Annotated in this window: 49 protein-coding genes; 17 read left to right on the plus strand and 32 right to left on the minus strand. The window is 72.8% G+C overall.

Translation table 11 applies throughout. From position 1 onward, the window contains the following. Positions 1-29 precede the first annotated feature (29 nt). Positions 30-1,412 carry a glycine--tRNA ligase gene (locus ACIQTO_RS18800; RefSeq protein WP_329487560.1) on the minus strand — a complete coding sequence of 461 codons (1,383 nt, stop codon included), beginning with the start codon at positions 1,410-1,412 and terminating at the stop codon, positions 30-32. Between the two features lie 190 nt (positions 1,413-1,602). Between ACIQTO_RS18800 and ACIQTO_RS18805 the strand changes: the two genes are divergently transcribed. From ACIQTO_RS18805 to ACIQTO_RS18820, 4 genes are read left to right on the plus strand one after another with little or no spacing between them, the layout of a single operon-like run. Next, positions 1,603-2,577 (plus strand): metal ABC transporter substrate-binding protein, encoded by a 975-nt coding sequence (locus tag ACIQTO_RS18805; RefSeq protein ID WP_402388906.1) that lies wholly within the window; start codon positions 1,603-1,605, stop codon positions 2,575-2,577. Positions 2,578-2,594: 17 nt separating this feature from the next. Beyond that, the gene (locus tag ACIQTO_RS18810) at positions 2,595-3,359 is read left to right on the plus strand and encodes a metal ABC transporter ATP-binding protein (RefSeq protein WP_402388909.1); all 765 of its coding nucleotides are present in this window, start codon (positions 2,595-2,597) and stop codon (positions 3,357-3,359) included. Beyond that, positions 3,356-4,279 (plus strand): metal ABC transporter permease, encoded by a 924-nt coding sequence (locus ACIQTO_RS18815; protein ID WP_402388911.1) that lies wholly within the window; start codon positions 3,356-3,358, stop codon positions 4,277-4,279. The genes ACIQTO_RS18810 and ACIQTO_RS18815 overlap by 4 nt, the downstream gene beginning before the upstream one ends. Positions 4,280-4,314: 35 nt before the next feature. After that, positions 4,315-4,725 carry a Fur family transcriptional regulator gene (locus ACIQTO_RS18820; RefSeq protein WP_329487566.1) on the plus strand — a complete coding sequence of 137 codons (411 nt, stop codon included), beginning with the start codon at positions 4,315-4,317 and terminating at the stop codon, positions 4,723-4,725. 122 nt (positions 4,726-4,847) lie between these two features. On the opposite strand, the gene ACIQTO_RS18825 is transcribed toward ACIQTO_RS18820, so the two are convergent. From ACIQTO_RS18825 to leuA, 4 genes are all read right to left on the minus strand, one after another. Then, positions 4,848-5,696, minus strand: a complete 849-nt coding sequence (locus ACIQTO_RS18825) for an isoprenyl transferase (RefSeq protein WP_402388914.1) — start codon at positions 5,694-5,696, stop codon at positions 4,848-4,850. Positions 5,697-5,700: 4 nt separating this feature from the next. Then, positions 5,701-6,447, minus strand: coding sequence for a DNA repair protein RecO (recO, locus tag ACIQTO_RS18830; protein ID WP_402388917.1), 747 nt, complete (start codon positions 6,445-6,447; stop codon positions 5,701-5,703). Between the two features lie 456 nt (positions 6,448-6,903). Further along, a complete protein-coding gene (locus ACIQTO_RS18835) occupies positions 6,904-7,596 on the minus strand; it encodes a TerB family tellurite resistance protein (protein ID WP_402388919.1) in 693 nt (230 codons plus the stop codon). Between the two features lie 250 nt (positions 7,597-7,846). After that, positions 7,847-9,643: a 2-isopropylmalate synthase gene (gene leuA / locus ACIQTO_RS18840; RefSeq protein ID WP_402388922.1), complete on the minus strand. Its 1,797-nt coding sequence runs from the start codon at positions 9,641-9,643 to the stop codon at positions 7,847-7,849. Between the two features lie 332 nt (positions 9,644-9,975). Between leuA and ACIQTO_RS18845 the strand changes: the two genes are divergently transcribed. Beyond that, a complete protein-coding gene (locus tag ACIQTO_RS18845) occupies positions 9,976-10,995 on the plus strand; it encodes a M4 family metallopeptidase (protein WP_402388924.1) in 1,020 nt (339 codons plus the stop codon). A 115-nt stretch (positions 10,996-11,110) separates the two neighbouring features. Beyond that, positions 11,111-11,377 carry a protealysin inhibitor emfourin gene (locus ACIQTO_RS18850; protein WP_402388926.1) on the plus strand — a complete coding sequence of 89 codons (267 nt, stop codon included), beginning with the start codon at positions 11,111-11,113 and terminating at the stop codon, positions 11,375-11,377. A gap of 51 nt (positions 11,378-11,428) precedes the next feature. Here ACIQTO_RS18850 and ACIQTO_RS18855 read toward each other — a convergent pair whose 3' ends face one another. The 17 genes from ACIQTO_RS18855 to hrcA all read right to left on the minus strand — a co-directional run bounded on the left by ACIQTO_RS18855 (position 11,429) and on the right by hrcA (position 29,314). After that, positions 11,429-12,142 carry an alpha/beta fold hydrolase gene (locus ACIQTO_RS18855; protein ID WP_402388929.1) on the minus strand — a complete coding sequence of 238 codons (714 nt, stop codon included), beginning with the start codon at positions 12,140-12,142 and terminating at the stop codon, positions 11,429-11,431. Positions 12,143-12,366: 224 nt separating this feature from the next. After that, entirely contained in the window at positions 12,367-13,296 is a 930-nt protein-coding gene (era, locus tag ACIQTO_RS18860; protein ID WP_402388932.1) for a GTPase Era, read from the minus strand. A 50-nt stretch (positions 13,297-13,346) separates the two neighbouring features. Beyond that, positions 13,347-13,508, minus strand: coding sequence for a hypothetical protein (locus ACIQTO_RS18865; protein ID WP_329487576.1), 162 nt, complete (start codon positions 13,506-13,508; stop codon positions 13,347-13,349). Between the two features lie 125 nt (positions 13,509-13,633). Then, positions 13,634-13,987, minus strand: coding sequence for a cytidine deaminase (locus ACIQTO_RS18870; RefSeq protein ID WP_402388935.1), 354 nt, complete (start codon positions 13,985-13,987; stop codon positions 13,634-13,636). Positions 13,988-14,055: 68 nt separating this feature from the next. After that, on the minus strand, positions 14,056-14,595 hold the full coding sequence (locus ACIQTO_RS18875; protein WP_402388938.1) for a DUF4383 domain-containing protein: 540 nt from the start codon (positions 14,593-14,595) through the stop codon (positions 14,056-14,058). Positions 14,596-14,695: 100 nt separating this feature from the next. Further along, complete coding sequence (locus ACIQTO_RS18880; RefSeq protein WP_402388941.1) at positions 14,696-14,932, minus strand: hypothetical protein; 237 nt, start codon at positions 14,930-14,932, stop codon at positions 14,696-14,698. A gap of 32 nt (positions 14,933-14,964) precedes the next feature. Further along, positions 14,965-16,290, minus strand: coding sequence for a hemolysin family protein (locus tag ACIQTO_RS18885; protein ID WP_402388944.1), 1,326 nt, complete (start codon positions 16,288-16,290; stop codon positions 14,965-14,967). An 18-nt stretch (positions 16,291-16,308) separates the two neighbouring features. Continuing rightward, complete coding sequence (gene ybeY, locus ACIQTO_RS18890) at positions 16,309-16,803, minus strand: rRNA maturation RNase YbeY (protein WP_402388947.1); 495 nt, start codon at positions 16,801-16,803, stop codon at positions 16,309-16,311. Between the two features lie 14 nt (positions 16,804-16,817). Next, the gene (locus ACIQTO_RS18895; RefSeq protein ID WP_402388949.1) at positions 16,818-17,951 is read right to left on the minus strand and encodes a PhoH family protein; all 1,134 of its coding nucleotides are present in this window, start codon (positions 17,949-17,951) and stop codon (positions 16,818-16,820) included. 188 nt (positions 17,952-18,139) lie between these two features. Next, positions 18,140-19,063, minus strand: coding sequence for a ribonuclease Z (locus tag ACIQTO_RS18900; RefSeq protein WP_402388952.1), 924 nt, complete (start codon positions 19,061-19,063; stop codon positions 18,140-18,142). Between the two features lie 5 nt (positions 19,064-19,068). Continuing rightward, the gene (locus ACIQTO_RS18905) at positions 19,069-19,422 is read right to left on the minus strand and encodes a histidine triad nucleotide-binding protein (RefSeq protein ID WP_329487584.1); all 354 of its coding nucleotides are present in this window, start codon (positions 19,420-19,422) and stop codon (positions 19,069-19,071) included. A 52-nt stretch (positions 19,423-19,474) separates the two neighbouring features. Beyond that, positions 19,475-20,188, minus strand: a complete 714-nt coding sequence (locus ACIQTO_RS18910) for an RDD family protein (RefSeq protein WP_402388956.1) — start codon at positions 20,186-20,188, stop codon at positions 19,475-19,477. A gap of 124 nt (positions 20,189-20,312) precedes the next feature. Continuing rightward, a complete protein-coding gene (locus tag ACIQTO_RS18915) occupies positions 20,313-22,670 on the minus strand; it encodes a PKD domain-containing protein (protein ID WP_402388958.1) in 2,358 nt (785 codons plus the stop codon). Between the two features lie 151 nt (positions 22,671-22,821). Beyond that, positions 22,822-26,070 carry a PDZ domain-containing protein gene (locus ACIQTO_RS18920; RefSeq protein WP_402388961.1) on the minus strand — a complete coding sequence of 1,083 codons (3,249 nt, stop codon included), beginning with the start codon at positions 26,068-26,070 and terminating at the stop codon, positions 22,822-22,824. A gap of 154 nt (positions 26,071-26,224) precedes the next feature. Beyond that, complete coding sequence (locus tag ACIQTO_RS18925; RefSeq protein WP_402388964.1) at positions 26,225-26,974, minus strand: 16S rRNA (uracil(1498)-N(3))-methyltransferase; 750 nt, start codon at positions 26,972-26,974, stop codon at positions 26,225-26,227. An 89-nt stretch (positions 26,975-27,063) separates the two neighbouring features. Continuing rightward, a complete protein-coding gene (gene dnaJ, locus ACIQTO_RS18930) occupies positions 27,064-28,203 on the minus strand; it encodes a molecular chaperone DnaJ (RefSeq protein WP_402388966.1) in 1,140 nt (379 codons plus the stop codon). 76 nt (positions 28,204-28,279) lie between these two features. Next, the gene (hrcA, locus tag ACIQTO_RS18935; protein ID WP_402388969.1) at positions 28,280-29,314 is read right to left on the minus strand and encodes a heat-inducible transcriptional repressor HrcA; all 1,035 of its coding nucleotides are present in this window, start codon (positions 29,312-29,314) and stop codon (positions 28,280-28,282) included. Positions 29,315-29,575: 261 nt separating this feature from the next. On the opposite strand from hrcA, the gene htpX reads away from it, so the two are divergent. Genes htpX through ACIQTO_RS18950 form a run of 3 tightly spaced genes read left to right on the plus strand, consistent with a single transcriptional unit; the run spans position 29,576 to position 31,976 of the window. After that, on the plus strand, positions 29,576-30,496 hold the full coding sequence (gene htpX / locus ACIQTO_RS18940) for a zinc metalloprotease HtpX (protein WP_402388972.1): 921 nt from the start codon (positions 29,576-29,578) through the stop codon (positions 30,494-30,496). 30 nt (positions 30,497-30,526) lie between these two features. Continuing rightward, a complete protein-coding gene (locus ACIQTO_RS18945) occupies positions 30,527-31,111 on the plus strand; it encodes a hypothetical protein (protein WP_402388975.1) in 585 nt (194 codons plus the stop codon). A 31-nt stretch (positions 31,112-31,142) separates the two neighbouring features. Beyond that, positions 31,143-31,976: a DUF3097 domain-containing protein gene (locus ACIQTO_RS18950; RefSeq protein ID WP_402388977.1), complete on the plus strand. Its 834-nt coding sequence runs from the start codon at positions 31,143-31,145 to the stop codon at positions 31,974-31,976. Here the strand turns inward: ACIQTO_RS18950 and ACIQTO_RS18955 are convergent, their stop codons facing one another. Genes ACIQTO_RS18955 through ACIQTO_RS18965 form a run of 3 tightly spaced genes read right to left on the minus strand, consistent with a single transcriptional unit; the run spans position 31,977 to position 35,367 of the window. Then, entirely contained in the window at positions 31,977-32,114 is a 138-nt protein-coding gene (locus ACIQTO_RS18955; protein ID WP_402388980.1) for a hypothetical protein, read from the minus strand. 41 nt (positions 32,115-32,155) lie between these two features. Continuing rightward, positions 32,156-33,385 (minus strand): radical SAM family heme chaperone HemW, encoded by a 1,230-nt coding sequence (gene hemW / locus ACIQTO_RS18960; RefSeq protein WP_402388983.1) that lies wholly within the window; start codon positions 33,383-33,385, stop codon positions 32,156-32,158. Between the two features lie 59 nt (positions 33,386-33,444). Continuing rightward, positions 33,445-35,367, minus strand: coding sequence for an AMP-dependent synthetase/ligase (locus ACIQTO_RS18965; protein WP_402388986.1), 1,923 nt, complete (start codon positions 35,365-35,367; stop codon positions 33,445-33,447). Between the two features lie 324 nt (positions 35,368-35,691). Between ACIQTO_RS18965 and ACIQTO_RS18970 the strand changes: the two genes are divergently transcribed. The 4 genes from ACIQTO_RS18970 to ACIQTO_RS18985 all read left to right on the plus strand — a co-directional run bounded on the left by ACIQTO_RS18970 (position 35,692) and on the right by ACIQTO_RS18985 (position 41,669). Then, entirely contained in the window at positions 35,692-37,425 is a 1,734-nt protein-coding gene (locus tag ACIQTO_RS18970; RefSeq protein WP_402388988.1) for an ABC transporter ATP-binding protein, read from the plus strand. Positions 37,426-37,535: 110 nt separating this feature from the next. Beyond that, a complete protein-coding gene (locus ACIQTO_RS18975; protein WP_402389270.1) occupies positions 37,536-39,434 on the plus strand; it encodes an ABC transporter ATP-binding protein in 1,899 nt (632 codons plus the stop codon). Positions 39,435-39,534: 100 nt separating this feature from the next. Continuing rightward, positions 39,535-40,464 (plus strand): RNA polymerase sigma factor SigJ, encoded by a 930-nt coding sequence (sigJ, locus tag ACIQTO_RS18980; protein ID WP_402388991.1) that lies wholly within the window; start codon positions 39,535-39,537, stop codon positions 40,462-40,464. 137 nt (positions 40,465-40,601) lie between these two features. Then, positions 40,602-41,669, plus strand: coding sequence for an NAD(P)/FAD-dependent oxidoreductase (locus ACIQTO_RS18985; protein WP_402388994.1), 1,068 nt, complete (start codon positions 40,602-40,604; stop codon positions 41,667-41,669). A gap of 67 nt (positions 41,670-41,736) precedes the next feature. Here ACIQTO_RS18985 and lepA read toward each other — a convergent pair whose 3' ends face one another. Then, positions 41,737-43,605: a translation elongation factor 4 gene (gene lepA / locus ACIQTO_RS18990; protein ID WP_402388996.1), complete on the minus strand. Its 1,869-nt coding sequence runs from the start codon at positions 43,603-43,605 to the stop codon at positions 41,737-41,739. A gap of 247 nt (positions 43,606-43,852) precedes the next feature. Here lepA and ACIQTO_RS18995 point away from each other — a divergent pair, with 247 nt between their 5' ends. The 3 genes from ACIQTO_RS18995 (at position 43,853) to ACIQTO_RS19005 (ending at position 45,980) form a co-directional block, all read left to right on the plus strand. Then, on the plus strand, positions 43,853-44,158 hold the full coding sequence (locus ACIQTO_RS18995) for an antibiotic biosynthesis monooxygenase family protein (RefSeq protein WP_402388998.1): 306 nt from the start codon (positions 43,853-43,855) through the stop codon (positions 44,156-44,158). 169 nt (positions 44,159-44,327) lie between these two features. Further along, positions 44,328-44,594: a 30S ribosomal protein S20 gene (rpsT, locus tag ACIQTO_RS19000; RefSeq protein ID WP_380571163.1), complete on the plus strand. Its 267-nt coding sequence runs from the start codon at positions 44,328-44,330 to the stop codon at positions 44,592-44,594. Between the two features lie 645 nt (positions 44,595-45,239). Further along, positions 45,240-45,980 (plus strand): hypothetical protein, encoded by a 741-nt coding sequence (locus ACIQTO_RS19005; protein ID WP_402389001.1) that lies wholly within the window; start codon positions 45,240-45,242, stop codon positions 45,978-45,980. Between the two features lie 99 nt (positions 45,981-46,079). Here the strand turns inward: ACIQTO_RS19005 and holA are convergent, their stop codons facing one another. Continuing rightward, the gene (holA, locus tag ACIQTO_RS19010; RefSeq protein ID WP_402389003.1) at positions 46,080-47,081 is read right to left on the minus strand and encodes a DNA polymerase III subunit delta; all 1,002 of its coding nucleotides are present in this window, start codon (positions 47,079-47,081) and stop codon (positions 46,080-46,082) included. Positions 47,082-47,240: 159 nt separating this feature from the next. Here holA and ACIQTO_RS19015 point away from each other — a divergent pair, with 159 nt between their 5' ends. Beyond that, on the plus strand, positions 47,241-47,534 hold the full coding sequence (locus ACIQTO_RS19015) for a hypothetical protein (protein ID WP_402389005.1): 294 nt from the start codon (positions 47,241-47,243) through the stop codon (positions 47,532-47,534). A 262-nt stretch (positions 47,535-47,796) separates the two neighbouring features. Here ACIQTO_RS19015 and ACIQTO_RS19020 read toward each other — a convergent pair whose 3' ends face one another. From ACIQTO_RS19020 to leuS, 5 genes are all read right to left on the minus strand, one after another. Further along, positions 47,797-50,565, minus strand: coding sequence for a ComEC/Rec2 family competence protein (locus ACIQTO_RS19020; protein ID WP_402389007.1), 2,769 nt, complete (start codon positions 50,563-50,565; stop codon positions 47,797-47,799). Positions 50,566-50,664: 99 nt separating this feature from the next. Next, complete coding sequence (locus ACIQTO_RS19025) at positions 50,665-51,699, minus strand: ComEA family DNA-binding protein (RefSeq protein WP_402389009.1); 1,035 nt, start codon at positions 51,697-51,699, stop codon at positions 50,665-50,667. A gap of 200 nt (positions 51,700-51,899) precedes the next feature. Further along, positions 51,900-52,745: a DegV family protein gene (locus tag ACIQTO_RS19030; protein WP_402389012.1), complete on the minus strand. Its 846-nt coding sequence runs from the start codon at positions 52,743-52,745 to the stop codon at positions 51,900-51,902. A 239-nt stretch (positions 52,746-52,984) separates the two neighbouring features. Next, the gene (locus tag ACIQTO_RS19035; protein ID WP_402389014.1) at positions 52,985-53,761 is read right to left on the minus strand and encodes a hypothetical protein; all 777 of its coding nucleotides are present in this window, start codon (positions 53,759-53,761) and stop codon (positions 52,985-52,987) included. A gap of 426 nt (positions 53,762-54,187) precedes the next feature. Then, positions 54,188-57,094, minus strand: coding sequence for a leucine--tRNA ligase (gene leuS, locus ACIQTO_RS19040; protein ID WP_402389017.1), 2,907 nt, complete (start codon positions 57,092-57,094; stop codon positions 54,188-54,190). Positions 57,095-57,225: the final 131 nt, after the last annotated feature.

The raw sequence follows: 57,225 nt of genomic DNA on the forward strand, positions 1-57,225 counted from the left end.
CGAACGGGGGCTCCCGAAGGGCACGGACGTCAGCAGCCGATCAGCCGCGCCGCCAGGTACGACTTCACCTGGTCGAGCGAGACGCGCTCCTGCGACATGGTGTCGCGCTCGCGCACGGTCACCGCGTTGTCCTCAAGGGTGTCGAAGTCGACGGTGACGCAGAACGGCGTGCCGATCTCGTCCTGGCGACGGTAGCGCTTGCCGATCGCGCCCGCGTCGTCGAACTCGACGTTCCACGCGGTGCGCAGGTCGGCGGCCAGGCCGCGGGCCTTCGGCGACAGGTCGGCGTTGCGCGACAGCGGCAGCACCGCGACCTTGACCGGGGCCAGGCGCGGGTCGAGCCGCATGCCGACGCGCTTCTCCAGGACGCCCTTGGCGTTCGGCGCCTCGTCCTCGAAGTAGGCGTCGATCAGGAAGGCCAGCATGGCGCGGTTGAGGCCCGCCGCCGGCTCGATGACGTACGGGAAGTACCGCTCGCCGGACTCCTGGTCGAAGTACTTGAGGTCCTGGCCGGAGGCCTCGCTGTGCACCGTCAGGTCGTAGTCGGTGCGGTTGGCGACGCCCTCCAGCTCGGAGAACTCCTGACCGCCGAAGTTGAAGCGGTACTCGATGTCCACCGTGCGCTTGGCGTAGTGGGAGAGCTTCTCCTTCGGGTGCTCGAAGAAGCGCATGTTCTCGGTCCGCAGGCCGAGGTCGACGTACCAGTCCCAGCGCTGCTGGAGCCAGTAGTCGTGCCACTGCTCGTCCTCGCCCGGCTTGACGAAGAACTCCATCTCCATCTGCTCGAACTCGCGGGTGCGGAAGATGAAGTTGCCGGGGGTGATCTCGTTGCGGAAGCTCTTGCCGGTCTGGGCGATGCCGAACGGCGGCTTCTTGCGCGAGGTCGTCTGGACGGCCTTGAAGTTGGTGAAGATGCCCTGGGCCGTCTCCGGGCGCAGGTACGCCAGGCCGCCGGCCTCCTCGGTGACGCCGAGGTGGGTCTTCAGCATGCCCGAGAACTCCCGGGGCTCGGTGAAGGAGCCCTTGGTGCCGCAGTCGGGGCAGTTGATGTCCTTGAGGCCGTTCGCCGGCGGGTAGCCGTGCTTGGCCTCGTACTTCTCCTCCAGGTGGTCGGCCCGGTGGCGCTTGTGGCAGGAGAGGCACTCGGTCAGCGGGTCGTTGAAGGTGGCGACGTGGCCGGAGGCCTCCCAGACCTCGCGGGCCAGGATCACCGAAGAGTCGAGCCCGACGACGTCCTCACGGGCCTGGACCATCGCGCGCCACCACTGGCGCTTGATGTTCTCCTTCAGCTCGACACCCAGCGGCCCGTAGTCCCAGGCGGCACGCGTGCCGCCGTAGATCTCGCTGCAGGGGTAGACGAAGCCACGGCGCTTGCTCAGGCTGACGATCGTGTCGATCTTGTCGGCGGCCACAGTGCTCTCTTCAGTACGACGGCACGGTCAGGGCACGGCTGGTTGCGCGTACCCGAATACCTCAGGTTACCGGCCATATGGGTACGAGGTTCAAATCGGTATCGCCCCGCCCCTCCCACCCATCACCACGCACCGTTCACCCGTCCGAGTGATTTGACAATCATTTCCATCTAACCTGAGAATGGTTGTCATGATGATCCGACGACCTACCCGCACCGCCCTCGCCCTGACCGCGACCGCCCTCTCCGGCACCCTCCTGCTCACCGCCTGCGGCGGCGACAGCGGCGCCGAGGGCACGGACGGCAAGCTGGGCGTCGTCGCCTCGTTCTACCCGATGGAGTTCCTCGCCTCGCAGATCGGCGGCGAGCACGTCAAGGTCACCACCCTGACCCCCGCCGGCACCGAGCCGCACGACCTGGACCTCACCGCCAAGCAGGTCGCGAGCGTCAAGAAGGCCGACGCCCTGCTCTACCTCAAGGGCCTCCAGCCCACCGTGGACAAGGCCGTCGCCGGCTCCGGCGCGAAGCACGTCGTCGACGCGACCGCCGCCAGCCCGCTGGTCGACCACCACCTGGGCGAGGACGGCGAGGGCCACGCCGAGGGTGACGGCCACCAGCACGACGCGGCCCCCGGGGACCCGCACATCTGGCTCGACCCGACCCGCTACGCGGCGGTCGCCAAGAGCGTCGGCGCCGAGTTCGCCAAGGCCGACCCGGCGCACGCGGCCGACTACCAGAAGAACACCGACGAGCTGGTCGGCAAGCTCACCACCCTGGACCAGGAGTTCCGGGACGGCCTGAAGGACGCGAAGACCAAGACCTTCGTCACCAGCCACGCCGCCTTCGGCTACCTCGCCGAGCACTACGGCCTCACCCAGGTCGCCATCAACGGCGTCGACCCGGAGTCCGAGCCCACCCCGGCCCGGCTCGCCGACGTCCAGAAGGCCGCCAAGGACAACGGCGTCACCACGATCTTCTTCGAGACCCTGGTCAGCCCCAAGCTCGCCGAGACGGTCGCCAAGGACCTCGGACTCACCACCGCGGTGCTGGACCCGCTGGAGGGCGTCAAGGACCCGGCCAAGGACACCTACCTCACGGTGATGCAGCAGAACCTCGCCAACCTGCGGGCCGCGCTCGGCACGACCACCGCAGCCACCACCAGCTGACGGGACGGCAGCACGCCATGACCCACCCGATACCCCCGGCCGTCCGCCTGCACGACGCCGTCGCCTCGCGCGGCGGCCGACCGGTGCTGCGCGGCGTCGACCTCACGGTGCAGCCCGGCGAGGTGGTCGCCCTGCTCGGTGCCAACGGCTCCGGCAAGTCCACCACCGTCAAAGCGGTGACCGGCGCCGTCCCGCTGGAGCACGGCGGCCTGGAGCTGTTCGGCATCCCGTTCGCGAAGTTCCGGGCCTGGCACCGGATCGGCTACGTGCCGCAGCGCACCACCGCCGCCTCCGGCGTCCCGGCCACCGTGCGCGAGGTGGTCTCCACCGGGCGGCTGCCGCAGCACCGGCTGCTGCCCTTCCGCCGCCGGGACCGGGACGCGGTGGACCGCGCGCTGACCGCCGTCGGCATGCTGGACCGGGCCGGGGACGGCGTCGCCGACCTCTCCGGCGGCCAGCAGCAGCGGGTGCTGATCGCCCGCGCCCTGGTCGGCACCCCCGACCTGCTGATCATGGACGAGCCGATGGCCGGGGTGGACGCCGCCAGCCAGCAGGTGCTCGCCGACACCCTGCGCGCCGAGGTCGGGCGCGGCGCGGCCGTCCTGCTGGTGCTGCACGAACTCGGGCCGCTGGAGCCGCTGATCGACCGCGCCGTGGTGCTGCGCGACGGCTGCGTCGCGCACGACGGCCCGCCCGTCCCCAACACCGGCCTGCACGCGCTGCCCGGCCACGACCACGTCCACCCGCACGCCGACCACACCCCGCCGAGGCTGCTCGCATGACCGAGATGCTCTCCTACGACTTCATGCAGCGCGCCCTGCTCGCCGCCGTCCTGGTCGGGGTCACCGCGCCCGCCGTCGGGATCTACCTGGTGCAGCGGCGCCAGGCGCTGCTGGGCGACGGCATGGGCCACGTCGCGATGACCGGCGTCGGCCTCGGCTTCATCTTCGACACCAGCCCGGTCTGGATGGCCGTCCTGGTCTGCGTGCTCGGCGCCGTCACCATGGAACTGGTCCGCTCCCGCGGCAACCAGCGCGGCGACATCGCCCTCGCGATGCTGTTCTACGGCGGCATGGCCTGCGGCAAGCTGCTGGTCTCGAAGTCCGCCCAGGCCGGCGCCGGCAGCCTGGAGAGCTACCTCTGGGGATCCATCCTGACCGTGGCCCCCTCCGACCTCGTCACCATCGGCGTCCTCGGCGCCGTGGTGATCGGCGTCACCGTGGGCCTGCGCCGCCAGCTCTTCGCGATCTGCCAGGACGAGGACTTCGCCCGCGTCACCGGCCTGCCGGTGCGCTTCCTCAACCTGCTGCTCGCGGTGATGGCCGCGATCACCGTCACGGTCGCCATGCGGGTGGTCGGGCTGCTGCTGGTCAGCGCGCTGATGGTGGTCCCGGTGGTGGCCGCCCAGCAGCTCACCCGCTCCTTCGCCGCCACCCAGGCCGCCTCGATCGGCCTCGGCGTGCTGGTCTCGCTGGCCGGCGTCACCGGCTCCTACCAGCTCGACGTCCCCTCAGGCCCGGCCATCGTGCTGCTCGCCATCGCGGTGTTCGCGGTCTTCAGCGTGATCGCCGCACCGCTGGCCCGCCGCCGGCACCGGACGGCGACGGCCGATCCCGCCCCGGCGGTCTGCGACGTCCAACTGCCCGGGCAGAGCCCGTCCGACGCGACCACTCCGGACCGGAGTGCGGGGCTGGCACAATGAGGTGCGAGACGCCCACACCCCCAGGAGGACCCACGGTGACCACCGCAGGCCCGTCGCCGCGCGCCCGCTCGACCCGGCAGCGAGCCGCCGTCTCGGCGGCCCTGGACGAGATCGAGGACTTCCGCAGCGCGCAGGAGCTCCACGACATGCTCAAGCACCGAGGCGACTCGGTGGGTCTGACCACGGTCTACCGCACCCTGCAGTCGCTCGCCGACGCGGGCGAGGTGGACGTGCTGCGCACCGCCGACGGCGAGGCCGTCTACCGCCGTTGCAGCAGCGGGCACCACCACCACCTGGTCTGCCGGCACTGCGGCGCCACCGTCGAGGTGGAGGGGCCGGCCGTCGAACGCTGGGCCAACTCGGTCGCCGCCGAGCACGGGTTCAGCGACATCGCGCACACCCTGGAGATCTTCGGGACCTGTGCGGAGTGCGCCAAGAAGGCCTGACCCGATCGTGCCGAAGGGCCCGTGGGAAACCTCCCACGGGCCCTTCGGCACGATCCGGCACGATCCGGCACGGCCAGGACGACCGGGCACGGCCGGCGCGCGGTCAGCCCGCGCGGCGCCGCTCAGCGCTGCGCGGGCACCTCCGCGGCGGCCTCGCCGGGGGCGACCTCGTTGGGGATCGCCCCGCCGAAGCGGCGGTCGCGCCTGGCGTACTGCTCGCAGGCCCGCCAGAGGTCCCGGCGGTCGAAGTCCGGCCAGAGCACGTCCTGGAACACGAACTCGGCGTACGCCGACTGCCAGAGCAGGAAGTTGGACGTCCGCTGCTCGCCGCTCGGGCGCAGGAAGAGGTCCACGTCCGGCATGTCCGGGTGGTAGAGGTACTTGGCGATGGTCTTCTCGTTGACCTTCTTCGGGTCGAGCCGGCCCGCCGCGACGTCGGCCGCGAGGGCCGCCGCGGCGTCCGCGATCTCCGCCCGGCCGCCGTAGTTGACGCACATGTAGAGCGTGACGGCGTCGTTCTCCCTGGTCTGCTCCTCGGCGACCTTCAGCTCCTGGACGACGCTCTTCCACAGCTTGGGCATCCGGCCGGCCCAGCGGACCCGCACGCCCATCGCGTCCATCTCGTCGCGCCGGCGGTGGATGACGTCCCGGTTGAAGTTCATCAGGAACTTCACCTCGTCGGGCGAGCGCTTCCAGTTCTCGGTGGAGAACGCGTACAGCGAGATGTTCTTCACACCGAGCTCGATCGCGCCCTTGAGCACGTCCAGCACCACGGTCTCGCCGACCTTGTGGCCCTCGGTGCGCGGCAGTCCGCGCTCCTTGGCCCAGCGCCCGTTCCCGTCCATCACGATCGCGACGTGGTTGGGGACCAGCTCGCCGGGGATCTTCGGGGGCTGTGCGCCGCTGGGGTGCGGGGTCGGGGGGAGGTACTCCCTTTGCTTGCCACCGCCGAAGAGCCGTCGCGCTGCCATGTGCTCACTTCTCCACGTATCTCATCGAGCGGATGCCCCGCTCCAGGTGCCACTGCAGATAGGCCGCGACCAGGCCGCTGCCCTCCCGCCAGTACCTCGGCTCGCAGGTGTCGGCCGTCTGCCAGTCCCCTGACAGCAGCGCCCCGAGCAGTACCAGTGTCTCAGGGGAGGGTACGGCACAACCGGGGACTCGGCAGTCTCCGCAGAGCACACCGCCCGCCTGGAGGGAGAAGAACCGGTTCGGGCCGTCCAGGCCGCACTTGGCGCAGTCGGTGAAGCTCGCGCCGTAGCCGTTGACGGCCAGCGAGCGGAGCAGGAAGGCGTCCATCACCAGGTGCGACTCGTGCGACCCGGCCGCCAGCGTCCGCAGGCCCCCGACCAGCAGCAGGTACTGCTGGACGGCCGGCTCGCCCTCGTTCTCGGCGAACCGCTCCGCCGTCTCCAGCATGGCCGTCCCCGCGGTGTAGCGGCCGTAGTCGGTGACGATCGAGCCGCCGTACGGGGCGATCGTCTCCACCTGGGTGCAGAGCGGCAACCCGCGCCCCACCAGCTCACTCCCCCGGCTGAAGAACTGCACGTCCACGTGCGAGAACGGCTCCAGCCGGGCGCCGAACTTGGACTTGGTCTTGCGCACCCCGCGGGCCACCGCGCGCACCTTGCCGTGCTGGCGGGTGAGCAGAGTGATGATCCGGTCGGCCTCGCCGAGCTTCTGCGCCCGGAGCACCACGCCGTCGTCCCGGAACAGGCTCATGCGGCGGCCTCGCGGCCGGCGTCGAACAGTGTGGACATCCCACCATTGTCCCCTACCGGCGGCCCGGGCCGGGCAGCCGTGTGGCCCGCACCGGGGCCGTGGGGGAGGCCCGATCGGTGCGGGTCACGGCGGGCCCCGGGTGGGGGCGTCTCCCGGCCGGGGGGCCGGGAGACGGGTCGGGCCCGTTCGTGGGGGTTCCGGGGGGACGGGGCCGGGGGCGCGGGGTGCCGGCCCGGGTCGCGCCGGGTCGAGGTGGCGCCGCGTCCACGTGGCGCCGGGTCCCGGTGGTGTCAGGCCCCGGTGGTGTCAGGTCCTCGTGGTGTCAGGAGCCGGTGCTGTCAGGTGCCGGTGGTGTCGGGCCCGGTCACGAAGACCCGGCGACAGAAGGACGGCGGCGAGGATCCGGTGCGAGGATCCGGTGCGCGGGCCCGGCGACGAGGCCCCGGCACCGAGCGCTTAGTACGAAGCGCGGGTGGCCGCCTCCAGCAGCGCCCCGACCCTCGCCTGCGGCAGGTCCAGGCAGCGCCCCACGACGGCCAGCGCCTCGCGCTCCTGGGGCAGGTACCGCCCGTCGGCCAGGGCGATCGCCGCGCCCTGGAGCAGCAGCCGCTCCCGGCCGTGGTGGGCCAGGTGCGGGGCGAGCGGTTCGAGCACCGCGTGCAGTTCCACCGCCAGGGCGCCGGCCTCCCCCAGCCCGTGACCGGAGGGCGACTCCAGGTCGTGGGCGTCGTGGAGTTCGCCGCCGAGCCCGGAGAGCGCGGCCAGCGCGGCCAGTACCTGGGCCTCGCCGCAGTCGTCGAAGCCGGCCTCCCGGACGGCCGCGCAGGCCGCCTCACGGGCCGCCCGGTGCGCCGTTCCGCCGGCCGCCAGCAGGGCCAGGGCCACCGTGTACTGCGCGTCGCGCAGCATCCCGCCCAGGCGGACGCAGGTGGGCTGGTCGAGACTCTCCACCCCGTAGCGACCGTGGCAGGTGGTGCACTGCGCACTGCGGACGACCGGGCCGAGCGGCAGTACCGCCGCTCCCAGCAGCCGCAGCCACCGCCGGCCGTGCTGCCGGCGGTAGTTGCGGTCCCCGCCGCAGCCTGGACAGAAGAAGTCACCGAGAACGTCAGTCCGCCATCGCGGGCGAACACCCCACAACCCTGTCACGGCGCCACTCCCCAGACATGGCAGGCGGCCTGCTCAACAATGGGCAGGTCACGCGACCGGACCCCGAGGCCGTCCCACCGACCCGGATTTCCGGTGGGTCGATGTTGCCATGGTTACCGGCACGTGTCAGTACCTCGAACGGCTTCCGACCCGAAAAAATGTGGCGCAGGCCACAACGGCCCGGCCGGGGCCGCCCGTGACGACGGCGGGCCGCCCCGTGGGACGGCCCGCCGACTACCACTCGTACGAACTACCCGCGCTGCGCCCGGTTGACGGCGCTGATCATCGCCTTCAGCGAGGCCAGCACGGTGTTGCCGTCGATGCCCACGCCCCACAGCACCTTGCCGTCCACGGCGCACTCGACGTACGCGGCGGCCTGGGCGTCGCCGCCCTCGCTCAGCGCGTGCTCGGCGTAGTCCAGCACCCGGACGTCCACCCCGATCCGGGCCAGCGCGTCGGCGAAGGCGGAGACCGGGCCGTTGCCGGTACCGGCCAGAGTGACGGGCGCGCCCTCGACCAGGGCCTGGGCGGTCAGCGCGTCCCGGCCGTCCTCGGTGGTCAGGCTGCGCGAGCCGCTCAGCGAGATCCGGCCCCACGGGTTGTCGGTGGTCGGCAGGTACTCGTCCTGGAAGACCGCCCAGATCGCCGCCGGGGTGACCTCGCCGCCCTCGGCGTCGGTCTTCGCCTGGATGATCCGGGAGAACTCGATCTGCATCCGGCGCGGCAGGTCCAGCTTGTGGTCGTTCTTCAGGACGTACGCGACGCCGCCCTTGCCGGACTGGCTGTTGACCCGGATGACCGCCTCGTACGTGCGGCCGACGTCCTTCGGGTCGATCGGCAGGTACGGGACGCCCCAGGTGTGCTCCTCCACCGGCACGCCGGCCGCCGCGGCGTCGGCCTCCAGGGTGTCGAAGCCCTTCTTGATCGCGTCCTGGTGCGAGCCGGAGAAGGAGGTGTACACCAGGTCACCGGCGTACGGGTGGCGCGGGTGCACCTCCATCTGGTTGCAGTACTCGGCGGTGCGGCGCACCTCGTCGATGTCGGAGAAGTCGATCTGCGGGTCGATCCCCTGCGAGAACAGGTTCATGCCCAGGGTCACCAGGTCGACGTTGCCGGTCCGCTCGCCCTGGCCGAACAGGCAGCCCTCGATGCGGTCGGCGCCGGCCATGTAGGCCAGCTCGGCGGAGGCGACGGCGGTGCCGCGGTCGTTGTGCGGGTGCACCGACAGACAGACGTACTCGCGACGGGACAGGTGGCGCGACATCCACTCGAACTGGTCGGCCTGGACGTTCGGGGTGGCCCGCTCGATGGTGGCCGGCAGGTTCAGGATGATCTCGCGGCCCTCGCCCGGCTGCCAGACGTCCATCACCGCCTCGCAGACCTCCAGCGCGAAGTCCAGCTCGGTGTCGACGAAGATCTCCGGCGAGTACTGGTAGCCGAAGACGGTGTCGTCGCCCAGCAGCTTCTCCGCGTACTCCATCACCAGCCGGGTGCCGTCGGTGGCGATCGCCTTGGTGGCCGCCCGGTCGTTGCGGAACACCACCCGGCGGAACAGCGGCGCGGTCGCGTTGTACAGGTGGACGGTCGCCCGCGGCGCGCCGACCAGCGACTCGACGGTCTTCTCGATCAGCTCCTCGCGCGCCTGGGTCAGCACCGAGATGGTGACGTCCTCGGGGATCGCCCCCTCCTCGATCAGCGACCGTACGAAGGCGTGGTCGGTCGCGCCGGAGGAGGGGAAGCCGACCTCGATCTCCTTGTAGCCCATGCCGACCAGCAGGTCGAACATCTTGCGCTTGCGGGCCGGGGACATCGGGTCGATCAGCGCCTGGTTGCCGTCCCGCAGGTCGGTGGAGAGCCAGCGCGGCGCCTTGGTGATCACCTTCGACGGCCAGCTGCGGTCCGGCAGGTCGACGGTGCCGAACGGCAGGTAGCGGCCGTGCCGCATGCCCGCGCCCCGCTGGCGCACGGTCGTGGCGGTGATCGGCGTGGGGCGGTCGACGAACGCGCGACCGGCGGGGATGGACGCGGCGGAGTTCTGCTCGGTCATGGAGATGACTCTCGGCTTCCTGTGATGCGGGGCTTGTCGGGGTGAGGTTGACACCCGACCGGCCGGCCTACTGCCGCGCACGACCCCTCGGTGGGCCGCGGAATCGCTACGCGCACAGCACAGTCCCCGCGGCGAGGGAGCCGGCCCTGGTGGACTACAGGCCCTCGACGCGGCAGCTAAGAAGAAGCAGCCAGTTGCGCATGATGTCGTCCAGCGTAACCGAGGACCGCGCGCCCCCGAAGTGAGCCGGGCGGACATTCCACCCCTTGAGACGGCGGACGATCCGGTCCGCGCCGGTGACAACAGGTCATGCGTGCGTCACTCTTGGCCACATGACCGCCGAACCGCCGCTCTGCGCGATCGTTCCGCCGTACGTCCTGGACCGCCTCGCCGAGGACGGTCACGAGCCCGCCGCCCGCTCCCTCGCCCTGGACGCCGTGCACCGCACGGCCCGCCTCACCGCCGTCCCGGCGCAATCCGGCTCCACCCGCCTGGAGCGGGTGGTCTGCGACGCCGGACACACCCAGCGGCTGCCCGGCCGCACCGTCCGCCGGGAGGACCAGGGGCCCGTCCCCGACCAGTCCGTCAACCACGCCTACGACGGCCTCGGCGCCACCTTCGCGCTGTTCGCGGACGCCTACGGCCGCCGCTCGATCGACGACCAGGGCCTGCGCCTGGACGCCACCGTGCACTACGGCCGGAGCTACGACAACGCCTTCTGGGACGGCCACCGGATGGTCTTCGGGGACGGCGACGGCGAGGTGTTCGGCGACTTCACCGCCTGCGTCGACGTGATCGGCCACGAACTCACCCACGGCGTCACCCAGTTCACCGCCGGCCTGGAGTACCAGGGCCAGCCCGGCGCGCTCAACGAGTCCGTCTCCGACGTCTTCGGCTCGCTCGTCAAGCAGTACGCGCTGCGCCAGGACGCCGGCGACGCGGACTGGCTGATCGGCGCCGGGCTGCTCGCCCCGGGCGTGCAGGGGGTGGCGCTGCGCTCGATGAAGGCGCCCGGCACCGCGTACGACGACCCCCGGCTCGGCAAGGACCCGCAGCCGGCGCACCTGCGCGACTACGTGCACACCGCCCAGGACAACGGCGGCGTGCACATCAACTCCGGCATCCCGAACCACGCCTTCTACCTGCTCGCCACCGCACTCGGCGGCCCGGCCTGGGAGCGGGCCGGGCGGATCTGGTACGACGCGCTGACCGGCCGGCGGCTGGCCGCCGACGCCGACTTCACCGCCTTCGCCCGGGCGACCGTCGCGGCCGCCGGGGCCCGCTACCCGGAGCAGGCGGTGGCCGACACCGTGACGGCGGCCTGGGCCACGGTGGGCGTCAGCACGGCCTGAACGACCCGGCCGCCGGTCGAGCCCGACTTGAGCGGTCATAAGGTTTAAGAGCCCATAAGGTCAAGGTCCTGAAAAAGCCCGGCAAACGCCATCCCTGCGTAGCACCATGGACACCATGCGTATCCAGGTGACCCGGACCGGCGGCCTCGCGGGCAACGTCCGCCGCGCGGAGCTCGACACCACCGCGCGGACGGACGCCCCGCACGTGCACGCGCTCGCCCGCGAGGCCGTCGCGGGCGGGCTGCGGGCACCCTCCTACGGGGTCCCGGACGGCTTCCACTACGAGATCACCGTCGACGGCCGGACGGTGCACTGCGCCGACCCGAAGCTCACCGAGTCACAACGGGAGCTGGTCTCGCTGGTGATGCGCGAGGGCGCGTAGCACTCACCCGCGGCACCGGGCGTGCGCGGCCCGGCCGGCGGGCCGCCGGGCTCAGATCCAGCCGTCCAACGAGGCCAGGAAGCCCGCGAGGTCGTCGCGGTGGATGGTGTGCCCGGCGCCGCCCACCGTCCGCACCTCGTAGCCGGCGGCACGCAGCCGCTCCGCGTCCTCCGGACCGATCAGGGCACTCCGGTCGGCGAGTTGGACGAGCGAGGGGACGGCCGGAGCGCCGGGCAGGCCGGCCGCCTCCCGGTACCCGGAGAGCGCGATCGCGCTGTCGCTGTCCCAGAGCGCGAGGGTGGCCAGCTCGACCTCCACGTCGGCCTCCTCCCAGCGCGGGCTGATCGCGGTGATCTGCTCCCGGGTGGCCCGCTTGAACCGGGTGAAGACGGCCGGGTCGAAGGTGCTCGGCTGGGCGAACTTCCAGGCCGGGTCGGAGTAGACCACCCGGGCGAGCTTCAGCCGCTCCACCGCGCCCAGCAGGGCCAGCCCGCCGAGCGAGTGGCCGATGGCGAGTTCGGCGCCGATCGGCAGGGTGTCGACCAGGTCCTGGGCGTACTGCCCCGGGCCGTAGCGCTCCAGCGGGGTGGCGCCCCCGCCGCGCGGGCTCGCGCCGTGGCCGCGCAGATCGACGGCGATCACCCGGTAGCCGTACTCGGCCAGGGCCGGACCGACCCGGCGCCAGGTGCGGTGGTCGGACATGATCCCGTGCACCAACAGGGCGGTCCTGTCACCGGAGCCCCACTCGTGGGTGTTCAGCTGCATCCCTCGGAAACCTCTCTGCTCGGCCGTCCGGGCCGTCGGCCGGCACCGTCGCGCCCGCGCGCCGGTCCGGTCTGCCCGCCCCAGCGAACACCCGGACCGGGCGGAGGGCCAGAGCACCGGCCGCGACACCGGCCCGCGCACCGGCCCCGCGCACCGCGGCGGGACACGCACGGGGCCCGCCCGGACGCGGTCGTCCGGACGGGCCCTGGGCGGTGCGGGCGGGCTCAGAAGCCCAGCTTGCGCAGCTGCTTCGGGTCGCGCTGCCAGTCCTTGGCCACCTTGACGTGCAGGTCCAGGTAGACCGGCGTGCCGAGCAGCGCCTCGATGTGCTTGCGGGCGGTGGTGCCGACGTGCTTCAGCCGGGCACCCTTGGCCCCGATCACGATGGCCTTCTGGCTCTGCCGCTCGATGTAGACGTTGGCGTGGATGTCCAGCAGCGGGCGGTCCGCCGGGCGGTCCTCGCGCGGGATCATCTCCTCGACGACGACCGCCAGCGAGTGCGGCAGCTCGTCCCGGACACCCTCCAGAGCCGCCTCCCGGATCAGCTCGGCGACCATGATCAGCTCGGGCTCGTCGGTGAGGTCGCCGTCCGGGTAGAGCGGCATGCCCTCCGGGAGCAGCTTGGTGATCAGCTCGGCGACCAGCTCGACCTGCTTGTCGCCGACGGCCGAGACCGGGATGATCTCGGCCCACTCGATGCCCAGCTCGGCACCGAGCTGGTGGACGGCGATCAGCTGCTCGGCCAGCCGCTTGGAGTCGACCAGGTCGGTCTTGGTGACGATGGCCACCTTGGGGGTCTTCTTGACGTCGGCGAGTTCCTTGGCGATGAACTTGTCGCCGGGGCCGAGCTTCTGGTCGGCGGGCAGGCAGAAGCCGATCACGTCGACCTCGGCCCAGGTGGAGCGGACCAGGTCGTTCAGCCGCTCGCCGAGCAGGGTGCGCGGCTTGTGCAGCCCCGGGGTGTCGACCAGCACGAGCTGGGCGTCCGGGCGGTGCACGATGCCGCGCACGGTGTGCCGGGTGGTCTGCGGACGGTCGGAGGTGATCGCGACCTTCGTCCCCACCAGGGCGTTGGTCAGGGTCGACTTGCCCGCGTTGGGCCGGCCGACGAAGCACGCGAAGCCGGAGCGGTACGAGGAGGAAGGGGCACTCATGGGCCCCATTCTCCCTGATCACCGGGAGCCCGGCGGACAGGCCGCCCCCGTCAGCCCTTTTTGCCGCCCAGAACGGCGGAGATCCCGCTGATCAGAACGATCAGGAGGAAGGCGACCGAGCCCCATAGCCAGAACGGCGATCCGGTCTCCTGCCACTTGCCCATCCCCATGACGCCCAGCAGCAGGCCCGCGAAGAACGCGAACGGCCCCATGTCCCCAGCCCCCTCACCGCCATCTGTACCGGTGAGATTATCTGCGGATCCTGGAGGGCCGGGCGCCCGGGTTCCCCCGAGCGCCCCGAGCGGCCCCAGCGGGCCTCAGCGGGCCTCAGCGGGCCTCAGCGGGCCTCGGCCGCGACCTTCAGCGTCCCGTCCGGCCCGGCGAGCAGCACCGGCGTCCCGGCCCCGCCGAGGTCCCGCACCGCGGCCAGATCGGCCTCGGCGGGCTCCCCGGCCTCGCTCACCACGGCCGCCGCCTCCAGCGACCGCGCGCCGCTGGCCACCGCCATCGCCACCGCCGTCTGCAGCGCGCTGAGCCGCAGCGACTCCAGCGCGACCGTGCCGGCCACATAGGTGCGCCCGGTCTCGTCGCGCACCGCGGCCCCCTCCGCGACGCCGTTGCGGGCACGCGCGGAGCGGGCCAGGGTGATGATCTTCTTGTCTTCGGGGTCGAGCTCGACGATGTCACTCATGGCGCCGAGCATAGGACGCGCCGCTCACCGGCCGCCCACGCCCTCCGCCGCGGCCACCGCGGCCGGCCTCAGTGGCCGATCGGGTTGGGCGGTCCCGGCCGCATGACCTTGACGAAGGTCTTCGGCCCGTTCGGCAGCGGCTCCTCGTCCGCGGCCCGCTTGCGCCAGTACGGGTTGTCGTGCGGCAGGTGGCTGCTGACCCTGCCGTACATCCCGAAGGTCGTCACGACCACCCCGAAGACGAACGCGAACAGCACGTTGGACATCCGGAAGTTGAGGATGTTGGCGTCCGGCCGGCCGAGCACCGCCAGACCGTAGAAACCGGAGAGCACGAAGAGGATGCCCACCGCCATGTTGAGGTTGGCGGCGAAGTTCCCGCCGATGACGGCACCGCCGACGAGGATCACGCCCACCACGATGGAGAGGATCGCGAGCGCCCCGTTGCTCGACAGTCCGACGACGTCACTGCCCCTGGTGGACAGGAAACCCGGATGGTCCGCCAGCCCGAGGATCCCGAACACGATCAGGAACACCCCGCCGAGCCCGGCCCCGATCCGCCAGACCAGGAGCAACCGGTGGTCGACGGGCAGTTCGTCTTGCAGCTTCATGGTGACCTCCACCATGGGACGTCGAACGGCCTTCCTTCACGCTACTCCGGTCGCGGAGCGGCGCACGGCCCGGCTGAGGGGGCGGTACCCCCGCGTGTGCCTAGCTGTAGGGGTGGCTCCCCTCCATGTGCGGCACCTCGTGCATGTACAGCGAGCCGCACTGCTGGCAGCAGCGCAGCCCGGTGCCCCACTCCTCGTCCGGCCGGGTCTCGGCATCGGTGTCCATCGTCCGGCCGCACAGGGCCGTCGTCGGATCCGCGGCCCGGACGACGTGCCAGGACTTCGCCCCGGCCGACCGTCCCTGCGGGCCGTACTCCGCACGCAGTAGATGAGTCATGACGCCATCGTCGCCCCGCGGGCGGCCGAACGCTACTCGCCGGACTCCCGGAGGGCCTCGGCCGAGGCCCGGACCGGGATGGCGACCATCGAGCCGATCCGGTTGCGGCGCCCCGCCGAGCTCTCGGCGGTCAGCCGGATCGCGGTGAGACCGGTGGCCGCGTCCTCGGGCAGCGGGATCTCGCAGGACGAGCCCGGGATCGGCACCCGGCCGAGGTGCTTGGCGAGCAGGCCGCCGACGGTCTCGACGTCCTCGTCCTCCAGCTCGATCCCGAACAGTTCGCCGAGGTCCTCGACCAGCAGCCGGGCGGTGATCCGGTACGAGCCGTCGCCGAGGTCCTCGACCGGCGCGATCTCCCGGTCGTACTCGTCGGTGATCTCACCGACGATCTCCTCCAGGATGTCCTCGATGGTGACCAGACCGGCGGTGCCGCCGTACTCGTCGATCACGATCGCCACGTGCGAGCGGCGCTGCTGCATCTCGCGCAGCAGATCGCCGGCCGGCTTGGAGTCCGGGACGAAGACGGCCGGCCGCATCACCGCGCCGACCTCCTCGGACTCGGCCTCCCGGTTGATGTGGGTGCGCCGCACCAGGTCCTTGAGGTAGACGATGCCCACCACGTCGTCCTCGTTGTCACCGACCACCGGGATGCGCGAGAAGCCGGAACGCAGCGCCAGGGTGAGCGCCTGACGGACGGTCTTGTGCCGCTCGATCATCACCAGGTCGGTGCGCGGCACCATCACCTCGCGGACGATGGTGTCGCCCAGCTCGAAGACCGAGTGCACCATCCGGCGCTCCTCGTCCTCGATCAGGTCGTCCTTCTCCGCGAGGTCGACCAGGGCCCGCAGCTCCGCCTCGGAGGCGAACGGCCCCTCGCGGTAGCCCTTGCCCGGGGTCAGCGCGTTGCCGAGCAGGATCAGCAGCCGCGGCAGCGGGCCGAGCACGCCGGCCAGCGGCAGCAGCACGAAGGAGGCCGCGGTGGCGGTGGTCAGCGGGTGCTGGCGCCCGATCGTGCGCGGCGAGACGCCGACCGCCACGAAGGACACCAGCACCATCACGCCGAACGCCAGCAGCACGGCCTGCCAGGTGGAGTCCAGGCTGCGCACGCAGACCACGGTGACCAGGACGGCCGCCGCCATCTCGCTGGCCACCCGGATCAGGGTGGCCAGGTTGAGGTAGCGGATCGGGTCGGAGGCCAGTGCCAGCAGCCGGGCCGAGCCCCGCCGGCCGGCCCGGACGGCCTCCTCCGCGCGGAACCGGGAGACCCGGGAGATACCCGCCTCGGCGCATGCCGCCAGCCAGCCGAGGACGACCAGCAGCACGGCGCCGACGATGAAGCTCGTACTCTCACCACTCACAGGGTTCGGGCTCCGCGCTCAGTGGGTGGTGGGGGCCGGGGAGATCCCGCCCAGGCCGCGGCCGGCCCGCCAGCCGTCCAGAATGGCCTTCTGGAGGCCGAACATCTCCTCCTCCTCGTCCGGCTCCTCGTGGTCGTAGCCGAGCACGTGGAGCACCCCGTGGACGGTCAGCAGCTGCAGCTCCTCGTCCATCGAGTGCTTGGACGGGGCGTCCTTGCCCTGCTGCTCGGCCACCTCGGGGCAGAGCACGATGTCGCCGAGCAGCCCCTGCGGCAGCTCCTCGCCCTCCTTGCCGGGACGCAGCTCGTCCATCGGGAAGGACATCACGTCGGTCGGGCCGGGGAGGTCCATCCACTGGATGTGCAGCTCCTCCATCGCCGCACCGTCCACCAGGATCACGGACAGTTCTGACTGCGGGTGGATCCGCATCTTGTCCAGCGCGTAGCGGGCGACGTCGAGGATGGACTCCTCGTCGGCGTCCCAACCGGACTCATTGGCGATGTCGATCGACATGACGGGCTGGTTACTCAGCTTTCGGTGCGATGGGACTGTCGGGGTGCGCGTGGTTCGGTCGTCTTGCCGGGGCGCCGCTGGCCGGGCTTGCGGGCCGGCGGAGCGTTCTCCTCGCCCTCCTGCCGGGCGTCCCAGCGCTCGTAGGCCTCCACGATCCGGCCGACCAGCTTGTGGCGGACCACGTCGGTGCTGGTGAGGACGGAGAAGTGGATGTCGGGCACGTCGGCCAGGATCTCCTGGACGACCTTGAGGCCGCTGCGGGTGCCGCCCGGGAGGTCGATCTGGCTGGTGTCGCCGGTGACGACCACCCGGGAGTTGAACCCGAGGCGGGTGAGGAACATCTTCATCTGCTCGGGCGAGGTGTTCTGGGCCTCGTCGAGGATGATGAAGGCGTCATTGAGGGTCCGGCCGCGCATGTAGGCGAGCGGGGCGACCTCGATGGTGCCGGCCGCCATCAGACGCGGGATGGAGTCCGGGTCCATCATGTCGTGCAACGCGTCGTAGAGCGGGCGCAGGTACGGGTCGATCTTGTCGAAGAGGGTGCCGGGCAGGAAGCCCAGCCGCTCCCCCGCCTCGACGGCCGGACGGGTCAGGATGATCCGGTTGACCTCCTTGGCCTGGAGGGCCTGGACGGCCTTGGCCATCGCGAGGTAGGTCTTGCCGGTACCGGCCGGGCCGAGGCCGAAGACGATGGTGTGCTTGTCGATCGCGTCGACGTAGCGCTGCTGGTTGAGGGTCTTGGGGCGGATGGTGCGGCCCCGGTTGGACAGGATGTTCGCGGTGAACACCTGGGACGGGGCCGGGCTGTCCGGGTCGTCGGCGCTGCTCCGGAGCATGGCGATGGAGCGCTCCACGGCGTCCTCCGTCAGGGGTTGGCCGGCGCGCAGCACCAGCATCATCTCGCTGAAGAGCTCCTGGACGAGGGCGACCTCGGCGCGCTCCCCGGTGGCGGTCACCTCGTTGCCGCGGACGTGGATGTCGGCGGCGGGGAAGCCCCGCTCGATCACCCGCAGCAGCGAGTCCGCGGTGCCGAGCAGGGTGACCATCGGGTGCTTCTCGGGGATGACGATCCGGGCGCTGGTGCGGCCCTCGTCGGCCGGTTCGGGACGCGACTGGCCGTTCGTACGGGTCTGCGATGTGTCACTCATAGGTCGGCGCTGGGGCCTGCCTCATCCCATCCGTGGTCTCGTGGTGCCGCTCGGTCCTTCCGGGGCACCAGGGTACGCCGCGAGCGTGATCGCCGCGGCGGGCGGCCGGGCCGCACCCGACGATGCTCCGGCAGATCGCGGGGCGGCGCGAACGGTTTTCCGCGCGGCCCCGGCGGGCCGCGCCGCGCTCACGGACGCCGTCGGGGCGGCACGGGCACCCGGGCGAGGTCCTCGGCCAGTACGACGGTGCCGTCGAAGTGCTTGCGGGCGTCGGCGAGGTGCTGGCCGAGGTCCGGGTAGCGCTGCGAGAAGTGGGTCAGCACGAGGGTGCCCGCGCCGGCCTCGGCGGCGACCTTGCCGGCCTGGCCGGCGGTGAGGTGGCCGTGCTCCTCGGCGAGCCGGGAGTCGGCGTCGGCGAAGGTGGACTCGATGACCAGCAGGTCGGCGCCCTCGGCGAGTTCGTGGACGCCCTCGCAGAGCCGGGTGTCCATCACGAAGGCGAACCGCTGGCCGCGCCGGTACTCGCTGACCTGGTCGAGGGTGACCGGCCCGCCCTCCGTCTCGATCGCGCCCCGGTGCTGGAGCCGGCCGACGTCCGGTCCGGCGATGCCCAGCGCGGCCAGCCGCTCGGGCACCAGCCGGCGGCCGTCGGGCTCGGTGAGCCGGTAGCCGAAGGACTCGACGGGGTGCGAGAGCCGGACGGCGTCCAGCGCGAAGCGGGCCCCGGGCGCGGGCAGCGGGCCGGACTCCTCGATCGGACGGGGGCGCAGCACGGCCGTCTCGTGGTACGCGGTGGCGTGCCGCAGCCGTTCGAAGTAGACCTCCCCGGAGGCCGGGAAGTAGACGTCCACCGGGTGCGGGACGCGGTCCAGGTTGATCCGCTGGATCACCCCGGCGAGGCCGAGGCTGTGGTCGCCGTGGAAGTGGGTGACCGCGATCCGGGTGATCTGGGTGGCCGAGACCCCGGCGTGCAGCATCTGGCGCTGGGTGCCCTCGCCGGGGTCGAACAGCAGGCCCTCGCCGTCCCAGCGCAGCAGGTAGCCGTTGTGGTTGCGGTGCCGGGTCGGTACCTGGCTGGCCGTGCCGAGGACGACGAGTTCGCGCTGTGACACGTCGCTCAGACCATGCGCTCGTTCATCGGCATCCCGCCGAGCACGTGGACGTGGGCGTGGAAGACGGTCTGGCCCGCGCCCGCGCCGGTGTTGAAGATCAGCCGGTAGTCGTCGAGGCCCTCGTCCCTGGCGACCTCGCCGGCCTCGGCGAGGAGCTCGCCGGCGATCCGCGGCTCGGCGGCGGCCAGCGCGGCCGCGTTCGGGTAGTGCGCGTGCGGGATCACCAGGACGTGGGTCGGAGCCTTCGGGGCGATGTCCCGGAAGGCGAGCACACGCTCGGTCTTGCGCACCACGGTGGCCGGGATCTCGCCCGCCACGATCTTGCAGAACAGGCAGTCGGACTGCGGCTCGCCGGCCATCGGGGTCTCCTCGCGGTGTCGCACGGTGTCGGTCGGGGCGTACCGCCGCATGCTAGCCGAGCCGCCCGGTCGCCTGCTGGTACTCACGCAGGTGCTTCCACCGGACCACGCGGACCCCGACGGCCGTCCCCTCCGACTCCGGATCCTCCGTCAGCAGACCGACCACCACGATGACGTAGCCGAGCAGCCAGCGCTTGGTGAGCCGCCAGGTGTGCGGGCGGCTGCCGTCCTTGCGGCGGATCACCCGGGTGGCCAGGACGCCCTTGCCCAGGCTGAAGCCGGTGAGGCGGGCGAGCAGCACCTGGTTGGCGAAGGAGACCCCGAAGAAGACGCCGACCAGGGTGGCGAAGTACACGCCGGCCGGGCCGGCCGGGCCGCTCGCCGCCTTGGCGGCGGCGAAGCCGGCGGCGAGGGCCGACACGCCGTCGAGGGTGGCGGCGAGGAACCTCCGGACGCTGCCGGCCTCCGCCGGCCGCGGCACCTGCTGGGCGTACGGCTGCTGGGCGTACGGCTGCTGGGGGTAGGGCTGCTGGGGGTAGGGCTGCTGGGGGTGGCCCTGCGGCGGGTACGGCTGCGGCGGGTACGGGCCGGGGGCGTGCGGGTAGGGCTGCGGCGGCGGGTACTGGCCGTAGGGCTGCTGCCCGTACGGCTGCGGCGGTTGGCCCTGCTGCGGGTAGCCCTGCTGCGGATACGGTTGCCCGGCGGGTCGGTAGCCCTGCGCCATGTCGATTCCCCCGTGGATCTTGATCGAGAACAGGCCACGCATCCTAGGACACGCCGCGGCGGCGCCGACGGCGACGCGGTGCCCCCGTGGTCCGGGGACACCGCGTCGTGGAGCACTTCAGGGGTACCGGCTCAGGGGTACTGCCTCAGGGGTACCCGGGGGTACGTCAGGGGAAGACGATGTCCGACTGCCCCACGTACGACCGGCTGAGGTGGAACTTGGCCTCGGACGGCCGGTAGACGCCGAACGTGGTGCGGCCCACGCCGCTCCAGTCGCCGACGACCGGCAGATCGCCCGCCGCGCCGTAGGAGGCCGTGGAGACGGAGCCGTCGTCGTGGCGCAGCGCGAAGAGGTTGGCGCCGCCCGCACCGGCGGAGGCCCGGAAGACGCCCATCTGGGTGTGCCCGACGCCGTCCCAGTCCCCCACCACGGGCAGGTCGCCGGGGCCGCCGAAGTACGCGGCGGTGTAGCTGCCGTCGTCGTGCCGCACCACGAACTGCCCCGTGCCCGGTCGGTAGACCGCCAGCTGGGCGTGTCCGTTGTGGTCCCAGTTCCCGGGGACGGGGATGTCACCCGGCCGGCCCATCGCGACCGCCGTCACGGTTTCGTCCACGTGCCGCAGCGCGAAGGTGTTCGAATCGGGCCGGTAGATGCCGGGCTGGTCGTACCCGACCCGCTCCCAGTCGCCCGCGACCGGGATGTCACCGGCCTGGCCGAAGCGGAAGCTGTTCTTCTGGGCACCCGGGGTGTTGGTGTTGAGGAGGTTCCACAGGCCTTCGTTGAAGTACCCCACCGCCGCGCCCTGCTGCCCGGCGCCCCACCGGCCGGCGATCGGGGTGGCCACCGAGACCGCCTGCGCCGCCGACGCCGAACGGCCGTGGTCGTCGGTCACCGTCACCGTGACGGTGTACGTCCCGGGCTTGGCGAAGAAGTGGCGGACGGAGGGGACGGAGGGCGCGACCACGGAGGGCGCGGTGCCGTCGCCGAAGTCGTAGCGGTACGAGGCCACCGGCCAGGGGCTGACGGTCCCGGGGGCGTAGGCCGTCACGTCCAGGCCGGAGCCGCCGGAGCCCGCCCAGACCTGGATCCTGGGCTGGATCGGCCCGACCTTGGCCCCGACGTACGAGGTCGCGGTCCTGGTCAGGCCCAGGGCGTCGGTCGCGGTCAGGGTGGCCTGGTAGGTGCCCTCGGCGTAGTCGTGCTTCACCGGGAAGGTGACCGGACTGACCGGGGCACTGCCGTCGCCGAAGTCGAGGGTGGTGGTCGCGGCGGCCCAGGTCGACTCGACCCGCCCGTCGAACACGAAGGTCAGCGGCTGCCCGGCGGGCTGCTGGGTCTGCGACAGCGACGCGGCGAGCGGGTCCTGCTCCTCGACGGCGCCGCGGTCGTGGTAGCCGGCACCCGTACCGGTGTTGGCCACCAGCGGGTTGTCGACCCGCGGGCGGGCGAGGAGGTCGGTGCCGAGTGCGCCGGGGGCGCCGGCGTCGGCCGAGTCGACGGCCGGCGAGTTGGGCTTGCGCAGGTCCTCCCGGGAGGCCGTGAGGTCGTGCGCGCCCTGCCCGGTGCCCTGCCGGAACTGCCCGACCGTGGCGTAGCCCTGGCCCGCCCAGCTGTACGGCGCGGCCGTCCCGGTGGTGACCAGGTTGTAGTCCGCCGTCGTCCCGGCCGTCGACGCCGCGGACACCGCCAGATCGCCCGGGGCGGTGGAGGCGCAGTGGCCCCACGCCGGGGAGCCGTGCTCGTCCTGGTCCAGCACGTTGTTGCGCAGGGTGGTGCCGGTCGAGGCCCCGGCCAGCTCGATCATCGGCCCGCACACACCCGCCACGGTGTTGCCGGTCACGACCGAGTCCGGCGCGTCGGCGAGCACCACGCCCTGGCCGGCATTGCCATCGATCTCATTGGTCGTCAGGACGGTTCGGAGGCCGCCCTCGACCCGGACACCGGCCGCGTGCGAACTGGTCACCGAACTGCGGCTCAAGGTGACGTCGCTGCTGGCGCCGGTGATCCGGACGCCCGGGTACCCGGCGCCCTCGCCGCCCGAACTGAAGATGACCAGCCGGTCGAGGGTGACCCGCTGGGAGTCGGTCACCAGGGCCCCCTCCTGCCAGGACTGCCCGAACAGGTTGCCGAGCACCACGTCGTGGACCCCGGTCAGGGACACCAGGTGCGGCAGGGTGCCGTACGGGCTGAGGGTCGTCACGTCCTCGTCGCCCGGCACGTAGGGCTTGCCGAGGATCGTGATCGGCGCGGAGGGGGTGCCCGAGCGGGTCAGCTGGATGCCCTCCTGGTAGCTGCCTCCGGCGATGTGGACGGTCTGCCCCGGCAGCACGACGGCGGTCGCGGCCGCGATCGTGCAGTAGGGCGTCGCCTTGCTCCCCGCGCTGCCGGAGGTGTTCGAGCAGGCGGCGGCGGTCTTGTCGACGTACAGGTCGGTGACGTCGGCACGGGCGGTGCCGGCCGACGCGCCGGCCCCGATGACGGAGAGCCCGAGAAGGGCGGCGACGGGTATGCGTGCTCTGCGCACGGTGGTTCCCCCTGGATGACTGCTGACATGGCCGAAATCGGCGGACCATACCTTCCAGCGATCATGAAGGGCTGTCAACTTCCTTCTCCCCGCCGCTGCGGCCGGGCCCGCCCGGGAAAGCGCTGGTCCCGGGCGGGCGCGGCCGTCGCGGCTACACCGGCGGCAGCTCCGGCGGGGTCTTGGCCGGGGTCTCGGCCAGCGTGGCCAGGGCGATCCGGACGCCCTCGGCGAGCTGGGGGTCCTCCCCCGCGGCCCACTGGTGGGGCGCGACCGGCACCTCGACGTCCGGGTCGACGCCGTGGTTCTCCACGCCCCAGCCGTACCCCTCCAGCCAGAACGCGTACTTGGGCTGGGTCACCAGGGTGCCGTCCACCAGGCTGTACCTGCTGTCGATGCCGATCACACCACCCCACGTCCGGGTGCCGACCACCGGGCCGAGCTTCAGCGCCTGGATGGCGGCGTTGACGATGTCACCGTCCGAACCGGAGAACTCGTCGGCCAGCGCCACGATCGGCCCGCGCGGCGCGTCACCGGGGTAGGGCACCGGGTTGGCGAGGTCCCGGGCGACGTTCCAGCCGATGATCCGCCGGGCCAGCTTCTCGATCACCAGCTGCGAGGTGTGACCGCCGCGGTTCTCCCGGATGTCGACGATCACGCCCTCCCGGGCCATCTCCGACCGCAGGTCGCGGTGGATCTGGGCCCAGCCGGAGCTCTGCATGTCGGGGATGTGCAGGTAGCCGAGCCGCCCGCCGGACAGCTCGCGGACGGCGGCCCGCCGGCCGGCCACCCAGTCGTGGTAGCGCAGCGGCTCGTCGTCGGCGAGCGGGACGACCACCGGGTGCCGCCGGTCGGTGCCGTCCTTACCGGCCACCGTCAGCTCGACCGGCTGCCCGGCGGTGCCGGCCAGCAGCGGGGCCGGACCGGCCACCGGGTCCACCGGGCGGCCGTTGACGGCCAGGACGGCGTCGCCCGGGCGGACGGCGGCGCCCGGCGCGGCCAGCGGCGAGCGGGCCCGCGGGTCGGAGGACTCGCCGGGCAGGATCCGGGCGATCCGCCAGACCTCGCCGTCCTTCACCAGGTCGGCGCCGAGCTTGCCCTGCCGGCGGGCGGCGTCGACGTGCGCGCCGTAGGGCGCCACGTAGGCGTGCGAGGTGCCCAGCTCGCCGTGCACCTCCCAGAGCAGGTCGACCAGGTCGTCGTGCGAGCCGAGCCGCTCCACCAGCGGCCGGTAGCGGTCCAGGACGGCGGCCCACGGCACGCCGCCGAGGTCGGCCCGCCAGAAGTTGTCACGCATCAGGCGGCCGTTCTCGTCGTACATCTGGCGCCACTCGGCGGCCGGGTCGACGGTCACCCGCAGCCGGTCGAGGTCGACCTCGGCCTCGTCGTCCTCGCCGGCCGCCTTGTGGTCGGCCGGGACGATCCGCAGCTCGCCCTCGTCCAGTACGGCGACCCGGGTGCCGTCGCCGCTGACCTCGAACGCGTCCAGACCGTCGACCAGTTGCTCGGCCCGGCGCTTGCGCAGGTCGAAGCGCTCCAGCGTGGGGCGGGCCGGGTCGGCCTCCGGCGAGGCCGCGTCGTCACCGAGTTCGCCCGTCAGCGGGATCCTGGTCCACAGCACGCCGTCCTTGGCGGCCGCCAGCTCGCCGAACCGGCCGCCCTCGACCGGGAAGGGGACGATGCGGTCGGCGATCCCGTCCAGGTCGACCCGGGTGGCGGGCAGGGCGTCGGCCGTGCCCTCCTCGCCGTCCGCCTTCTTGCCCTTGGGCTCGTCCTCCTCGCCGCCGACCGGGCGGCCGGACCGCCGCGGCCCGAACGGGGAGGGCGTGTCGGCGGCCAGGGTGACCAGGTAGGGGCGGCAGCCGTTGGGGAACGACAGGTCGAAGACGTGCGAGTCGTAGACCGGGTCGAAGTTGCGCACCGACAGGAAGGCCAGGTGGCGGCCGTCGGAGGTGAAGGCCGGCGAGGTGTCGATGAAGCGCGCCGGGGTGACCTCGCCGACCGTGCGGGTGGCCAGGTTGGCCAGCACGATCTGGCGCAGCGACCAGGCCCCGAAGCCGGGGCACGGCCGCGACCAGGCCAGCCAGGCGGAGTCCGGGCTGAACGCCAGCCCGCTGACCTCGCCGTCGGTGCTGCGGGCCAGCTCGTGCACGGTGCCGTCGGCGAGCGTGACCAGGAGCACCCGGCCGTCGTGCGCGCCGACCGCCGCCTGCTTGCCGTCCGGCGAGACGGCCAGCGCGCGGACCCGGCCCAGCTGCCCGGCGGCCAGCCGGCGCCGCTCGTCGCCCGGCACGGCGGGGGCGTACTCGATCGCGTCGTCGCCCTCGGCGTCGGTCACCCAGAGCACGCCCTGCGCGCCGTCCTCGCCGGGCACCACCCGGGCCCGCCGGGCGCGCACGCCCGGCGTCTCGTCCAGCACCCGGGCCGGGCCCTCCCGGTGCGGCAGCCAGTGCACGCTGCCGCGCACCACGACGGCGCCGGCCCGGCCGGTGCGGTCGGGGACGGCGGTCTCCAGCCAGTGCGCGGCCGGTACCGGGCGGGGCCGCCGGCCGGAGCGGGGGCCGGAGGGCCGGACGTCCAGCCGGCGCGGCTCGGCGCCGTCGAGGTCGTCCAGCAGCCAGAGGTCGCCCGCCCGGTGCCAGATCACCCGGGTGCCGTCGGTGGTGGCGCCGCGGGCGTAGAAGCCGTCCTCGGAGGTGGTGTGGCGGCGCAGGCCGCTGCCGTCGGGGAGGCTGGAGTAGAGCTCGCCGACGCCCTCGTGGTCGGCGAGGAAGGCGATCCGGGAACCGCCGGGCGCGCCGACCCAGAGCGGTGACTCGATGTGCCCGTTCAACTCCTCGTGGACCCGGGTGAACTCCTCCTCGCCGATCCAGAGCTTGCCGACCCGGCCGCCCCGGTAGCGCTTCCACCGGGCGGGCTCCGCGCCGGCCGCCGAGAGCAGCAGCACGCGGTCACCGCCCGGCTCCGGGGCCAGCCCGCCGATCGGCCCGTACGGCAGCCGCCGCGGCTCGCCGCCGTCCAGCGGCACCGCGTGCGCCCAGGTGCGGCGCAGGGTGGCCTGCCCGGCCGAGGTGGTGGCGATCGGGCGGCCGTCGGCCGTCCAGCCCTGCAGCTGCGTCTGGTCGCTGCCCCAGTACGTCAGCCGGCGGGACGGTCCGCCGTCCACCGGCGCGACGTACACCTCGGGTACGCCGTCCCGGGTCGAGACGAAGGCGATGTGCCGCCCGTCCGGTGAGAAGCGCGGCCGGCGGACCGGGACGTGATCGGCCGTCAGCCGCCAGGACCGGCCGCCGTCCCGCGGGGCGAGCCAGACATCGTTCTCCGCGACGAAGGTGATCAGGTCACCGTGCAGGTGCGGGTGGCGCAGGTACGCGCCGGCAGGGGTGCTCGGGGATTCGCTCACAGCGGCACCCTACGCACCGGCCGGGGCGGCGCGCCCCGGTTTCCCGCAGCGCGCCCCCTATGAGGGACGAACGGGCACCCGGCGCCGTCGGCGGAGCCGGTGCCCGGCCCCGCCCACCGGCCGGGCGAACGGCCCGTCGGGGACGAACGGACGCTCAGCCCCACCGGCCGGTGCGGCCCAGCAGCAGGGCGCCGGCGGCCACCCCGGCGGTCGAGGTGCGCAGCACCGAGGGCCCGAGCCGGTACGGCCGGGCGCCGGCCTCGGCGAAGGCGGCCAGCTCCTCCGGGGAGACCCCGCCCTCGGGCCCGACCACCAGCACGATGTCCCCGCCGCCGGGCAGCGCGGCGCCGGCCAGCGGCTCGGCGCCGTCCTCGTGCAGCACCGCGGCGAGCGCGGCACCGGCCAGGACGGGCGCCAGCTGCCGGGTGGTCGCGAGTTCGCGGACCTCGGGGAAGCGCAGCCGGCGGGACTGCTTGCCCGCCTCGCGGGCGGTGGCCCGCCACTTGGCGAGCGCCTTGGCGCCGCGCTCGCCCTTCCACTGGGTGATGCAGCGGGAGGCGGCCCACGGGATCACCACGTCCACGCCGACCTCGGTCATGGTCTCCACCGCCAGTTCGCCGCGGTCGCCCTTGGGCAGCGCCTGGACGACGACGATCCGCGGCGCCGGCCCGGCCTCCCGGCGGACCGCGGTCACCGTCACCTCGACGGCGTCCTTGCCGTGGACGGCCGTGACGGTGCCGTCGGCGCCGAGGCCGAGCCCGTCGGCCAGGGTCACCGCCTCGCCCGGCTCCAGCCGCTTCACGGCGGCGGCGTGCCGCCCCTCCGGGCCGTCCAGCCGGACCACCGCGCCGGGGGCGGCGGAGGCGAGCTGCGCGGTCTCGACGACGAACACGGGCGCGGTCATGGCGGTTCCTGGGAAGTCGGGGGTACGGGCGGGGGAACGACGGCGCCCGGTGACCCGCCGGGGGGCGGGATCACCGGGCGCCGGTGCGGTCAGCGGCCGTTGAAGGCGTCCTTCAGCCGGGAGAACAGCCCCTGCTGGCCGGGCGCGAACTGGCCGGAGGGCCGCTCCTCGCCGCGCAGCACCGCGAGACGGCGCAGCAGCTCCTCCTGCTCGGGTTCGAGCTTGGTGGGCGTCTGCACCTCGACATGCACTATCAGGTCGCCGCGGCCGCCGCCGCGCAGATGGGTGATGCCGCGGCCGTGCAGCGGGATCGACTGGCCGGACTGGGTGCCGGGCCGGATGTCGACCTCCTCCAGCCCGTCCAGGGTCTGCAGTGGCACCTGGGTGCCGAGCGAGGCGGCCGTCATCGGGATGGTGACCGTGCAGTGCAGGTCGTCGCCGCGGCGCTGGAAGGTCGGGTGGTTGCTCTCGGCGATCTCGACGTAGAGGTCACCGGCGGGGCCGCCGCCGGGGCCGACCTCGCCCTCGCCGGCCAGCTGGATCCGGGTGCCGTTGTCGACACCGGCCGGGATCTTGACGGTCAGGGTGCGGCGGGCCCGCACGCGGCCGTCGCCGGCGCACTCCGGGCACGGGGTCGGCACGACGGTGCCGAAGCCCTGGCACTGCGGGCAGGGCCGGGAGGTCATGACCTGGCCCAGGAAGGACCGGGTGACCTGGGAGACCTCGCCCTTGCCGCGACACATGTCACAGGTCTGCGCGGAGGTGCCGGGAGCGGCCCCCTCGCCGCTGCACGTGGTGCAGGTGACGGCGGTGTCGACCTGGAGTTCCTTGGTGGTGCCGAACGCGGCCTCCTCCAGGGTGATCTCCAGCCGGATCATGGCGTCCTGGCCGCGCCGGGTGCGCGAGCGCGGGCCGCGCTGACCGGCGGCCGCGCCGAAGAACGCGTCCATGATGTCGGAGAAGCCGAACCCGGCCGCGCCCGCGCCGAAGCCGCCCGCGCCGCCGCCGTTGGGCGAGAGGGGATCCCCGCCGAGGTCGTAGACCTGCCGCTTCTGCGGGTCGGAGAGGACCTCGTAGGCGGCGTTGATCTCCTTGAACCGCTCCTGCGTCTTCGGGTCCGGGTTGACGTCCGGGTGCAGTTCGCGTGCCAGGCGCCGGAACGCCTTCTTGATCTCGTCCTGCCCCGCATCCCGTCGGACGCCGAGTACCGCGTAGTAGTCCGTGGCCACCAAATGCTCCGCTTGTTCCGCCTGTAGAAGTGCTTGCGACTGGTACCGGTGTCACGCGTGTGACGCCGGTCGTTCCCTACGACTCGGCCAGGATCTGACCCACGTACCGTGCCACCGCTCGCACCGCCCCCATTGTGCCCGGATAGTCCATCCGGGTCGGACCGATCACACCCAGTTTGGCCACGCTCTCGTCGCCCGAACCGTAACCGACGGAGACGACGGAGGTGGAATTGAGCCCTTCGTACGCGTTCTCGCGGCCGATCCGGACCGTCATCCCGGCGTCGGCGGTCTCACCCAGGAGGCGGAGCAGGACGACCTGCTCCTCCAGCGCTTCCAGCACCGGCTGGATGGTGAGCGGGAAGTCGTGGCCGAAGCGGGTCAGGTTGGCCGTGCCGGCCAGCATGATCCGCTCCTCGTTCTGCTCGGCGAGCGCCTCGAAGAGCGTCGCCAGGACGACGGTGACGGCCGGCCGGTCCGCCGCCTCGAACATCGCCGGGAGCTCGTCCAGCAGCCCCGGCACCTCGGGCAGCCGCACCCCGACGGCCCGTGTGTTGATCCTGGCACGGAGGTCCGCGAGGACCACTTCGCCGACCGCGCCCGGGCAGTCGACCATCCGCTGCTCGACCCGGCCGGTGTTGGTGATCAGGACCAGCATCACCTTGGCCGGGGCCAGCGCGACCAACTCGATGTGGCGCACCGTGGACCGGGAGAGCGAGGGGTACTGGACCACCGCGACCTGCCGGGTGAGCTGGGCGAGCAGCCGGACCGTGCGGGCGACCACGTCGTCCAGGTCCACCGCGCCGTCCAGGAAGTGCCGGATCGCCCGCCGCTCGGGCGCGCTCATCGGCTTGACCTCGGCGAGCCGGTCGACGAAGAGGCGGTACCCCTTGTCGGTGGGGATCCGCCCGGCGCTGGTGTGCGGCTGGTGGATGAAGCCGTCCTCCTCCAGCGCGGCCATGTCGTTGCGGACGGTGGCCGGGGAGACCCCGAGGTTGTGCCGTTCGACGAGAGCCTTGGAGCCGACCGGCTCCTCGGTGCCCACGTAGTCCTGGACGATGGCGCGGAGCACGGCGAGCTTGCGTTCGTCGAGCTGGCGGATCTCACCGGCCATGGGGCACGCACCTCCCTCTTCGCACGTTGTCCGTTGTGACATGTCCGTTCCGGCATGTTCCGGGCCGCTCTGGGCGGACCCGCGGCTTTGGCACTCTGAACAGACGAGTGCCAGAACCGTACCTGCCAGTGTAAGGCCCGGGTCCGACGGCAGGAACGGCCCCGCCGGGGTGATCCTGCCCGCACTCCGCGGCACGCGGGTGATGCCGTCGGACCGGCCGGGTGGCAGCATCGATAGCGAACGGCGAACGGAGGACCAGCGATGTCGACCTCGGGCCAGCACACCCGCTTCGCACCGGACCGCGGCCTGACCGGCCGGATGGTCGGGACGATGTTCGTGATCGGACTGCTGTACGTCGGTTTCACCGGCCTGCTGATCGCGCTGCTGCGCGGCGCCTGGCCACTGATCGTGCTGATCTCCGGCGGGCTGTTCGTGGCCCAGTTCTGGTTCAGCGACAAGATCACCGAACGGGCGATGGGCGCCCACCGGGTCACCCCGGAGCAGTACCCCCAGCTGCACGGCACCGTGGACCGGCTCTGCGCGCTCGCCGACATGCCCAAACCGCGGGTGGCGGTCGCCGACAACGACATGCCCAACGCCTTCGCGACCGGCCGGAACCCGCAGAACGCGGTGGTCTGCGTCACCACCGGCCTGCTGCGGCGGCTGGAGCCGGAGGAACTGGAGGGCGTGCTGGCGCACGAGCTGTCGCACGTGGCCCACCGGGACGTCGCGGTGATGACCATCGCCGGGTTCCTCGGGGTGCTGGCCGGGGCGATGACCCGGATCGCGATGTACGGCGGCTTCATGGGCGGCGCCCGGAACAGCAACGACTCCAATGCCGCGCTCGCCGCACTGGTCATCCCGCTGGTGTCGATCGTGGTGTACGCGCTCAGCTTCCTGCTGACCCGGCTGCTCTCCCGCTACCGGGAGCTGGCCGCCGACCGGGCGGCCGCCCAGCTCACCGGCCGGCCCAGCGCGCTGGCCTCGGCGCTGACCAAGGTGACCGGCCAGATCGCCGCGATCCCGACCAAGGACCTGCGCCAGGCGCAGGCCTACAACGCCTTCTACTTCGCCCCGGCGCTGAGTGCCCGGGACGCCGCCTCGCAGCTGTTCTCCACCCACCCGTCGCTGGAGAAGCGGCTGGAGCAGCTGGCGAGGATCTCCACCCAGCTCGGCCACTGAGCCGCCGCACGAGCCCCGGAGGGGACCGCCGTGGGAATCCTGGACACGCTGTTCGGCCGCACCAAGCCGGTCAAACCCGATCTCGACCAGTTGTTCGGCGTGCCGTCGGCCGCGCTGACCCTGGAGGCGGCGGCCGGCTTCCGGCCGACCGGCGTCGGGTCGGTCTGCTTCGCCTCCGTGGAGGGCGGGGCCTTCGTCGAGGTCGAGCGGCAGGTCCGGGCGCTGCTGGACGCCGACACCGAGCGCGGCGGCGTCCCGGTGGAGGCCTCCAAGGACGCGTACGGCTACTCCTGGCTGCTCGCCCGGCACACGCCCGAGGAGCTGCCGGAGCTGGTCAACGACCTGCACGCGGTCAACAGCGAGCTGGAGGCCAACGGGTTCGGGCCGCAGCTGCTCTGCTCGCTGGTGGCCTTCCGCAGTGCCGAGGAGCAGCCGCTGGCGCTGGTCTACCTCTACAAGCGCGGGACGTTCTACCCGTTCGCGCCGGTGCCGGGCGGCGGGGAGAAGCGCAACAGCCCGCTGGAACTGCAGGTCAACGCCATGCTGGGGAACGACCTGCGGCTGGAGAAGGACCTCACCCGCTGGTTCCCGGTCTGGGGCGCGCCAGGTCTGTGACGCCCCGTCGGGCCTGCCTATAGTCACCTGCATGCGCAGCCGCGAGTACGGACCCGACCTCACCCCGCCGTGGAAGCGGCAGCAGCCGGTGCCCGAGGTGCCCGCCGACCGGGACCTCGTGGTCGAGGAGGCCGCGACCGGCTTCTGCGGCGCGGTGGTGCGCTGCGAGAGGACCGCCGAGGGGTTCACCGTCACCCTGGAGGACCGGTTCGGCAAGCACCGGGTCTTCCCACTGGCCCCGCGCGGCTTCCTGCTCGACGGGAAGGCGGTCACCCTGGTGCGGCCCGCCGCCGCCGCGCCGGCGCCCTCCCGCGCCCCGGGCCGGACGGCCTCCGGCTCGGTCGCCGTCCCCGGCGCCCGGGCCCGGGTGGCCCGGGAGTCGCGGATCTACGTCGAGGGGCGGCACGACGCCGAGCTGGTCGAACGGGTCTGGGGTGACGACCTGCGGATCGAGGGCGTGGTCGTCGAGTACCTGGAGGGCATCGACGACCTGCCCGCGATCGTCGCCGACTTCGCCCCCGGCCCCGGGCGCCGGCTCGGCGTCCTGGTCGACCACCTGCTCCCCGGCACCAAGGAGCACCGGATCGCCGCCCGGGTCACCGGGACCGCGGTGCTGGTCGTCGGCCACCCGTACATCGACATCTGGCAGGCCGTGAAGCCCGCCCCGGTCGGCGTCCCCGGCTGGCCGGACGTCCCGTACGGCGAGGACTGGAAGGAGGGCGTCTGCCGCCGCCTCGGCTGGCCGGTGGACACCCCGGCCGCCTGGAAGCGGATCCTCGCCTCGGTCGACTCCTACAAGGACCTGGAGCCCGCGCTGCTGGCCAAGGTGGAGGAACTGATCGACTTCGTGACGACGGAGGAGTGACTACACGTAGGTCCGGAAGTCCGACGTGTCCGGCCCCGCCGTCATGACGATTTCCCCCCTGATGAGTTCGGCCTTGAAACCCTCCGGAACCTCCCGGTTCTCGAAGATCCCGGTCATCCGATCATCGATGGCGGTCATCGCACGCTTCCTCCGACGGCTGACACCCACGGTAACGAATGTCAGTCCACCAGGTCGCGCACGACCGCGTCGGCCAGCAGGCGGCCCGGGAGGGTGAGGGTGGCGCGGCCCTCGGCGTAGGTGGCGGCGTCCAGCAGGCCCTCGCCGAGGGCCCGCTCGGCGGCCTTCAGGCCGGCCCCGGCGAGGAGGGTGAGCGGGATGCCCTCGGCGAGGCGCAGTTCGAGCAGGATCCGCTCGACCCGGCGGTCCTCGTCGGTGAGCAGTTCGCGGCCCTGGGCCGGGGTGCGGTGCTCGGCGAGGGCGCGGGCGTAGCCGGCCGGGTGCTTGGCGTTCCACCAGCGGACGCCGCCGACGTGGCTGTGCGCGCCGGGGCCGGCCCCCCACCAGTCGCCGCCGGTCCAGTAGAGCTCGTTGTGGCGGCAGCGGCCCTCGGGGGTGGTGGACCAGTTGGAGACCTCGTACCAGGAGTAGCCGGCGGCGGCGAGCGCCTCCTCGGCGATCAGGTAGCGGTCGGCGTGCACATCGTCGTCGATCATCGGCAGCTCGCCGCGCTTGACCCGGGCGGCCAGCTTGGTGCCGTCCTCGACGATCAGCGAGTAGGCCGAGACGTGGTCCGGGCCGGCGCCGATCGCGGCGTCCAGGGAGGCCCGCCAGTCGTCGTCGGACTCGCCGGGGGTGCCGTAGATCAGGTCGAGGTTGACGTGGTCGAAGCCGGCCGCGCGGGCCTCGGCCACGCAGGCCTCCGGGCGGCCCGGGGTGTGGTGGCGGTCGAGCAGCCGCAGCACGTGCGGGCGGGCGCTCTGCATGCCGAAGGAGACCCGGTTGTAGCCGCCCTCGCGCAGTTCGGCGAGGTAGGCCGGGTCGACCGACTCGGGGTTGGCCTCGGTGGTGACCTCGGCGTCGTCGGCGAGCCCGAACTCGTCACGGATCGCCGCCAGCATCTTCACCAGGTCCCGGGCGGGCAGCAGGGTGGGCGTGCCGCCGCCGAGGAAGACGGTCCGCACCGGCAGGTCGGCGGAGCCGAGCACCCGGCGGGCCAGCCGGATCTCGGCGACCACGTTGTCGGCGTACGTCTCCTGGGAGGCGACGGCGCCCGAGGAGCGCAGCTCGGTGGCGGTGTAGGTGTTGAAGTCGCAGTAGCCGCAGCGGCTCGCGCAGTACGGCACGTGCAGGTAGAAGCCGAAGGGCCGCGACCCGAGCCCGGCGAGGGCGTGCGCGGGCAGGGAACCGTCGGACGGCACGGGTTCGCCGTCGGGGAGAGCGGAGGGCATGACCCCATTGTCCCGTACGGCCCGGGTGGTCCCGGGCCGTACGGCACGGCGCGGGCGGATCAGGCCTCGTTGGCGCCCGCGTACATCTCGGTGACGGCGTCCGCGTACGTCCGCTCGACCACCGGGCGCTTGATCTTCAGGCTCGGCGTGAGCTCGCCGTGCTCGATGTCCAGGTCGCGCGGGAGCAGGGTGAACTTCTTGACCGTCTGCCAGCGCTGGAGGTCGGTGTTGAGGCGCTGCACGAAGCCGTCGATCAGCTGGTGCGCCTTCGGGTCGCCGACCACCTCGGCGTACGACTTGCCGGCCAGGCCGTGCTCGGCGGCCCACGGCATGATCACCGCCTCGTCCAGGCCGATCAGCGCGGTGCAGTAGTTCCGGCCGTTGCCGATCACCAGGATGTTGCTGACGAACGGGCAGACCGCCTTGAACTTGCCCTCCACCTCGCTCGGCGCGACGTACTTGCCGCCGGAGGTCTTGAACATGTCCTTCTTGCGGTCGGTGATCCGCAGGAAGCCGTCCTGGCCGATCTCGCCGATGTCCTCGGTGTGGAACCAGCCGTCCGGCTCCAGCACCTCGGCGGTCTTCTCCGGCAGGTTGTGGTAGCCGCGCATGACGCCGGGGCCCCGGAGCAGGATCTCGCCGTCCTCGGCGATCCGGATCTCGCTGCCGGGCAGCACGGTGCCGATGGTGCCGACCCGGAGGTCCTCGGCGGGGTTGACGCAGATCCCGGCCGAGCTCTCGGTCAGGCCGTAGCCCTCCAGGACGGGCACGCCGACGCCGGCGAAGAAGTAGCCGATCTCGGGGGCCAGCGCGGCGCTGCCGGAGACCGAGCCGCGCATCCGCCCGCCGAACGCCGCCCGGATCTTGGCGTACACCAGCTTGTCGGCCAGCGCGTGCTGCAGCCGCAGCCCCAGCGGCGCGCTGTCGCGCCCGGTGGCGATCCGGCTGGCCTGGGTGACCCGGGCGTGGTCACGGGCGGTCTTCGCCGCCCACATGAAGATCTTGTACTTGGCGCCGCCCTCGGCCCGGGCCTTGCCGGCGATGCCGTTGTAGACCTTCTCGAAGATGCGCGGCGCCGAGGCCATCATGGTCGGGCGGATCACCGGCAGGTTGTGGATGATCCGGTCGACCCGGCCGTCCAGCGCCATCACGTGACCGGTGGCGATCTGGCCGCAGATCAGGCTCTTGCCGAACACGTGCGACAGCGGAAGCCACATGAACTGCACGTCATCCGCGCGCAGCAGCCCGCTCTGCTCCTGGGCCCGGCCCTGGTAGGCCCAGCAGTCGTGCACCAGGCGCACGCCCTTGGGGCGGCCGGTGGTGCCGGAGGTGTAGATGAGGGTGGCCAGCTGCTCCTTGTCGAGCGCGGCGACGGCCTTCTCCACGGCGTCCGGGTGCTGCTCCAGGTACTCGGCGCCGAGCTGCTCCAGCTCGGCCAGGGTGAGCACGTTCAGGCCGGCCGGCGTGCTGGCCGGCCCGGCACCGTCGAAGAGGACGGCGGTGCGCAGCTCGGGCAGCTGCCCGAGCTCGCCGACGACCTTGGCCAGCTGCTTCTCGTTCTCGACGAAGAGCGCTCTGGAACCCGAGTCGGAGAGGATGTAGGCCGTCTCGTCGGCGTTGGTGCTGGGGTAGACGGCCGTGGTGGCCGCGCCCGCGCACATGTTGCCGAGGTCAGCGATGATCCACTCCAGCCGGGTGGAGGACATCAGCCCGACCCGGTCCTCCGGGCGGACGCCCAGCGACAGCAGGCCGGCGGCCACCGCGTACACCCGGGTGGCGGTCTGCGCCCAGGTCAGCGAGCGCCACTGCTCGGCGCCGGGGGCGCCGTCCGCCGCGTGCTCGTCCACCGGGACGGGGAACCGGTAGGCCTCGTCCGCCGGCGTGGCGGCGACCCGCTCCAGGAACAGGTGGGCGACGGAGGCGGGACGCCCGGCGACGATGTCGGCACGGCCGGAGTCGATCAGGGACTGCGCGGAACTCAACGAGGACCTCCGGGGGCGGGTGGCCGTCTGAGGGATGTCGCGGCGTCCGTGAGGGCGGTCGCCGGGCCCCCGGTCGACCGATCGGGTACCGGCGAGTAACAAGGGGGCAATCAGCAGCCTAGGGGGAAACCGGTCATTCCGTAAGAGGGCGCGGACAGTCGGCACGGCGGCGGGCCACCAGTGCACCGCGCAACCGGGCCCGCCGGTGGATTCGGCAAAGGACTGGACAAACCTCGGGGCGGCGAGGCCGGAATCAGCTGTACGAGTGCACCGAAGCATGAGAATTGGGATGCGAATCCCACTGCCGACGACAAGAGTGTGCCAGTGCTGATCAGACTGCTCAGGGCGTACCTGCGCCCGTACTCCCGACCGATCACCCTGCTGGTGCTGCTCCAGCTGGTGTCCACCCTCGCCCTGCTCTACCTGCCGACGCTGAACGCCGACATCATCGACCAGGGCGTGGTCAAGGGCGACACCGGTTACATCCTGCGCATCGGCGGTGTGATGATCGCCGTCACCGTCGTCCAGGCGCTCTGCTCGATCGGTGCCGTCTACTACGGCGCGCGCACCGCCATGGCGTTCGGCCGGGACGTCCGGGCCGCCGTCTTCGACCAGGTGCAGACCTTCTCCGCCCGCGAGGTCGGCTCCTTCGGCGCCCCCTCCCTGATCACCCGGACCACCAACGACGTCCAGCAGGTCCAGATGCTGGCCCTGATGAGCTTCACCCTGATGGTCGCCGCGCCGATCATGTGCGTCGGCGGCATCATCATGGCGCTCAACCAGGACGTGCCGCTCTCCGCGCTGCTGCTGGCCGTCGTCCCCCTGCTGGGCGTCGTGGTCGTCCTGCTCGTCCGCGCGCTGCGCCCGAAGTTCCGCAGCATGCAGAAGAAGATCGACACGGTGAACCGGGTCCTGCGCGAGCAGATCACCGGCATCCGGGTCATCCGCGCCTTCGTCAAGGACGACCACGAGCAGGCCCGGTTCGCCGGCGCCAACCAGGACCTGACCGGCGTCGCCCTCCAGGTCGGCCAGCTGATGTCCTTCATGTTCCCCGTCGTGATGCTGGTGGTGAACGTCTCCAGCGTCGCCGTGCTCTGGTTCGGCGCGCACCGGATCGACAGCGGCGGCATGGAGATCGGCGGGCTGACCGCCTTCCTCTCCTACCTGATGCAGATCCTGATGAGCGTCATGATGGCCACCTTCATGTTCATGATGGTGCCGCGCGCCGAGGTCTGCGCCGAGCGCATCCAGGAGGTCCTGGACACCGACTCCAGCGTCGTCCCGCCGTCCTCGCCCGTCACCGAGCTCCTGGCCCGCGGTCACCTGGAACTGCGCTCCGTCGAGTTCCGCTACCCCGGCGCCGAGGCCTCCGTGCTGCGCGGCATCGACATCACCGCCCGCCCCGGCGAGACCACCGCGGTCATCGGCTCCACCGGCAGCGGCAAGTCCACCCTGCTCGGCCTCGTCCCCCGGCTCTTCGACGCCACCTCCGGACAGGTCCTGCTGGACGGCGTGGACGTCCGCGAACTCGCCCCCGAGGCGATCGCCGAGACCGTCGGCCTCGTCCCGCAGAAGCCCTACCTGTTCACCGGCACCGTCGCCAGCAACCTGCGCTACGGCCGGCCCGACGCCACCGACGAGGAACTCTGGCACGCCCTGGAGGTCGCCCAGGCCAAGGAATTCGTCGAACGCCTCCCGGAAGGCCTCGACGCCCCCATCGCCCAGGGCGGCAGCAACGTCTCCGGCGGCCAGCGGCAACGCCTCGCGATCGCCCGCGCGCTCGTCCGCAAACCCGGCGTCTACCTGTTCGACGACTCCTTCTCCGCGCTCGACTACGCCACCGACGCGAGGCTGCGCAAGGCACTCGGCCGGGAGACCGCCGACGCCACCGTGCTGATCGTCGCCCAGCGCGTCTCCACCATCCGCGACGCCGACCGGATCGTCGTCCTGGACGAGGGCGCCGTGGTCGGCAGCGGCACCCACGGCGAACTGATGGCCGGCAACCCGACATACCGGGAGATCGTGCTCTCCCAGCTCACCGAGCAGGAGGCGGCGTGACCACCCCGCAGGAAAAGGCGCCCACCCGGAAGGGCCCCGGCGGCGGCGAACCGTCCAGCGACTCCCAGGCGGCCGCCGCCCGCCGCGGCCCGGCCGGACCCGGCCGGTTCATGGGCGGCCAGGGCTCCGAGAAGTCGATGGACTTCAAGGGCTCCGGCAAACGGCTGCTCACCCTGCTGCGCCCCGAACGCGCCCTGCTCAGCGGCGTCCTGGCGCTCGGCGTGCTCAGCATCGGCTGCGCCGTGACCGGCCCCAAGGTGCTCGGCGAGGCCACCGACCTGATCTTCGCCGGCGTGGTCGGCCGGCAGTTCCCGGCCGGCACCTCCAAGGCGGACGCCATCGCGGGCGTGCGGGCACACGGCGACAGCAGCGTCGCCGACCTGCTCTCCGCGGTCGACTTCACCCCCGGCCAGGGCATGGACTTCGGCGCGATCGGCACCGTGCTGCTCTGGGTGCTGGTGATCTACCTCGCCTCCGCCGCCTTCGGCATCGTCCAGGGCCGGATCGCCACCAAGGCGATCCAGCGGACCAGTTACCGGCTGCGCCAGGACGTCGAGGCCAAGCTCTCCCGGCTGCCGCTCAGCTACTTCGACAAGCAGCCGCGCGGCGAGGTACTCAGCCGGGTCACCAACGACATCGACAACATCGGCCAGTCCATGCAGCAGACCATGGGCCAGGTGGTGAACTCGCTGCTCACCGTGGTCGGCGTGCTGGCGATGATGTTCTGGATCTCACCGCTGCTCGCCCTGATCGCGCTGGTCTCCGTCCCGCTCTCGGTCGTGGTGGCGACCAAGGTCGGCAAGCGGGCACAGCCGCAGTTCGTCCAGCAGTGGAAGTCCACCGGCCAACTGAACGCGCACATCGAGGAGATGTACACCGGGCACGCCCTGGTGAAGGTCTTCGGCCGGCAGCAGGAGTCCGCCGAGACCTTCCGGGAGCACAACGAGGCGCTCTACGCGGCCAGCTTCCGGGCCCAGTTCATCTCCGGGATCATCCAGCCCGCGATGATGCTGATCGGCAACCTGCAGTACGTGCTGGTCGCCGTCGTCGGCGGCCTGCGGGTCGCCAGTGGCGCGCTGTCGATCGGCGACGTGCAGGCCTTCATCCAGTACTCGCGGCAGTTCAGCCAGCCGCTCACCCAGGTCGCCAGCATGGCCAACCTGGTGCAGTCCGGCGTCGCCTCCGCCGAGCGCGTCTTCGAGCTGCTGGACGCGCCCGAGCAGACCCCGGAGCCGGCCATGCCGGAGCGCCCCGACGCGGTGCGCGGCCGGGTCGCCTTCCAGGACGTCTCGTTCCGCTACGACCCCGACAAGCCGCTCATCGACGACCTCTCGCTGAAGGTCGAGCCGGGCCAGACCGTCGCCATCGTCGGCCCGACCGGTGCCGGCAAGACCACCATGGTCAACCTGCTGATGCGCTTCTACGAGGTCAGCGCCGGACGGATCACCCTGGACGGGGTCGACATCGCGGCGATGTCCCGCGAGGACCTCCGGTCCGGCATCGGCATGGTCCTCCAGGACACCTGGCTGTTCGGCGGCACCATCGCCGAGAACATCGCGTACGGCGCCCAGGGGGCCACCCACGAGCAGGTCGTCGAGGCGGCCAGGGCCGCCCACGTGGACCGGTTCGTACGGACCCTGCCGAACGGCTACGACACCGTCATCGACGACGAGGGCACCAACGTCAGCGCGGGCGAGAAGCAGCTGATCACCATCGCCCGGGCCTTCCTGGCCCAGCCGTCGATCCTGGTCCTGGACGAGGCGACCAGCTCGGTGGACACCCGCACCGAGGTGCTGATCCAGCGCGCCATGGCCCGCCTGCGCACCGGCCGCACCAGCTTCGTGATCGCCCACCGGCTCTCCACCATCCGGGACGCCGACGTGATCCTGGTGATGGAGAGCGGCTCCATCGTCGAACAGGGCACCCACGACGAGCTGATCGCCGCCGGTGGCGCGTACGCCCGGCTGTACCAGGCGCAGTTCGCCGAGGCCGTGGCCGAGGTCGACTGACCCGGAACCGGCGGCGGGCCCCGCCCGGAGGGGGAGGTCGGATGAACCGACCTCCCCCTCCGGCGCTCCGCCCACCGTCCCCGGACGCTACGGTGGGCCCGTGAGTGACGACCTGTCGGCCGCCGGCGCGGCACACCCCGACGCCTTCGAGGCGAACCGGCGCTACCTGGGCTCGGTCGCCTACCGGCTGCTCGGCTCGTTCAGCGACGCCGAGGACGTGCTGCAGGAGGCCTGGCTGCGCTGGCGCTCCGCCGACCGGTCCGGCGTGGCCGACCCGCGCGCCTTCCTGACCACCGTCGTCACCCGCCTCTGCTACGACCAGCTGGGCTCGGCCCGGGCCCGCCGGGAGGCCTACTTCGGCGAATGGCTGCCCGAGCCGGCCGTCTCCTACCAGGACACCCCCGCCTCCCCGGCCGAACTCGCCGAACTCGGCGAATCCGTCTCGCTGGCGCTGCTCGCCGTCCTGGAGCAGCTCACCCCGGCCGAACGCGCCGCCTTCGTGCTGCACGACGTGTTCGCGGTCGGCTTCGACGAGATCGCCGCCTCGCTCGACCGCTCCCCCGACGCCGCCCGCCAGCTCGCCTCCAGGGCACGGCGCCGGGTGAAGGAGGGCGGGCGCCGGGCCACCGCCGAACCCGCCGAGCACCGGCAGGCGGTGGCCGCGTTCGCCGCGGCCACCGCGCGCGGCGACATCGAGGGCCTGCTGGCCGTGCTCGACCCGGACGTGGTCTGGCACTCCGACGGCGGTGGCGTCGTCTCCGCCGGCGCCCGCCCGGTGTACGGCGCCGACAAGGTCTCCCGCCTGGTGGCCGGCCTGGTCGCGAAGTGGTTCACCCCGGACATGGAGATCGAGCCGGCGACGGTCAACGACGAACCCGGCCTGCTCTGGCTCGACGCCGAGGGCGCGGTCGGCGGCGTGCTGGCGTTCACCGTCGCCGACGGCCGGATCACCGAGGCCTACGTGGTGGTCAACCCCGAGAAGCTGACCCGGGTGACCAGGCCCGCCGCGTCCGGGCCTGTGAGCGGGTGACCAGGCCCGCCGCGTCCGGGCCTGTGAGCGGGCTCACTGTCACAGCCTGACCCGCCACGTCGTCCCCTTCCCGGACACGCACCGAGCGCGTGGTCGACCGAGCGCTTCGAGAGGGCGCTCCGAAGGAGGCGGACGACATGACCGAGAAGCAGATCGTCGTACTGGGCGCCGGCTACGCGGGGCTGAGCGCGGCGACCCGGGCGGGCCGGCGCCACCGGGTGACCCTGATCGCGCCGGAGACCCGCTTCCTGCACCGCGTCCGCCAGCACGAGACCGCCGCCGGCCACCCCGAGCACCGGCCCACCCTGGCCGAGGTCACCCGCGGCCGCGGTGTGCGGCACGTCCGGGCCCGCGCCACCGGCCTGGACCCCGCCGCCCGCAAGGTGTTCCTGGACACCGGCGAGGCCGTCGCGTACGACACCCTGGTCTACGCCCTCGGCAGCCGCACCGCCTGGCACGCCGTCCCCGGCGCCGAGCGGCACGCCTACCCCGCCGAGCGGGCCGCCGAACTGGGCGAGCGGCTGCGCACCGCCGACCGCCCCGGCACCGTCGCCGTGGTCGGCGGCGGCGCCACCGGCATCGAGCTGGCCACCGAGATCGCCGAGGCCCACCCCGGGTGGCGGGTGCGGATCGTCGCCGCCGGCCAGGTCGGCGGCTGGTTCTCGGCCCGGGGCCGGGGCCACGTCCGCGCGGTCATGGCCCGGCTCGGGATCGAGGTGCACGAGCGGAGCACCGTGACCGAGGTCGACACCGGGGGCCTGCACACCAGCGGCGGCCGGATCCCCGCCGACGTGGTGGTCTGGGCCGCCGCCATGGAGCCGCACCCGCTGGCGGCCGAGGCCGGCCTGACCGTCGATCCGGCCGGCCGGGCGCTGGTCGACGACCACCTGCGCTCGGTCTCGCACCCGGAGGTGTACATCATCGGCGACGCCGCCGCGGTGACCGTCCCCGGCACCGGCACCCTGCGGATGGGGTGCGCCACCGCCCTGCCGATGGGCGGCTACGTCGGCAAGGTGCTCACCGGGCGCACCGACAAGCCCTTCGCGTTCCGCTACAACCTGCAGTGCCTGAGCCTCGGCCGCCGGGACGCCCTGGTCCAGCTGATCCACGGCGACGATTCGATGCGGCCCTCGATCCTGACCGGCCGGACCGGGCGGTTGATCAAGGCCGCCATCGTCAACGGCGTGATCTGGTCACTGCGTTGAGACGCCGACGGGCCCGGGGCGACTACTCGCCCCGGGCCCGTCGGCCCCGCTCAGCTCGCGCCGGCGGCTACTTCTTTTCCTTCGGCGCCTCGGCGTCGGTGGACAGCGCGGCGATGAAGGCCTCCTGCGGGACCTCCACGCGGCCGACCATCTTCATCCGCTTCTTGCCTTCCTTCTGCTTCTCCAGCAGCTTGCGCTTACGCGAGATGTCACCGCCGTAGCACTTGGCGAGAACGTCCTTGCGGATCGCGCGGACCGTCTCACGGGCGATCACCCGGGAGCCGATGGCCGCCTGGATCGGCACCTCGAACTGCTGGCGCGGGATCAGCTTCTGCAGCTTGCCGGCCATCATCACGCCGTAGTTGTACGCCTTGTCCTTGTGCACGATCGCGGAGAACGCGTCCACCGCGTCACCGTGCAGCAGGATGTCGACCTTCACCAGGTCGGCCGTCTGCTCACCGATCGGCTCGTAGTCGAAGGAGCCGTAGCCGCGGGTCTTCGACTTCAGGTGGTCGAAGAAGTCGAAGACGATCTCCGCGAGCGGCAGGGTGTAGCGCAGCTCGACACGGTCCTCGGAGAGGTAGTCCATGCCCTGGAGGTTGCCGCGGCGGGACTGGCACAGCTCCATGATCGCGCCGACGAACTCGTTCGGCGCCAGGATGGTGCCGCGCACGACCGGCTCGTGCACCTCGGCGATCTTGCCGGTCGGGAACTCGCTCGGGTTGGTGACGGTGTGCTCGGTGCCGTCCTCCATCACCACGCGGTAGACCACGTTCGGGGCGGTGGAGATCAGGTCGAGGTTGAACTCGCGCTCCAGGCGCTCCCGGATGATCTCCAGGTGCAGCAGGCCCAGGAAGCCACAGCGGTAGCCGAAGCCGAGCGCGACCGAGGTCTCCGGCTCGTAGACCAGCGCGGCGTCGTTCAGCCGCAGCTTGTCGAGGGCGTCGCGCAGCAGCGGGTAGTCCGAGCCGTCCAGCGGGTAGAGGCCGGAGAACACCATCGGACGCGGGTCCTTGTAGCCGCCCAGCGCCTCGGTCGCGCCCTTGTGCATCGAGGTGATGGTGTCACCGACCTTGGACTGCCGAACGTCCTTCACACCGGTGATGATGTAGCCGACCTCGCCGACGCCCAGGCCGTCGGCGACCTTCGGCTCCGGGGAGATGACACCGATCTCCAGCAGCTCGTGCGTCGCACCGGTCGACATCATCGCGATCCGCTCACGCTTGGTGAGCTGACCGTCGACGACACGGACGTAGGTGACCACGCCGCGGTAGGAGTCGTACACCGAGTCGAAGATCATCGCGCGGGCCGGGGCGTCCTTGACGCCGACCGGCGCCGGGATCTTCTCGACCACGTGGTCGAGCAGCTCCGGCACACCGAGACCGCTCTTGGCGCTGACCTTGAGGACGTCCTCCGGGTCGCACCCGATGATGTGGGCGAGCTCGGCGGCGTACTTCTCCGGCTGGGCGGCCGGCAGGTCGATCTTGTTGAGCACCGGGATGATCGTGAGGTCGTTCTCCAGCGCCAGGTACAGGTTGGCGAGGGTCTGCGCCTCGATGCCCTGGGCGGCGTCCACCACGAGGATGGTGCCCTCGCAGGCGGCGAGCGAACGGGACACCTCGTAGGTGAAGTCCACGTGGCCCGGGGTGTCGATCATGTTGAGGATGTGCGTCGTGCCGACGTCCGGTCCGGTCTTCGGCGCCCACGGGAGGCGGACCGCCTGCGACTTGATCGTGATGCCGCGCTCGCGCTCGATGTCCATCCGGTCGAGGTACTGGGCGCGCATCTGCCGGGGGTCGACGACCCCGGTGATCTGCAGCATCCGGTCGGCGAGCGTCGACTTGCCGTGGTCGATGTGGGCGATGATGCAGAAGTTGCGGATCAGCGCCGGGTCGGTACGGCTGGGCTCTGGCACATTGCTGGGGGTCGCGGGCACCTTGGTCCGATTCTCCGTTGGTCCGGGGGCCGGGGGCGTCCGGGTCATCACTGACCGGTTTCCCGGAGACCGGACAGTCGTCCGATCGAAATAGTTCTTCCCATCCTCCCACGAGCGCGGTGGTCGCCGCCGTTCGGTTCCGCCGGGGCCGCTCCGGGGGCTCCTGCGCCGCTTCTTCGGCCACTGCTTCCGTCGCTTCTTCGGCCGCTTCTTCCCGCGGTGGCCCCCGCCGGGCAGGATGGCTCCCATGATCCTGGAAAGCGCCCTCCTCGATGTCGTCCCCGGCCAGGAGGACGCGTTCCTCACCGCCTTCACGGAGGCCAGGCCGCTGATCACGGTCCAGTCCGGCTTCCGCTCCCTCAGCCTGCGCCGCTGCCTCGACGAGGGCCGCGGCGCCAGGTTCCTGCTCCAGGTGGAGTGGGAGACGCTGGAGGACCACACGGAGGGGTTCCGCCGCTCCGCCGAGTACCAGCGGTGGCGCGAGCTGCTGCACCGCTTCTACCAGCCGTTCCCCGAGGTGGAGCACTACGGCGAGCCGCTGCTCCACGCCTGAGCCGCACCCGGCCGGTTTGGGCGGGTGGATGCCCCCTGGTAGCCTGGGGCGCTGTACCTGGCCTCGGCATGCCCTCTCAGCTTGCCCGGCGGCCGCGCGGTGCAGAACTCCCCCAGCCTCTGGCCGGGGGGACCCCAGAACCGTTTACTGACAAGACTGAGGCTCCTTCGTGGCGAACATCAAGTCCCAGATCAAGCGCAACAAGACCAACGAGAAGGCGCGCCTGCGCAACAAGGCCGTCAAGTCCTCGCTGAAGACCGCCGTGCGCAAGGCCCGCGAGGCCGCTGCCGCCGGTGAGACCGAGAAGGCCATCGTGCTGGCCCGCGCCGCCTCCAAGGCGCTGGACAAGGCCGTGAGCAAGGGCGTCATCCACGCCAACCAGGCCGCCAACAAGAAGTCGGCCATCACCAAGCGCGTCAACGCCGTCCAGGCCTGACTCCGCCGGGGCCCACGGCCCCGAGCGCCCCAGGGCGAACCGGCCCTCTACCCGGACTCCTGAGGCGCGAGTTCAAGACTCGCACCGCACGCGGCCTGCGTTCGCCACGCGGGTGCGGTGCACAGAGCATTGCCGGGAGTGCCCGATCGTAGGCGCTTCCCCGACTGCCCGCCCGGTCCCCACCGGGCGGGCAGTCGGCGTTTGTGGCCGCGTGCGGGGTTCGTGCCGCGTGCGGGTTCGTGCCGCCGCCGACCGCCGGGGCAACGCCGCTGTCGCAGACACGCCGCTCTCCCCTGCCGCCCGGTCCGGCACCCCGCTCCGGCACCCCGGCTCGCCCGTGCCGCGACGGCGGCTGCGACTCCTGTCGCGTTCTGTGCTCCGGCCGCTATGGTCGGTCACGGCAGTTCGGGGAGCACGCGCACGGCACCCGGTCCCGCGGCGGCACGTCCCCCTTCGGGACCACCGCTCCGGGAGGTCCGTTCGCGGCCGGCACCTTCGTCGACGCTCAGGGGGGCACCTATGGCGACGCCACCACCGCCACCGGCCGGCGGGCCGGGGTTCGGCGGTCTTCCGCCGCAGCAACCGCCACCGTCCGGCTCGAACCCGGGCTTCGGGCCTCCGCCCGGACTGCCCCCCTCACCCGGCATGCCTCCCGCACCCGACACGCTCCCCACCCGGTCCGGGGATCCGGGCCGGCAGGGTAGGGCCGCCGGCCCGGGTGGGACGGCCAGGAAGGACGGCAATCTGCGCCGCAACGCCGTCTGGGCGTTCGTCGGCGCCATCATGGCCTCGGCGGCCTGGTCCGGCGCCGTGGCCCTGGTGCCGCGGCTCGTCCACGGCAGCGGCTCCCCCGCGCAGAGCCTCCACGGCTACCACGCCGTCGACAAGCTCTGCGAGGCGGGCAAGCTCACCGCGTTCAACCAGAAGTACCGCATGGTCGACAACTACCCGCTGCAGCACACCGGCCGGTCCGATGCCATGGACATCATGCGGTGCTACGCGCTGGTCAAGCGGGCGGTCAGTGGGAGCGACGTCGCGGACTACGCCACCCTCGACATCCGCGCCGAACTGCACAGGGCCGTCGACTCCAGGCCCGAGTTCACCGCCACCCGGGGCTACTTCGCGCAGCAGAGCTACGAGATCACCGAGGTGCCGGACCTCGGCCAGGAGGCCTACTTCGCCTACGGCGACGAGCCGACCAGCTCCGACAAGACCTTCCACGACATCAACTACTACCTGCAGGTCCGGGACGGCGGGATGACGTACTCCCTGTTCTGGACGGACAACTACCAGGTCGGCAAGAACACCACGCTGGACCGCGAGACCGTCCGCCGGGCGATGCTCGACGACACCCGGGACATCCTCAAGGCGATCGGCGGCCCGTAGCGGCCGGGGCCGCGACGGGTGCGGACCGGCAGGGTGCGGGCCGGCGGGTTCGCGCCGCAGGTTCGCGCCGCAGGTTCGGGCCGCAGGTTCGGGCGCGGCTCAGTAGGAGCGGGCCCCGGAGCCGGCCCGGGCGGCCCTGGCGACGGCCACCACGGCCCGCTCCAGCGCGAACGCGGGGTCGTCGGAGCCGCCCTTGACGGCGGCGTCCGCCTGCGCGATCGCCGTCAGGGCCACGGCCACGCCGTCGCCCGTCCACCCGCGCATCTGCTGGCGGACCCGCTCGACCTTCCACGGCGGCATCCCCAGCTCACGCGCCAGGTCGGCCGGGCGCATGTTCCGCCCGGTGGTCGCCAGCCGGCCGATGCTGCGGACCCCGGAGGCCAGCGCGTACGTGATACCGGTCGGGGGCTGCCCCACGGCGAGCGCCCAGCGCAGCCGCTCCAAGGCCTCGGCGGCCCGGCCGGTGACCGCGAGGTCCGCCACCTCGAAGCCGGTGGCCTCGGCCCGGCCACTGTAGTAGCGGGCCACCACCGTCTCGTCGATGGTGCCCTCGACGTCCGAGGTGAGCTGGCTGCACGCGGCCGCCAGCTCGCGAAGGTCACTGCCGAGCGCGTCGAGCAGCGTCTGGCACGCCTCCGGGGTGGCCGACCGCCCGAGCGTCCGGAACTCGCCCCGGACGAAGGCCAGCCGGTCCGACGCCTTCGCCAGCTTCGCGCACGCGACCTCCCGGCCGCCGGCCTTCCGCCCGGCGTCCAGCAGGCCCTTGCCCTTGGCGCCGCCCGCGTGCGCCAGCACCACGATCACTTCCTCGGCCGGTGCCTCGATGTACGCCTTCAGCTCCTTGACGGACTCGGCGGAGAGGTCCTGAGCCGCCCTGACCACGATGACCTTGCGCTCGGCGAACAGCGAGGGCGTCGTCAGCTCGGCGAGGCTGCCGGGCTGCAGAGTGCCGGGAGGGAGGTCCCGCACATCGGTGTCCGGGTCCGCCGCCCTCGCCGCCGCCACCACCTGGGCGACCGCGCGGTCGAGCAGCAGCTCCTCCTGGCCGACCGCGAGGGTCAGCGGGGCGAGCAGGTCGTCGGGTGCACTCTTCCTGGCCATCGCCTACCAGCATCCCACGGGGCGCGGACACTCCCGCCCGGCCGGGAGCGCACCGGGGTGAGGGGGCCGGACGGAGGCGGGGGCGGGTGCCGCCGGGGGGTGGTGATCGACCGGAGGGGGCGTGCGGGGACACGCGGCCGCTCCCTGGACAATGGGCCGGTGACCGAAGACCTCGACATCGACCAGCCGGACGCCTTCGACCCGAACGCCCGGCAGTTCCTCGTCCTGCCCGACCGTGACGCCGCCGAGGACGCCACGGAGGAGCTCAGCGCCAACCATCCCGACCTCGGCGAACTCGAAATCGTCCGGGACGCCCTCGCCGGCGAGGACGACGCCGAGGACGCCCAATGGCTGGTGGTCGTGGAACCTCCGGAGGACGGCTGGACCTCCGGCCTGCTGCGCGCACTCGACGCCATCGCCGCCGAGCACGAGGGCTGGCGCGAGGAGGGCTGATCCTCCGACGCCTCCCCGACGTCCCCCCGAGGGCCGCGCGGCACGGCCCCTGGCGTGGGAAGTCGGACGGGCCGACTTCCCACGCCGGAGACGGGCCCGTTCGACCCCCGCCAGGAACACCGGGCCCGGGCGGTGGTCGCGCCGGCCCGGGCACTACCCGGGCCGGCGCGCTTCTTCGGGCCCCCGCCCCCGCCCCCGCCCCCTCGCCCTCCCTCCCCACCACCCTCCTCCCGGTGGGGAGGGACGAGCGGGCGGAGGAGCGTCACACGGGCGGGCCGCGCGGCCCGCCCGCGGCGTGGAGGTCGCGGGAAGCGCCCGGCGCGTACCCGAGGTGGGACCCGCGCGGACGGACGGCCGCGGCGAGGTGTGCCGGGCTGTCGCCCAGCACGGCGATGTCTCCCGCACGGTCCGTGCGCAGCACCGTGGCACCGAGCGAACGCAGATGATCGAGCGTCCTCACCGACGGATGACCGTACGGATTACCCTCACCGCAGGAGACCAAGGCCAACCGAGGGCGCAACGCCGCGGTCAGGGCCCAGTCCTGGTGCGCCGATCCGTGATGAGCCACCTTCAGAACGTCCACCGTCACGCCGCCTCCCCATCTCCCCAGCAATGCCGACTGTGCCGGCGGTTCGAGATCACCCAGCAGAGCCACCCGCACCCCGCCCGCCAGGGTCGCCAGGAGCGCGACACTGGCGTTGTTGGCGCCGGACGCCTCCGCCGGTAGTTCCGCCTCCGGCCAGACCACCTGCCAGGACAACCCCGGCCCGGCCGAACGCTGTTCACCCCGCCGGGCCCGCAACAGCGGAACCCCGGCGGCCGCCGCCCACCCGGACACCCGGGCCGCCTCGCCCGGAGGGTCGTTCACGCTCGTCCCCTCGATCGCCCCGACGGCACGGCCTCGCAGCACTCCCGGCACACCCTCCACGTGATCGGCGTGGAAGTGCGTCAGCAGCAGGAGCGGGACCCGGGTGATCCCGAGATCGCGCAGACAGCGGTCAGCCGCCTGCGGATCCGGCCCCGCGTCGACCACCAGCGCGCTGTCCGCGACCGCGCCCCCGTCCGAGGCCATCGGCAGCACCACCATGTCGCCCTGCCCCACGTCACACATGACCAGCCGCCACCCCGGCGGTGGCCAGCCGGTCGCGAGCCGGGTGAGCAGCGGCGGCCGCACCAGTACGGCCAGCAGGGCGAGCAGGAGAAGGCCCGCGACCACCGGGCGGATCCAACCGGCCGGAGTACGGCGGCCGTTCGCCAGGTCGGGCCGGGGCAGCAGAAGGGGCACCGTCCAGCACATCGCCACGGTGGCCAGGGCCAGCGTCACCGTGCCGAGCAGCCCTCCGGGCCAGGAGATCTGAGCGCCCGGCAACTCCGCCCCGTACCGGGCCACCGCCGCCAGCCAGCCCACCGGGATCCCGGCGGGCTCCGCGAGCAGCCGGGCCGGACCCGGCGAGAGCGGCTCCAGGACGAGCACCGTGAAACCGAGCAAGGTCGCCGGGGCCACCGCCAGCTCGGCCAACAGATTGCAGGGGACGGCGACCAGGCTGATGTGTCCGGACAGCACCACCGTCACGGGCGCGCAGAGCGCCTGGGCCGCGGCCGTCGCCGCGACGGCGCCCGCCAGGTGGGCCGGCCAGCCCCGCGCCCGCAGACGCAGCGCCCAGTGCGGGCCGAGCACCAGCAGACCGGAGGTGGCGAGCACCGACAGGAGGAAGCCGAACGACCGCGCGAGATAGGGATCGAGGAGCACCAGGACCAACGCGGTGCCGGCCAGGGCGGGCACCGCCTGCCGGGGCCGACCGGTGGCGAGCGCGAGCAGCCCGATCAACCCCGTACCGGCGGCCCGCAACACGCTGGGCTCGGGTCGGCAGACGGTGACGAAGGCCAGCGTGACGACGGTGCCGATCAGCGCGGTGGTGCGCAGCGGAATCCCGAGCAAGGCTGCCAGGCCTCCCCGTTCGGGGGTGCCGGCCCGGCCGGGGGCTCCGAGCAGAACGCCCAGGACGATCGCGAGGTTGGCCCCGCTGACCGCGACCAGGTGCGCCATGTCGGTGGCCCGGAAGGCGTCCAGGAGGTCCCCGGACAGGCGGGAGGTGTCCCCGACCACCAGGGCCGGAAGCAGTCCACGCGCGTCCGGCGGGAGATCGTCGGCGGCCGCCCGCAGGCCCGCCCGCAAGCGGCCGGCGACCCGCTGCGGCAGGCTGGGCGGTGCGAGCTCCTGCGGCGGCCCGTGCGCGATCAGCAGCGCGGCCGACTCGTCGCCGTGCCCCTCCCCCGCCGGACGGACATCGGCAGTGACGGCGACGCGGGCCGACGGGAGCAGCTTTTGCCACCCGGCGATGTCCGGCCCTCGCACCAGCACCGTCACCGGTGTCCGCGTCCTGGTCGTCACGGCGCCCGACGACTCCGTGCCGCCCGCGCCGCCGGCCGGGGCGGCGTCTCCCGCACCGGCGCCCGCCGGAACGGTGACCTGGTCGGCCACCGCGTCGACGGTGAGGATGCCCTGCCCGGCAGCCGTCCCCCGGGTGCGGGAGGTGTGGGCCCTCGGGTCGCCGGTGACGGTCAGTTCGACGCCCACCTCCGGCGCGGGGGCTGCGCCACGGGCCAGCCCGGGCAGTGGGCCCCGGTGGAGGTCGGCGGTGTGCAGCAGGGTCGCGGCGGTGGCCGCCGCACCGGTGAGCAGCACGGCGGACAGGGTCACGGCGGCGCCACGACGGCTCCGCGCTCCCGGGCGGACGAGCAGGAGGACGGCGGACAGGACGGCCGCGACGGCGGCCGACGACAGCAGGAGACCGTGGCCGGGACCCAGCCCGAGGACAGCCGCCGTGACCGCCCACGCCGCGACGGCGGGGAGGAGAAGGCGCAGGTCGCCGGCCGGCCGACGAGGCACCGCCGCCGTGGAGGCGGGCCTCGCGGCGATGGCGGCGGCGGTGTTGTCGGCGGTGTTGGCCTTGGCGGTGGCGGCGATGACGGTACCTCCCTTCCGGGGAGCGGTGGACGGGTCGGACGGCTGCGCGCGTCGAACGGGCACGGGACGGCGGCAGGCCGAGGAGGAGGTGGGCAGGCAGGCAGGCAGGCAGGCAGGGCCGACGCGTGGGCCGGCAGGGCGGACACGGGCGTGGTGGGCGGATCAGAGGGTGAGCATCGGCCTGATCTCCGCGTAGGTGCGTTCGCCGATGCCGCTGACCTGCCGGAGCTGGTCGAGTGAGCGGAACGATCCGTGCGATGCGCGGAAGGCGATGATGCGCTGCGCGAGCGTCGGACCGACGCCCGGGAGCGTGTCGAGCTGTTCGAGGGTGGCGTGGTTCAGACTGACCGGTGGCCTCGGCCCGGTGGCCCCGGCCCCGACCGGCCCGCCGGCGCCACCGGCGGCCGGCGCCGGGCCCGGCTCGCCGACGAGGATCTGCTCACCGTCCGTCAGCACCCGGGCCAGGTTGAGGCTCTTGGTCTCCGTCTCGGGCAGCGGGCCGCCGGCGACGCGCAGCGCGTCCGCCACCCGGGATCCGCTGGGCAGCGCGTGGACACCGGGGCTGTGCACCCGGCCCCCGACGTCGACCACCACGACGGTGCGCGCGCCGGCGTCATCGAGGACGGGCGGGGCACTACCCGGGCCGGCCTCCGGTGGACCCGGAGCCTCCTGCCCCGGAGCCGGCTGTCCCCGAGCCGCCTCCCCCGGTTCCACCGAGCCGACCGCGACCGCCGGCACCGCGACCGGTTGGGGCCGCGCCAGCCAGAAGTGCTGCAGGCCGTAGCCGACGGTGAGCAGCAGCAGGACGACCAGCCCCAGCACGGCCCGCCGGTCGAGCAGCACCGAGGTGCCGAAGCGCCATCGCGCTCGGGCCGGTCCGGCAGACCCGATCCCGTCGGGCGGCACACCATCGGGCCCCATCGTGCCGAGCGCACCGCCCGGCCGGCCACCGCCCGCGCCGCCTCCCGCGCCACCTGCCAGGTCACCTGCCATGCCGCCCGGCACGCCGAGCGTCAGGTCACCCGGCAGGTCACCGACGGACACGCCTCCCGGCGGCGGCCCGGTGGCCGACGGCTCGGCCGCGTCGGCCGCTCCCCCGGCTGCCTCCTCGGCCGCCGGCAGCAACGCCGCCAGCCGCCATCGCGCGGCCTCACCGACCCTCTGGCGCTTCACCGCGCCGATGCTCATGCTCGTCATGCGGAGCACGCTAGGAGCCGTCCAGCGACTGCGGGATAATAAGCGAACCCCTGTGGAAAACTGCGGGGTTGTGGATAAATCGAGTCGCTCGAACGAGTGAACAGCGCTGGTCAGAGTTGACTATCCGTCCGACGAGGGCTGTCGCGGCACTCGCGCCCCACCCCCACCCCGGGGCCGGAATCCACCCCCGGCCACCCCCTTCAGCGCGGCGAGACCACCACGGCCAGCAGCCCCGGTCCGACATGCGCGCCGATCACCGCCCCCACCTCGCCCACATACAGGTCCCGCAGCCCGGGGATTCGCCCCCGCAGGCGCTCCGCGAGCGGCTCGGCCCGCTCCTCCGCCGCCAGGTGGTGGACGGCGATGTCGACCTCGCGCTCCCCCGCCCGCTCGACCGCGATCTCCTCCAGCCGCGCGATCGCCCGGGACGCCGTCCGGACCTTCTCCAGCGGCTCGATGCGCCCGCCGGCCAGGTGCAGCAGCGGCTTCACCGCCAGCGCCGACCCGAGCAGCGCCCGGGCAGCCCCGATCCGGCCGCCCCGGCGCAGGTACTCAAGGGTGTCCACGTAGAAGAACCCGCTGGTCACCGCAGTGCGCCGGACGACGGCCGCGGTCACCTCGTCCAGCTCCCGCCCGGCCGCGATCGCCTCAGCGGCCGCCAGGACGCCGTACCCGAGGGCCATCCCGACCAGCCGGCTGTCCACCACCCGCACCGGGACGGGCGCCTCGCCGGCCGCCAGCCGGGCCGCCTCCGCCGTCCCGGACAGCTCGCCGGAGATGTGCACCGAGACGATCCCCTTCGCACCCGCCTCGGCAGCGGCCCGGTAGGCGGCGGCGAAGGCCTCGGGACTCGGCCGGGAGGTGGTGACCCGCTGCTTGCCGCGCAGCGCCTCGGCGACGTCCTTGGGCGAGATCTCCACGCCCTCGGCGAGGACCGTGTCACCGACCGCGACGCTCAGCGGGACCACCGCGATCTCGTGGCGGTCGACGGCCTGCTGGGGCAGGTAGGCCGTGGAGTCGGTGACAAGTGCGAGGTCGGCGGGCATGAGGCGGAGGTTACTCCGCGCCCGGCCCGGATGACAGCGCCCCGACCGGGTCGGCCCCGGGCCCACGCCACCGACCCCTCAGCCCCCGCGGCCGGGCCGTACGCCACGTGCGGGGCAGTCCCGCGGAGCCGCGTGCGAGGCAGTGGGAGCCCCGACGACGACCGGCGCACAGCGAGCGGCGCGGGACAGCCGACGAACCGGACAGCCGGCGAACCGGACGGACCGCGGAAGGACGGCGGTCAGCCGGCCGTCGGCCCGGCCGACGGCTTCCGCAGCCGGTCCGCCAGCCGCGTCAGCGGATCGGTCAGCCCCAGCAGTTCCTCGGCACTCGGCCGCGCGCCCTTCCCGTCGGTCAGCCCCGCCCGCCGCGGCGCCTCCCCGCCGGCCGTGCCCGGGCCGGAGGACGCACCGGAGGACGCACCGGTCCCGGGTGCGGCGGCAGCGGAGCCCGTCCCGCCACCCGAGGTGTCCCAGTGCCGCAGCGCGCCCGCCTCGCTCTCGCACTCCTGGCTGAGCCGGCTCAGCTCGTCGGCGGCGAAGCGGTGCATCCGGTCCTGGGCGGCCCAGCGCATGGTCTCGGCGGAGTGGGTGATCCGGTCCGCCCGCTCCCGCAGCTCGGGCAGCTTGGCCGCGATCCGGCCCGGGTCGGGCTCGCGCTCCAGGAGCCGCAGCTCACCGTCCAGCTCCGCCGCGTGGGTGTCCAGCCGCCGTAGCAGGGCGAGTGCCTCGCCGAGCTGGCCGTCCTGGACCAGTCCGCTCTCCAGGACCTGGCGCGTGCCGTCCAGGGAGGTCCGCAGCTCCAGCCGGACGGCCGAGATCCGGCCCTGCGGGCCGGGCTTGGTGTAGGTCTTCGCCTTGAGTGTCACGTTCTCGACCGCCCGACGGGCATTGGCCTCGTGCCGCTCCACCTTCGTGGCGATCGCCCTCGCCGCCTTGACCGTCCCGACCACCGCCAGTACCGCCACCACGAGCCCGAGGAGCAGGGCCAGGCCGACCAACACGCCGAGCGCTTCCATCACGAGCCACCTTCCGTCAGCCGAACCGGCCCCCACCGAGCCCAACGCGGGCCGGCCCACCGAGGGTTCCACGGTAGCCCCCCGACCGGCGTCGGGGGCGGGCCGAACGGGCCCGGGCCGCGGAGATCAGGGACAGATGGGGGATGTCCCCGACGAGGGCCCGACCCCGCGATCACCTCCGGCGCACCCGCCACGTCCAGCCCGCCGCCGGCACACCCGGCACACCCCGCGCTCCCGGCACACCCGGCGCCCAACAGCCGGCGGCAACCAACCACCGACAGCCACCGGAAGCCACCGACAGCCACCACACGGCATCGAGGAACGCCGAAGGGCGGGCGCCCCGAAGGACACCCGCCCCGGCCGGCAGAAACGGCCGACGGAAACGACCGCCAGAAACGGTCAGCAGAAACAACCGCCGGCCGGCCGTCAGCCAGTGACGATGTTCACCAGTTTCGGCGCCCGCGCGATCACCTTGCGCACCGGCGCGTCCCCGATCGCCGCGACGACGGCCGGATCGGCCAGCGCCAACGCCTCCAGCTCGGCGTCGGAGATCGACGGCGCGACCTCCAGCCGGGCCTTGACCTTGCCCTTGATCTGCACGACGCAGGTGACCGCCTCGTCCACCACGTACGCCGGGTCGGCCACGGGGTAGTCGGTGTGGGCCAGCGACTCGCCGTTGCCCAGCCGGCGCCACAGCTCCTCCGCGATGTGCGGGGCCAGCGGGGCGACCAGCAGGACCAGCTGCTCGGCGACCGGTCGCGGCGTGGAGCCGCGCTTCACCAGGAAGTTGTTCAGCTCGATCGCCTTGGCCACGGCCGTGTTGAAGCGCAGCGCGGCCATGTCGCCGCGAATGCCGTCGATGGCCTTGTGCAGCGCCCGCAGGGTCGCCTCGTCCGGCGTCTCGTCCGTGACGACCAGCTCACCGGTCGCCTCCGAGACGACGTTGCGCCACAGCCGCTGCAGGAAGCGGTACGAGCCGACCACCGCGCGGGTGTCCCACGGGCGGGAGACGTCCAGCGGGCCCATCGACATCTCGTACAGACGCAGCGTGTCGGCGCCGTACTCGTCGGCGATCTCGTCCGGGGAGACGGCGTTCTTCAGGGACTTGCCCATCTTGCCGGCCTCGCGCTTGACCGGCTCGCCCGCCCAGGAGTACGCGCCGTCGCGCTCCTCGACCTCGGCGGCGGGCACCGGGAAGCCGCGCTCGTCGCGGTAGACGTCCGCGGTGATCATGCCCTGGTTGAACAGCTTGTGGAACGGCTCGACCGAGGAGACGTGGCCCAGGTCGTGCAGCACCTTGTGCCAGAAACGCGCGTACAGCAGGTGCAGCACGGCGTGCTCGGCCCCGCCGACGTACAGGTCGGCGCCGCCGCCCGGCTTCTCGGCCGTCGGGCCCAGCCAGTACTGCTCGTTGGCCGGGTCGACGACCCGCTCGCCGTTCGACGGGTCGATGTAGCGCAGCTCGTACCAGCACGAACCGGCCCAGTTGGGCATGGTGTTGGTCTCGCGGCGGTACGGCTTCGGGCCGTCGCCCAGGTCCAGCTCGACGTTGACCCAGGCCTCGTTGCGCGACAGCGGGGTCTTCGGCGAGGAGGCCGAGTCGAACGGGTCGTAGGTGTGCGGCGAGTAGTCGTCCACCTGGGGGACCTCGACCGGCAGCATCGACTCGGGCAGCGCGTGCATCACGCCGTCCTCGTCGTAGACGATCGGGAAGGGCTCGCCCCAGTACCGCTGGCGGCTGAACAGCCAGTCGCGCAGGCGGTAGTTGACGGTTCCCTCGCCGATGCCGCGCTCGGCCAGCCAGGCGGTGACGGCGGCCTTGGCGTCGACGACGCTCAGACCGTCCAGCGAGATCCCGTTCTCGGCGGCCACGTCGTCGGCGGTGTGCGCCGAGTTGACGATCACCGAGTCGTAGGTGTCGAAGGCGTCGTCCCAGGTGTGCGGGTCCTCGTCGCGGCCGTCGGTCGGCTTGACGACGCAGCGCATCGGCAGCGCGAAGGCGCGGGCGAACGCGAAGTCGCGGTGGTCGTGGGCCGGGACGGCCATGATGGCGCCGGTGCCGTAGCCCATCAGCACGTAGTCGGCGATGAAGACCGGGACGGGCTCGCCGCTGACCGGGTTGACCGCGTAGGCACCGGTGAAGACGCCGGTCTTGACCTTGGCCTCGACCTGGCGCTCCACGTCGGACTTCGCGGCGGCGGTCGCGCGGTACGCGGCCACGGCCTCGGCCGGAGTGGCGGCGCCGCCGGTCCACTCCTCACGGGTGCCGGCGGGCCAGGCGGCGGGCACGATCGGGTCGACCAGGCCGTGCTCGGGGGCCAGCACCATGTAGGTGGCGCCGAACAGGGTGTCGGGGCGAGTGGTGAAGACGGTGATCTTCTGGTCGCCGGGGGCCGCGAAGTCGACGCGGGCGCCCTCGGAGCGGCCGATCCAGTTGCGCTGCTGCAGCTTGATGGCCTCGGGCCAGTCCAGCAGGTCCAGGTCGGAGATCAGCCGGTCCGAGTAGGCGGTGATCCGCATCATCCACTGGCGCAGGTTCGACTTGAACACCGGGAAGTTGCCGCGCTCGGAGCGGCCGTCCGCGGTGACCTCCTCGTTGGCCAGCACGGTACCCAGCCCGGGGCACCAGTTGACCGGCACCTCCTTGGCGTAGGCCAGCCGGTACTCGCCCAGCAGTTCGTCGCGCTCGGCGGCGGACAGCTCCGACCACGCCCGGCCGCCCGGCAGCTCGCGCGAGCCGTCCGCGAAGCCGGCGATCAGCTCGCTGATCGGGCGGGCCCGGCCGGCCTCCTTGTCGTACCAGGAGTTGAAGATCTGCAGGAAGATCCACTGGGTCCAGCGGTAGTACTCCGGGTCGATCGTGGAGATCGAGCGGCGCGGGTCGTGGCCCAGGCCCAGCCGGCGCAACTGCTGGCGCATGTTGGCGATGTTGGCCTCGGTGGAGACCCGCGGGTGGGTGCCGGTCTGCACCGCGTACTGCTCGGCGGGCAGGCCGAACGCGTCGTAGCCCAGCGTGTGCAGCACGTTGTGGCCGGTCATCCGCTGGTAGCGCGCGAAGACGTCGGTGGCGATGTAGCCCAGCGGGTGGCCGACGTGCAGGCCCGCGCCGGAGGGGTACGGGAACATGTCCATGATGAAGCTGTGCGGCTTCGCGGAGACGTCGCCGGCGCTCGGGTCGGCCAGGTCACCGGCCGGGTTGGGAGCGCTGAACGTGCCCTCCTTCTCCCAGATGTCCTGCCAGCGGGACTCGATCTCCGCCGCCAGGGTGGCGCTGTACCGGAACGGCTCGGTCGCGGCCTCGGCCGCGCCGGAAGCAGGGGTCGTCTCGCTCATGGTCCTTCAGGCTCCATCGATGTCAGTGGGCGAACCGGGCACAGGGCCGGGCGCGACACGAAAGGCGGCGGAAAACAAAAAAGCCCCTCGCAGGAGGGGATGCCACGCCGACTCCGGCGCCCGCCCTGGGG

It is taken from the genome of Kitasatospora sp. NPDC091207 (genome assembly GCF_044768625.1).
GTDB lineage: Bacteria > Actinomycetota > Actinomycetes > Streptomycetales > Streptomycetaceae > Kitasatospora.

Coding starts and splice junctions, on each gene's coding strand:
- ACIQTO_RS18805 (WP_402388906.1), top strand. CDS start 1,603: ATGATGATCCGACGACCTACCCGCACCGCCCTCGCCCTGACCGCGACC.
- ACIQTO_RS18810 (WP_402388909.1), top strand. CDS start 2,595: ATGACCCACCCGATACCCCCGGCCGTCCGCCTGCACGACGCCGTCGCC.
- ACIQTO_RS18815 (WP_402388911.1), top strand. CDS start 3,356: ATGACCGAGATGCTCTCCTACGACTTCATGCAGCGCGCCCTGCTCGCC.
- ACIQTO_RS18825 (WP_402388914.1), bottom strand. CDS start 5,696: ATGGCAGCGCGACGGCTCTTCGGCGGTGGCAAGCAAAGGGAGTACCTC.
- recO (WP_402388917.1), bottom strand. CDS start 6,447: ATGAGCCTGTTCCGGGACGACGGCGTGGTGCTCCGGGCGCAGAAGCTC.
- leuA (WP_402388922.1), bottom strand. CDS start 9,643: ATGACCGAGCAGAACTCCGCCGCGTCCATCCCCGCCGGTCGCGCGTTC.
- ACIQTO_RS18845 (WP_402388924.1), top strand. CDS start 9,976: ATGACCGCCGAACCGCCGCTCTGCGCGATCGTTCCGCCGTACGTCCTG.
- ACIQTO_RS18850 (WP_402388926.1), top strand. CDS start 11,111: ATGCGTATCCAGGTGACCCGGACCGGCGGCCTCGCGGGCAACGTCCGC.
- ACIQTO_RS18855 (WP_402388929.1), bottom strand. CDS start 12,142: ATGCAGCTGAACACCCACGAGTGGGGCTCCGGTGACAGGACCGCCCTG.
- era (WP_402388932.1), bottom strand. CDS start 13,296: ATGAGTGCCCCTTCCTCCTCGTACCGCTCCGGCTTCGCGTGCTTCGTC.
- ACIQTO_RS18865 (WP_329487576.1), bottom strand. CDS start 13,508: ATGGGGCCGTTCGCGTTCTTCGCGGGCCTGCTGCTGGGCGTCATGGGG.
- ACIQTO_RS18870 (WP_402388935.1), bottom strand. CDS start 13,987: ATGAGTGACATCGTCGAGCTCGACCCCGAAGACAAGAAGATCATCACC.
- ACIQTO_RS18875 (WP_402388938.1), bottom strand. CDS start 14,595: ATGAAGCTGCAAGACGAACTGCCCGTCGACCACCGGTTGCTCCTGGTC.
- ACIQTO_RS18880 (WP_402388941.1), bottom strand. CDS start 14,932: ATGACTCATCTACTGCGTGCGGAGTACGGCCCGCAGGGACGGTCGGCC.
- ybeY (WP_402388947.1), bottom strand. CDS start 16,803: ATGTCGATCGACATCGCCAATGAGTCCGGTTGGGACGCCGACGAGGAG.
- ACIQTO_RS18895 (WP_402388949.1), bottom strand. CDS start 17,951: ATGAGTGACACATCGCAGACCCGTACGAACGGCCAGTCGCGTCCCGAA.
- ACIQTO_RS18905 (WP_329487584.1), bottom strand. CDS start 19,422: ATGGCCGGCGAGCCGCAGTCCGACTGCCTGTTCTGCAAGATCGTGGCG.
- ACIQTO_RS18910 (WP_402388956.1), bottom strand. CDS start 20,188: ATGCGTGGCCTGTTCTCGATCAAGATCCACGGGGGAATCGACATGGCG.
- ACIQTO_RS18925 (WP_402388964.1), bottom strand. CDS start 26,974: ATGACCGCGCCCGTGTTCGTCGTCGAGACCGCGCAGCTCGCCTCCGCC.
- hrcA (WP_402388969.1), bottom strand. CDS start 29,314: ATGGCCGGTGAGATCCGCCAGCTCGACGAACGCAAGCTCGCCGTGCTC.
- htpX (WP_402388972.1), top strand. CDS start 29,576: ATGTCGACCTCGGGCCAGCACACCCGCTTCGCACCGGACCGCGGCCTG.
- ACIQTO_RS18950 (WP_402388977.1), top strand. CDS start 31,143: ATGCGCAGCCGCGAGTACGGACCCGACCTCACCCCGCCGTGGAAGCGG.
- ACIQTO_RS18955 (WP_402388980.1), bottom strand. CDS start 32,114: ATGACCGCCATCGATGATCGGATGACCGGGATCTTCGAGAACCGGGAG.
- hemW (WP_402388983.1), bottom strand. CDS start 33,385: ATGCCCTCCGCTCTCCCCGACGGCGAACCCGTGCCGTCCGACGGTTCC.
- ACIQTO_RS18975 (WP_402389270.1), top strand. CDS start 37,536: ATGGGCGGCCAGGGCTCCGAGAAGTCGATGGACTTCAAGGGCTCCGGC.
- ACIQTO_RS18985 (WP_402388994.1), top strand. CDS start 40,602: ATGACCGAGAAGCAGATCGTCGTACTGGGCGCCGGCTACGCGGGGCTG.
- ACIQTO_RS18995 (WP_402388998.1), top strand. CDS start 43,853: ATGATCCTGGAAAGCGCCCTCCTCGATGTCGTCCCCGGCCAGGAGGAC.
- ACIQTO_RS19005 (WP_402389001.1), top strand. CDS start 45,240: ATGCCTCCCGCACCCGACACGCTCCCCACCCGGTCCGGGGATCCGGGC.
- holA (WP_402389003.1), bottom strand. CDS start 47,081: ATGGCCAGGAAGAGTGCACCCGACGACCTGCTCGCCCCGCTGACCCTC.
- ACIQTO_RS19025 (WP_402389009.1), bottom strand. CDS start 51,699: ATGACGAGCATGAGCATCGGCGCGGTGAAGCGCCAGAGGGTCGGTGAG.
- ACIQTO_RS19030 (WP_402389012.1), bottom strand. CDS start 52,745: ATGCCCGCCGACCTCGCACTTGTCACCGACTCCACGGCCTACCTGCCC.
- ACIQTO_RS19035 (WP_402389014.1), bottom strand. CDS start 53,761: ATGGAAGCGCTCGGCGTGTTGGTCGGCCTGGCCCTGCTCCTCGGGCTC.
- leuS (WP_402389017.1), bottom strand. CDS start 57,094: ATGAGCGAGACGACCCCTGCTTCCGGCGCGGCCGAGGCCGCGACCGAG.